The sequence below is a fragment of the Embleya sp. NPDC008237 genome, assembly GCF_042956465.1.
Taxonomy (GTDB): domain Bacteria; phylum Actinomycetota; class Actinomycetes; order Streptomycetales; family Streptomycetaceae; genus Embleya.
This window is the reverse complement of sequence record NZ_JBIBGL010000003.1, coordinates 404,376-462,046: the sequence shown is the minus strand read 5'-3', so window position 1 is coordinate 462,046 and position 57,671 is coordinate 404,376. Positions and strand designations below refer to the sequence as shown.

The 57,671-nt window shown below is 71.4% G+C and carries 44 protein-coding genes (2 of these 44 cut by a window edge); 32 read left to right on the top strand and 12 right to left on the bottom strand.

Annotated features, from left to right (window positions below; genetic code table 11):
• On the bottom strand, positions 1–30 hold the beginning of the coding sequence (locus tag ACFZBU_RS08950; RefSeq protein WP_391582801.1) for an APC family permease. 1,386 nt of this gene lie to the left of the window's left edge; 30 of the gene's 1,416 nt are visible here — the first part of the coding sequence; the start codon lies at positions 28–30; its stop codon lies beyond the left edge, outside the window.
• A 261-nt stretch (positions 31–291) separates the two neighbouring features.
• On the opposite strand from ACFZBU_RS08950, the gene ACFZBU_RS08945 reads away from it, so the two are divergent.
• Entirely contained in the window at positions 292–1,221 is a 930-nt protein-coding gene (locus ACFZBU_RS08945; RefSeq protein ID WP_391582800.1) for an NAD(P)H-dependent flavin oxidoreductase, read from the top strand.
• Here the strand turns inward: ACFZBU_RS08945 and ACFZBU_RS08940 are convergent.
• Positions 1,151–1,738, bottom strand: coding sequence for a phosphatase PAP2 family protein (locus tag ACFZBU_RS08940; protein ID WP_391582799.1), 588 nt, complete (start codon positions 1,736–1,738; stop codon positions 1,151–1,153). The genes ACFZBU_RS08945 and ACFZBU_RS08940 overlap by 71 nt on opposite strands.
• A gap of 592 nt (positions 1,739–2,330) precedes the next feature.
• Between ACFZBU_RS08940 and ACFZBU_RS08935 the strand changes: the two genes are divergently transcribed.
• Entirely contained in the window at positions 2,331–2,774 is a 444-nt protein-coding gene (locus ACFZBU_RS08935) for an anti-sigma factor antagonist (RefSeq protein WP_391582798.1), read from the top strand.
• A 134-nt stretch (positions 2,775–2,908) separates the two neighbouring features.
• Here ACFZBU_RS08935 and gabT read toward each other — a convergent pair whose 3' ends face one another.
• Positions 2,909–4,264 carry a 4-aminobutyrate--2-oxoglutarate transaminase gene (gene gabT, locus ACFZBU_RS08930; RefSeq protein ID WP_391582797.1) on the bottom strand — a complete coding sequence of 452 codons (1,356 nt, stop codon included), beginning with the start codon at positions 4,262–4,264 and terminating at the stop codon, positions 2,909–2,911.
• A 256-nt stretch (positions 4,265–4,520) separates the two neighbouring features.
• Here gabT and ACFZBU_RS08925 point away from each other — a divergent pair, with 256 nt between their 5' ends.
• From ACFZBU_RS08925 to ACFZBU_RS08875, 11 genes are all read left to right on the top strand, one after another.
• Positions 4,521–6,896, top strand: coding sequence for a hypothetical protein (locus ACFZBU_RS08925; protein ID WP_391582796.1), 2,376 nt, complete (start codon positions 4,521–4,523; stop codon positions 6,894–6,896).
• A gap of 43 nt (positions 6,897–6,939) precedes the next feature.
• Positions 6,940–8,460: a PucR family transcriptional regulator gene (locus tag ACFZBU_RS08920; RefSeq protein WP_391582795.1), complete on the top strand. Its 1,521-nt coding sequence runs from the start codon at positions 6,940–6,942 to the stop codon at positions 8,458–8,460.
• A gap of 107 nt (positions 8,461–8,567) precedes the next feature.
• Positions 8,568–10,010 (top strand): aldehyde dehydrogenase family protein, encoded by a 1,443-nt coding sequence (locus ACFZBU_RS08915; protein WP_391582794.1) that lies wholly within the window; start codon positions 8,568–8,570, stop codon positions 10,008–10,010.
• A 177-nt stretch (positions 10,011–10,187) separates the two neighbouring features.
• Positions 10,188–12,113, top strand: a complete 1,926-nt coding sequence (locus ACFZBU_RS08910; protein ID WP_391582793.1) for an acyl-CoA dehydrogenase family protein — start codon at positions 10,188–10,190, stop codon at positions 12,111–12,113.
• A 128-nt stretch (positions 12,114–12,241) separates the two neighbouring features.
• Positions 12,242–13,504 (top strand): 1-deoxy-D-xylulose-5-phosphate reductoisomerase, encoded by a 1,263-nt coding sequence (dxr, locus tag ACFZBU_RS08905; RefSeq protein ID WP_391582792.1) that lies wholly within the window; start codon positions 12,242–12,244, stop codon positions 13,502–13,504.
• An 8-nt stretch (positions 13,505–13,512) separates the two neighbouring features.
• Positions 13,513–14,805, top strand: a complete 1,293-nt coding sequence (locus tag ACFZBU_RS08900; protein WP_391583073.1) for a M50 family metallopeptidase — start codon at positions 13,513–13,515, stop codon at positions 14,803–14,805.
• Positions 14,806–14,963: 158 nt separating this feature from the next.
• On the top strand, positions 14,964–16,121 hold the full coding sequence (gene ispG, locus ACFZBU_RS08895) for a flavodoxin-dependent (E)-4-hydroxy-3-methylbut-2-enyl-diphosphate synthase (protein ID WP_391582791.1): 1,158 nt from the start codon (positions 14,964–14,966) through the stop codon (positions 16,119–16,121).
• Positions 16,122–16,354: 233 nt separating this feature from the next.
• Positions 16,355–17,806: an alpha/beta hydrolase gene (locus ACFZBU_RS08890; RefSeq protein ID WP_391582790.1), complete on the top strand. Its 1,452-nt coding sequence runs from the start codon at positions 16,355–16,357 to the stop codon at positions 17,804–17,806.
• Entirely contained in the window at positions 17,803–19,296 is a 1,494-nt protein-coding gene (locus ACFZBU_RS08885) for an alpha/beta hydrolase (protein WP_391582789.1), read from the top strand. Before ACFZBU_RS08890 ends, ACFZBU_RS08885 begins: the two co-directional genes overlap by 4 nt.
• Before the next feature lie 125 nt (positions 19,297–19,421).
• A complete protein-coding gene (locus tag ACFZBU_RS08880; RefSeq protein ID WP_391582788.1) occupies positions 19,422–20,279 on the top strand; it encodes a GNAT family N-acetyltransferase in 858 nt (285 codons plus the stop codon).
• Positions 20,280–20,337: 58 nt separating this feature from the next.
• Positions 20,338–20,865 (top strand): GNAT family N-acetyltransferase, encoded by a 528-nt coding sequence (locus ACFZBU_RS08875; RefSeq protein WP_391582787.1) that lies wholly within the window; start codon positions 20,338–20,340, stop codon positions 20,863–20,865.
• 27 nt (positions 20,866–20,892) lie between these two features.
• Here the strand turns inward: ACFZBU_RS08875 and ACFZBU_RS08870 are convergent, their stop codons facing one another.
• Genes ACFZBU_RS08870 through ACFZBU_RS08860 form a run of 3 tightly spaced genes read right to left on the bottom strand, consistent with a single transcriptional unit; the run spans position 20,893 to position 22,762 of the window.
• Positions 20,893–21,810, bottom strand: coding sequence for an aminoglycoside phosphotransferase family protein (locus ACFZBU_RS08870; RefSeq protein ID WP_391582786.1), 918 nt, complete (start codon positions 21,808–21,810; stop codon positions 20,893–20,895).
• Positions 21,807–22,292: a ferritin-like domain-containing protein gene (locus ACFZBU_RS08865; RefSeq protein WP_391582785.1), complete on the bottom strand. Its 486-nt coding sequence runs from the start codon at positions 22,290–22,292 to the stop codon at positions 21,807–21,809. Before ACFZBU_RS08865 ends, ACFZBU_RS08870 begins: the two co-directional genes overlap by 4 nt.
• Positions 22,289–22,762 (bottom strand): hypothetical protein, encoded by a 474-nt coding sequence (locus ACFZBU_RS08860; RefSeq protein ID WP_391582784.1) that lies wholly within the window; start codon positions 22,760–22,762, stop codon positions 22,289–22,291. Before ACFZBU_RS08860 ends, ACFZBU_RS08865 begins: the two co-directional genes overlap by 4 nt.
• A 221-nt stretch (positions 22,763–22,983) precedes the next feature.
• Between ACFZBU_RS08860 and rimP the strand changes: the two genes are divergently transcribed.
• The 9 genes from rimP to ACFZBU_RS08815 all read left to right on the top strand — a co-directional run bounded on the left by rimP (position 22,984) and on the right by ACFZBU_RS08815 (position 32,430).
• Positions 22,984–23,544, top strand: coding sequence for a ribosome maturation factor RimP (gene rimP, locus ACFZBU_RS08855; RefSeq protein ID WP_391582783.1), 561 nt, complete (start codon positions 22,984–22,986; stop codon positions 23,542–23,544).
• 3 nt (positions 23,545–23,547) lie between these two features.
• Positions 23,548–24,570, top strand: a complete 1,023-nt coding sequence (nusA, locus tag ACFZBU_RS08850; protein WP_391582782.1) for a transcription termination factor NusA — start codon at positions 23,548–23,550, stop codon at positions 24,568–24,570.
• Positions 24,571–24,578: 8 nt separating this feature from the next.
• The gene (locus ACFZBU_RS08845; protein ID WP_079026705.1) at positions 24,579–24,947 is read left to right on the top strand and encodes a YlxR family protein; all 369 of its coding nucleotides are present in this window, start codon (positions 24,579–24,581) and stop codon (positions 24,945–24,947) included.
• 98 nt (positions 24,948–25,045) lie between these two features.
• A complete protein-coding gene (gene infB / locus ACFZBU_RS08840) occupies positions 25,046–28,234 on the top strand; it encodes a translation initiation factor IF-2 (RefSeq protein WP_391582781.1) in 3,189 nt (1,062 codons plus the stop codon).
• 201 nt (positions 28,235–28,435) lie between these two features.
• Positions 28,436–28,729 carry a DUF503 domain-containing protein gene (locus ACFZBU_RS08835; RefSeq protein ID WP_391582780.1) on the top strand — a complete coding sequence of 98 codons (294 nt, stop codon included), beginning with the start codon at positions 28,436–28,438 and terminating at the stop codon, positions 28,727–28,729.
• Positions 28,730–28,863: 134 nt separating this feature from the next.
• Complete coding sequence (gene rbfA / locus ACFZBU_RS08830) at positions 28,864–29,358, top strand: 30S ribosome-binding factor RbfA (protein WP_391582779.1); 495 nt, start codon at positions 28,864–28,866, stop codon at positions 29,356–29,358.
• The gene (locus tag ACFZBU_RS08825) at positions 29,355–30,482 is read left to right on the top strand and encodes a bifunctional oligoribonuclease/PAP phosphatase NrnA (protein ID WP_391582778.1); all 1,128 of its coding nucleotides are present in this window, start codon (positions 29,355–29,357) and stop codon (positions 30,480–30,482) included. Before rbfA ends, ACFZBU_RS08825 begins: the two co-directional genes overlap by 4 nt.
• Positions 30,479–31,372: a tRNA pseudouridine(55) synthase TruB gene (truB, locus tag ACFZBU_RS08820; RefSeq protein WP_391582777.1), complete on the top strand. Its 894-nt coding sequence runs from the start codon at positions 30,479–30,481 to the stop codon at positions 31,370–31,372. Before ACFZBU_RS08825 ends, truB begins: the two co-directional genes overlap by 4 nt.
• Positions 31,373–31,479: 107 nt before the next feature.
• Complete coding sequence (locus tag ACFZBU_RS08815; protein WP_391582776.1) at positions 31,480–32,430, top strand: bifunctional riboflavin kinase/FAD synthetase; 951 nt, start codon at positions 31,480–31,482, stop codon at positions 32,428–32,430.
• 114 nt (positions 32,431–32,544) lie between these two features.
• Here ACFZBU_RS08815 and ACFZBU_RS08810 read toward each other — a convergent pair whose 3' ends face one another.
• The 3 genes from ACFZBU_RS08810 to eccE all read right to left on the bottom strand — a co-directional run bounded on the left by ACFZBU_RS08810 (position 32,545) and on the right by eccE (position 38,736).
• Positions 32,545–36,384: an AAA family ATPase gene (locus ACFZBU_RS08810; RefSeq protein ID WP_391582775.1), complete on the bottom strand. Its 3,840-nt coding sequence runs from the start codon at positions 36,382–36,384 to the stop codon at positions 32,545–32,547.
• A 188-nt stretch (positions 36,385–36,572) separates the two neighbouring features.
• Entirely contained in the window at positions 36,573–37,415 is an 843-nt protein-coding gene (locus ACFZBU_RS08805) for a hypothetical protein (protein ID WP_391582774.1), read from the bottom strand.
• Between the two features lie 40 nt (positions 37,416–37,455).
• The gene (eccE, locus tag ACFZBU_RS08800; protein WP_391582773.1) at positions 37,456–38,736 is read right to left on the bottom strand and encodes a type VII secretion protein EccE; all 1,281 of its coding nucleotides are present in this window, start codon (positions 38,734–38,736) and stop codon (positions 37,456–37,458) included.
• 168 nt (positions 38,737–38,904) lie between these two features.
• Here eccE and eccB point away from each other — a divergent pair, with 168 nt between their 5' ends.
• The 7 genes from eccB to ACFZBU_RS08765 all read left to right on the top strand — a co-directional run bounded on the left by eccB (position 38,905) and on the right by ACFZBU_RS08765 (position 45,835).
• The gene (gene eccB, locus ACFZBU_RS08795) at positions 38,905–40,383 is read left to right on the top strand and encodes a type VII secretion protein EccB (RefSeq protein WP_391582772.1); all 1,479 of its coding nucleotides are present in this window, start codon (positions 38,905–38,907) and stop codon (positions 40,381–40,383) included.
• 288 nt (positions 40,384–40,671) lie between these two features.
• Positions 40,672–40,977 carry a WXG100 family type VII secretion target gene (locus ACFZBU_RS08790; RefSeq protein ID WP_020553087.1) on the top strand — a complete coding sequence of 102 codons (306 nt, stop codon included), beginning with the start codon at positions 40,672–40,674 and terminating at the stop codon, positions 40,975–40,977.
• Between the two features lie 100 nt (positions 40,978–41,077).
• On the top strand, positions 41,078–41,365 hold the full coding sequence (locus tag ACFZBU_RS08785) for a WXG100 family type VII secretion target (protein WP_355536648.1): 288 nt from the start codon (positions 41,078–41,080) through the stop codon (positions 41,363–41,365).
• 290 nt (positions 41,366–41,655) lie between these two features.
• Positions 41,656–42,888, top strand: coding sequence for a type VII secretion-associated serine protease mycosin (gene mycP, locus ACFZBU_RS08780; RefSeq protein WP_391582771.1), 1,233 nt, complete (start codon positions 41,656–41,658; stop codon positions 42,886–42,888).
• A 152-nt stretch (positions 42,889–43,040) separates the two neighbouring features.
• Entirely contained in the window at positions 43,041–43,622 is a 582-nt protein-coding gene (locus ACFZBU_RS08775) for a hypothetical protein (RefSeq protein ID WP_391582770.1), read from the top strand.
• Between the two features lie 3 nt (positions 43,623–43,625).
• Positions 43,626–45,323 (top strand): alpha/beta hydrolase, encoded by a 1,698-nt coding sequence (locus ACFZBU_RS08770; protein WP_391582769.1) that lies wholly within the window; start codon positions 43,626–43,628, stop codon positions 45,321–45,323.
• 65 nt (positions 45,324–45,388) lie between these two features.
• A complete protein-coding gene (locus tag ACFZBU_RS08765) occupies positions 45,389–45,835 on the top strand; it encodes a hypothetical protein (RefSeq protein ID WP_391582768.1) in 447 nt (148 codons plus the stop codon).
• Positions 45,836–45,941: 106 nt separating this feature from the next.
• Here ACFZBU_RS08765 and ACFZBU_RS08760 read toward each other — a convergent pair whose 3' ends face one another.
• From ACFZBU_RS08760 to eccCa, 3 genes are all read right to left on the bottom strand, one after another.
• Complete coding sequence (locus ACFZBU_RS08760; RefSeq protein ID WP_391582767.1) at positions 45,942–47,252, bottom strand: S8 family serine peptidase; 1,311 nt, start codon at positions 47,250–47,252, stop codon at positions 45,942–45,944.
• 1,643 nt (positions 47,253–48,895) lie between these two features.
• Complete coding sequence (locus ACFZBU_RS08755) at positions 48,896–49,342, bottom strand: hypothetical protein (RefSeq protein ID WP_391582766.1); 447 nt, start codon at positions 49,340–49,342, stop codon at positions 48,896–48,898.
• Positions 49,343–49,566: 224 nt separating this feature from the next.
• Positions 49,567–53,517 carry a type VII secretion protein EccCa gene (eccCa, locus tag ACFZBU_RS08750; RefSeq protein WP_391582765.1) on the bottom strand — a complete coding sequence of 1,317 codons (3,951 nt, stop codon included), beginning with the start codon at positions 53,515–53,517 and terminating at the stop codon, positions 49,567–49,569.
• A 277-nt stretch (positions 53,518–53,794) separates the two neighbouring features.
• On the opposite strand from eccCa, the gene eccD reads away from it, so the two are divergent.
• The 3 genes from eccD to ACFZBU_RS08735 all read left to right on the top strand — a co-directional run.
• Positions 53,795–55,195: a type VII secretion integral membrane protein EccD gene (gene eccD / locus ACFZBU_RS08745; protein WP_391582764.1), complete on the top strand. Its 1,401-nt coding sequence runs from the start codon at positions 53,795–53,797 to the stop codon at positions 55,193–55,195.
• Between the two features lie 144 nt (positions 55,196–55,339).
• Positions 55,340–55,627, top strand: coding sequence for a 30S ribosomal protein S15 (gene rpsO / locus ACFZBU_RS08740; protein WP_020553079.1), 288 nt, complete (start codon positions 55,340–55,342; stop codon positions 55,625–55,627).
• 321 nt (positions 55,628–55,948) lie between these two features.
• Positions 55,949–57,671: the 5' portion of a polyribonucleotide nucleotidyltransferase gene (locus ACFZBU_RS08735; RefSeq protein WP_391582763.1), read on the top strand. The gene runs 500 nt beyond the window's last position; only the first 1,723 of its 2,223 coding nucleotides appear in the window; the start codon lies at positions 55,949–55,951; its stop codon lies off the right edge, out of view.

Sequence of the window (57,671 nt, the reverse complement as noted above, 5' to 3'; positions counted from 1 at the left end):
GGACGGCGGTGGGGTTGTTTCAACAGCCATGTGCGCTACCTCTGCGGGACAGCGGGGTGCGGTTATCGCCTCCGGGACGGATATGAGCCGTTCGTGCCTTCCGAACGGTGCGGCGTAATACAAACGCCCGTTTGATCACCCGTCAAGATCCCGTTGGCAACTGATTCCGTAGGGAGTGCGCCCAGATTTCATCGAATATCGCTTCAAGCTGGCATCTGATGGTACGTAATCCGCAGACTCGGCTGCGGGAAAAGTTTTCCCACCGTTCACCTGTCGAGATAGCCTCCGGCCATGGTCAACCGCGTACTCGCGCACACCGGCGCCCGGCACCCGGTCATCCAGGCGCCGATGGGCTGGATAGCCCGCTCCCGACTGGCCGCGGCCGTGTCCGCGGCGGGCGGTCTCGGGATGGTGGAGACCTCCTCCGGCGAGGTCGACGCGTGCCGTCGGGAGATCGACACGATGGTCGCCTCGGGGCTGCCGTTCGGGGTCAACCTGCCGCTGATGTTCCTGCGCGACGACCGGCTCGTGCGGCACGTGGCGGACGCGGGTGTGCGGTTCGTGACCACGTCGGCCGGCAATCCGGCGACCTTCGTGGGCCTGCTTCGCGAGCACGGCCTGACCGTCTATCACGTGGTGCCCTCGATCCGGGCCGCCCGCAAGGCGATCGAGGCCGGTGTGGACGGACTGGTGGTGGAGGGCGCCGAGGGCGGCGGCTTCAAGAATCCGGCCGAGGTCTCGCTGCTCGTGCTGCTCCAGGGCATCCGGGAGATCACCGACCTGCCCCTGGTCGCCGCCGGCGGCATCGTGGACGGGCGCGGCATGGCGGCGGCGTTCGCGCTCGGTGCGGAGGCGGTCCAGATGGGCACCCGCTTCCTGGCCTCGGCCGAGAGCCCGGTACACGCCCACTACAAGCAGGCGGTGTTGGCCGCGGACGAGACCGGGACCGTGGTGGTCAACCGCACGGGCAGCCCGACCATGCGGGTCCTGGGCACCGAGTTCTCCCGCGCGCTCGCCGCCTCCGGCGGGCCGGCGCACAGCTCGCTCGATGCGATCAAGCGGTTGTACTTCGACGGCGAGATGGAGGCGTCGCTCGCCTCCGCGGGTCAGTCGGTCGGCCTGGTGCACGACGTGGAGTCGGTGGCCGCGATCATCGAGCGGACGATGGCGGGGTTCCACGCGGCGATGGCGACGGCGGTGCGGCGGGCGGGCGAGCTCTGAGCCCGCCCGCGTCGGCCACCCGTGCCGCCGCCCACAACACGATCCCGCACAGCGCCCACGAGGCCAGCACGTCGGCGAGCCAGTGGTAGTCGCACCACAGCAGCGCGAACCCGATCAGGGCGCACAGCACGACCGCACCCAGGGCCCAGCGTCGGCCCGCCCGCGCCGAGCCGACACGCCCGAGCAGCAGTGCGGCGATCCCGTAGCAGACCGTCGAGGTCGCGGTGTGCCCGGACGGGAAGAAGCCCCATCCGTCGGCGGGCACCGGGGCTTCGCTCGGCCCCGGCCGTCCGATCAGATCCTTGCCGGCGATCACCGCGATCGTCACCACGAGCACGCCGCCCGCCGCGATGGCGATCGGGTACGCGCTGCGCCTGCGTACGGTCGCGAACAGCGCCGCGGCGGCGAGGGCGATCCCGGCCGGCAGTGGCCCGCCCAGGTCGGCCAGGACGTGCATCGGTCCGTCGAGTCGGGCCGCTCCGCTCGCGCCCGCGAGATCGCGGATTGCGTTGCGCACGGTGTGATCCAGGTCGAGCGAGGGTCCGCTTTCGGCCACTACCTGGACGGTGAGCGCGACGAGCGCGAGAAGGAGAATCAGCGGCAGTGCGAGGCCGCGCGTGTACTGTGAGTGAACAGACCACCGCCCCGGAACGGGGGGCGTTGTCCCGGGGCGGCCGCCGGCTTGCTCAGGGCCGGCGTCGGTGGAAGGTCTGTGCATCTCACTCGAAGATACGCGGAGAACAGGTCGGCGGGTTCCCGACGCGCGGCGTTCACACAAAGCCTGCACACGTTCTCCACGGTCTGGAAGGCGGGACATACACGCTGTACGTTGGAGCAATGAAGGGTGTGAGCGGCGTCACAGCACGTGTCGCGTGAGTCCGACCACCCGGGAGAGTCCAAGTACGCGGAGAACATCCGTAAGCAGGGCAAATCGACGGTTACTCGAGTGACGTGGCATTGACGCAATGTCGTCGATCGCCCCTCTGCTGTCAGCACGCAAAGGTAGGGTTGGCCAGGTGGTTGAAGAGTCCGATTACTCGACATACCGCGTGCCGTGCATCCCGGCCCCTGCGGGGAGCGGGCGCGTCCGCCGGACCGAGGTTCCGGTGGTGTCCAAGGGCGTCAAGGCGGGCGGTGCCGTGTTCGATTCCTCGGTGGAACCCCGACCGGGTCGGGGCGCGGGTGCGATGGGCGTGGTCCTGACCAGCGACCGTCAGCTGCGCGTCGTGCGCACGACCCGGCCGCGCGGCCTGCGACTCGAAGGCGAGATCGACCTCGCGAATGTGGACGTGGTGCGCCGCGTCCTGGCCGCCGCGTCCCGCGACGGCGGCGACGTCCGGGTGGACGTCGGCAAGCTCGCCTTCATCGACGTCGCGGGCCTGAGGGTGTTCGTCGACCAGGCCGGCGCGCTGTCCCGGCGCGGCGGACACATGATCCTGATCGGCGCGAGCCGGCAGATGTTGCGAGTGCTCGCACTGTGCGGCTGGGACGCGGTGCCGGGCCTGAGCATGGTCGAGCGGATCGCCCCGGCGCCGCGCCGACCGCGGCTCTGAGCACTCCCCGATCGCGGCACCGCAGCACTGCGGTCGGCCGGTCCGCGGCGGACGCCGCGACCCCCATCCGAGACACCGAACCCCCGTGCACCGGAGCATTCCGGCGGACGGGGGTTCGTGCTGTCGCGGCCGGCTCAGACCGAGGCGGCGAACGCCTCCTCGAGCACGTCCAGGCCCTCGACGAGCAGGTGCTCGGGGATCACCAGCGGCGGCAGGAAACGCAGCACGTTGCCGTAGGTGCCGGCGGTCAGCACCAGCAGACCCCGCGCGTGGCACGCCTTGGCGACCGCGCCGGCCAGCTCCGCGTTCGGCTCCTTGGAGCCGGGCTCGACCAGTTCGATCGCGATCATCGCGCCGCGACCGCGAACCTCGCCGATCTCGGCGAACTTCTCGCTCATCGTGCCCAGTCGGCCGAGCATGATCTCGCCGATCCGGCGGGCCGCGCCGTTGAGGTCGAGGCCGCGCATCGTCTCGATCGCGCCGAGCGCCGCGGCGCAGGCGACCGGGTTGCCGCCGTACGTGCCACCGAGGCCACCCGCATGGGCGGAATCCATGATCTCGGCGCGCCCGGTCACGGCGGCCAGCGGCAGGCCGCCCGCGATGCCCTTGGCGGTGGTGATCAGGTCCGGCACGATGCCCTCGTCGTCGCACGCGAACCACTGGCCGGTGCGGCAGAAGCCGGTCTGGATCTCGTCCGCCACGAACACGATGCCGTTCGCCTTGCAGAACTCGACGATCCTGGGCAGGAAGCCCTTGGCCGGCTCGATGAAGCCGCCCTCGCCCAGCACGGGTTCGATCACCACGGCGGCCACGTTGTGCGCGCCGATCTGCTTGGTGATCATGTCGATCGCCTGCGCCGCGGCCTCCTCGGCGCAGTTCTCCGCGCCGGTCAACCAGCGGTAGGGGTAGGCGACCGGGACCCGGTAGACCTCGGGGGCGAACGGGCCGAACGACTCCTTGTACGGCATGTTCTTCGCGGTCAGCGCCATGGTCAGGTTGGTGCGACCGTGATAGCCGTGGTCGAACACGACCACCGCGGGGCGCTTGGTGTGGGCACGCGCGATCTTGACCGCGTTCTCCACCGCCTCGGCGCCCGAGTTGAACAGCGCGGTGCGCTTGTCGTGATCACCCGGGGTCAGCTCGTTGAGCTGCTCGGCGACCGCCACGTACGACTCGTACGGGGTCACCATGAAGCACGTGTGGGTGAACCGCTGAAGCTGCTCGGACGCGCGGCGCACGACACCCTCGGCGGAGTTGCCGACGCTGGTCACCGCGATGCCGGAGCCGAAGTCGATCAGCGAGTTGCCGTCCACGTCGACGACCACGCCGCCACCCGCCTGGGTCACGAAGACCGGCAGGGTGGTGCTGACGCCGCGCGCGACCGCCGCGTTGCGACGCGTCATCAGCTCGGTCGACTTCGGGCCGGGGATGGCGGTGACGAGCCGGCGCTCCTGCGGGAGCGAGGGCCCGCCGGGCTGCGAAGCGCCCATGCTGGTCTCCTGTGGGTCGAGGCGGGGGGTTCGCGGTGGCACCGCGGTCCTATCGGCAGGCTAGGCGCCGGGCCGCGTTCGCCGCATGCGCCGCATCGGTTAATCACCCGGTTGCTTGTGTCCGGGATGGACAAATGCCGATCGGGCAGAACAACTCACGAACTCGTCGCGGACTCGCGCCGGAATGATCATCACGACGGTGGGTGCGGCGCCTAGATTGAGTTCCGGTCAGGGTGTGGTTCCGGGAGGGCGAGACGTGGACGTGGAACGGCCGGATTCCCCGGCGTCGCCGGCTGTCGAGGCCGAGGTCTTCGGGGCCGACCCGACGGGCCCGGGTGCCCCTGCGATCCGCCGCGCGCGGGCCGCCCGAGCACGGGTGCCGGCCCCGGCCGCGGCCGAGCGCGACGTCGATCCCGACGGCTTCGACCTGCGCGGCTGGCTGCGCGGCCCGCGACACCGGGAGGCCCCCGGCGTGTACGGCTACGGCCGGGACGAGCGGGAGATCAGGTTGCGGGCGGCCGAGCGCGACGCACGCACCCGGCCGGAGGCGGCGTTGGTCCGGCGTGCGGTGTTGTGGCTGGTGATCGCGGTGCTCAGCCTGAACTGGGTGATCGTCGCCTACGTCTGGCTGGTCCGGAAGATCATCCCGACCTTCATGTGGCCGCTGCTGTTCAACAACCTGCTCTACGTGGTGCTGTTCGTGCTGTTCGGCTACCTCGGCCGATGGCACGAGATCGCCTGGCCGTTCCTGCGCCCGTGGTGGCAACGGCTGGACCGCCGAGCCGAGCTGAACGGACGCCCGCGCCCCGAACAGTGGCGCCGCGCCGCGCTGTTCCTGGTCCTGGGCTTCGTCGCCTGGATCGCGCTGATGCGCCCGTTCGTCGCGCTGTTGCTGCTGATCTTCCCGCGCGGGCTGCTGCACGACGGGCAGTGGCTGGTCCGGCTCCTCTACAACGGCGGCTTCCTGTACGCGGCCGCGACGCTGGGCCGCTGGGAGGTGGTGCTCGGGCCGTACCTGCGCACTCCCGGCGAGCAGGTCGCGCCCGAAACCGAGGAGGCGCAGGTCGCCGAAGCGGAGTTGTGGCCGGAGTTGCGCGACGCGGGACAACACGAGGCCGCCGACGTGCTCGACCACGAGGTGTCCGCGGGCCGGGTGCGGGACGTGGACTACCTGCGGCTGCGCCGGGTGATCGAGGCCGGCGCGACGGACCCCGAATACCTCGCGGACGTGGCCGAGGAGGTCGTCGACCACGGCGCCGCCGCCTGTCGGCACGGCTCCGGGCAGCGCGACCTGCGGCCCCGGCGGGCCGAACACGACCTGTTCGCCGGCCAGGTGCGGGTCGGCGTGGGCACCGACCACCCGAAGAACCCGCCGCTGTACCGGGACACCCCCTTCGCCCTCGATCCGGACGTGCTCGGCGCCTCGATGCTCGTGGTCGGTGCGGCCCGGGCCGGCGAGCCGGCCCGGCTGCTGGAGCCGGTGGTCGAGACGATGAGCCTGCGCGCGCTGACCGGCTCCGCGTCGTTGGTGGTGATCGACGCCAAGGGCGACGAGTTCGACCGCCCGGGCGGCTACGACCTGGAAGTGATCGTCGGCGACCCGGAGTCGCCCTCGGGCCTGGACCTGTACGGCGGCGCGGCCTCGCCCGAGGACGCCGCCGACCGGCTCGCCGCCGCCGCGCTGCCGCCGAACATGGTCGGGCTCGGCGACGCCGCGGGCAACGCGCTGCGCCAGGTGCTCGGCGCGTACGTGGCCGGGCACGGCCGCTATCCCGAGGTGGGCACGCTGCTCGACCTGCTGGACGGCACCGAGGCCGCGCTCGCCGCACTGGAGCGCGCGCTGCGGGCCGCCGGCCGGTACGCCGAGCACGAGCGGGCGCTGCGCGCGATGGCGCGCGGCGACGACGACGCGCGGATGCTGGTGCAGCGCCTGGCGGTGCTGGAGCGACCCGGCGTCGCGGAGTTGTTCCACCCCGATCGGCAGCGCTTCGCGGCGGGCGACATCGACCGGCCGCTGCGGGTGCGGATCGCGCTGAACGAGGCCGCGCACCCCGAGGCGGCCCGGCTGATCGGCCGGCTCGTGTTGTCCCAGTTCGTCCAGGCGATGGCCACGCCCCGGCGCGAGCGCGGGCCGCGCAAGGTGTTCGCGTGCCTGGTCGCCGACGACGCGGGGCGGCTGGTGGACGACTACGCGGCCAAGGGCCTGCAATGGGCCCGCAACCGCCGGGCCGGCCTGGTCCTGTCGGTGCGCTCGCTCGACGACCTCGCCCCCGCCTTGCGGCACACCGTGTTTGCCGCGGCCGGCTGCAAGGCGGTGGTACCGGGCGCTTCGCGCACCGATGCCGAGTTGTTCGCCGAGTACTGGGGGATGACCAAGGAGCAGGAGAAGTCGATCACCATGGGCACGCCCGAGGGCGGGCTGGTCAAGCGGATCCGCTACTCGGTGCTGGGCGCGCTGTTCGGCGAGAAGGCGAGCGGGCGGTCCGAGCGGGTGACCACCCGCACCGTCGAGCGCTATCGCTGGTCCCCGAGCGAGATCACCGGCGACCTGCCGACCCGGCACGCCGTCGTCAGCCTGACCACCCGAAAGGGCGAGCGAACCCCTCCCGTGCTGATCGATCTCGGCCGCTGAGTCAGACTGGAAGCCTCTCCCACTCCGGTTTGGACAAAACGACATGCCGCCCACCCTCGCCTCCCTGGTCCGTGCCCCCGCCCTCGACCTGCGGGTGCTCGCGGGCAAGGGCGGGCTGGAGCGCGAGGTGCGGTGGGTGCACACCAGCGAACTCGCCGATCCCACGCCCTACCTGGAGGGTGGCGAACTGCTGCTCACCACCGGGATGAAGCTCGGCCGCAACAACGCCGAGCGGCGTGCCTACGTCGAGCGGCTCGCGGCGGCCGAGGTGGCCGGGCTCGGGATCGGGGTGGGCCTGACCCTGGACCGGGTGCCCGCGGTGATCGTCGAGGTCGCCGAGGCGTACGGCTTCCCGGTGTTCGAGGTGCCGCGTCCGACGCCGTTCATCGCGATCAGCAAGGTGGTCTCGTCGGCGCTGGCGGCCGAGCAGTACGAGACCGTCACCACCGGCTTCGCGGTCCAGCAGGAGCTGACCCGGGCCGCCGCCGGGCGCGAGGGTCCCGCGACGCTGATCCGCCGGCTCGCGGCCCGGTTGGACGGCTGGGCCGCGCTGTACGACGCGGACGGCACACTGCGCCAGGTCGCGCCCGCCGCGGCCCGGGCCCGTACCGACGGCCTGCGCGCCGACATCGAGAAGTTGCGCGGGATGCCCGCGCCGTCCTCCGCGTCGTTGCCGGGGATCGGGGGCGACGGGCGCGTGGTGGTGCAGTCGCTGGGTGCGGAGCGGCGGATCAGCGGCTTCCTGGCGGTGGGCACCGACCGGCCGCCGCGCACCGCCGACCGGCAGACCCTGGGCACCGCGGCCTCGCTGCTGACGCTGGCCCTGGAACAGTCCCGGGCCAGTGCCGACGCGGGCGCCCGGATGCGCACCGCGCTGCTGCGGCTGCTGCTCACCGGCGAGCGGGCGACGCCGACCGACCTGGCCCGCGACATCGCGGCCGACCTGCCGCCGGGACCGTGGCGGGTGCTGGTGGCCACCGGGCCCGAGCAGGTCGTGGCGGCGTTCGCGGAACGGTTGTGCACGCGGGCGGTCCGGGCCGGCACACCCGCGCTCACCGGCGAGTTGGGCGGGGCGACGGTGCTGGTGCTGCCGGAGTCGGTCGAGCCGGTGGAGCCGACGGACCTGCCCGGGCTGATCGCGGGCGTGTCCGGTCCGGTGGAGCCGGACGCCGCCGCGGACGGCTATCGGCAGGCCCTGGGCGCGCACGCGGTGGGACTGCGCTCGGAGAAGGCGCTGACCGTGCACGGCCGCGATGCCGGCGGGTTGTTGCCACTGCTGGACGGGGACGCCGTGCATGCGTGGGCCGAGCAACTGCTCGCCCCGTTGCGTGCGCACGACGCGGGCGGCCGGGGCGATCTGATCGGCTCGCTGCGCGCGTGGCTGGCCCGGCACGGGCAGTGGGACGCGGCGGCCGGCGACCTGGGCGTGCACCGGCACACACTGCGGTACCGCATCCGCCGGGCCGAGGAGATCCTCGGCCGTACCCTGGACGATCCGGACACCCGCGCCGAACTGTGGTTCGCGCTGCGCGACCCGAGCCGGGACCGTGAGGACAAGTCGTAGTACCGGCGATATGCGATTCGCCGAGATGGACAAAACCGCGTGCGCACGATCGGCCTACCGTTGGGTCACCGGGATCATCGGCGCCCGTTGACGGAGAAGGAGCAGCAGTGACCACCACCCACGCGTTCTGGTCGGCGGGCCGACAGGCCGTCGGCGAGACGACCTTCGACGTCACGAACTCGTACGACGGCCGGCTCGTCGGCCGGGTCTCCGAGCCCACCGACGCGCAGATCGAGGAGGCCGTCGCCGCGGCGCACGCCGTCGCGCACGAGTTCGCCGCGCTGCCCGCCTTCCGGCGCGCCGCGGCCCTGGACCACGTGGCCAAGCGGCTCGGCGAGCGCACCGAGGAGATCGCCCGACTGATCACCGCCGAGAACGGCAAGCCGATCAAGTGGGCGCGCGGCGAGGTCGGCCGCGCGGTGTCGGTGTTCCGCTGGGCGGCCGAGGAGGCCCGCCGGTTCAACGGCGAGGGCATGCGCCTGGACACCGATGCGGGTGGCACCGGTCGTTACGCGTTGGTCCGCCGGATCCCCAAGGGCGTGGTGCTGGGCATCGCGCCGTTCAACTTCCCGCTCAACCTGGTCGCGCACAAGGTTGCCCCGGCGATCGCGGTCGGTGCACCGATCATCCTCAAGCCCGCGCCGGCCACCCCGCTGTCCGCGCTCGTGCTCGGCGAGATCCTGGCCGAGACCGACCTGCCCGCCGGTTCGTGGAGCGTGCTGCCGGTGCCCAACGACCGGATGCCGGCGCTGGTGAAGGACGAGCGGCTGCCGGTCATCTCGTTCACCGGCTCGGGCCCGGTGGGCTGGAGCATCATGGACTCGGTGCCGCGCAAGCACGTCACGCTGGAGCTGGGCGGCAACGCCGCCGCCGTCGTGCTCGCCGACTGGTCCTCCGAGGCCGACCTGGAGTGGGCCGCGCAGCGGATCGCGACCTTCTCCAACTACCAGGGCGGCCAGTCCTGCATCTCGGTGCAGCGGGTGATCGCCGACGCGAGCGTCTACGACCGCCTCGTGGAGAAGATCGTGGCGAAGGTGGCCGCCCAGGTCACCGGCGACCCCGAGGACGACACGGTCGACGTCGGCCCGCTGGTCAGCGTCGCCGCCGCCGAGCGGGTCCAGGCATGGGTGGACGAGGCCGTGCAGGCCGGCGCCAAGGTGCTCACCGGCGGTACCCGCGACGGCGCCTCCTACGCGCCGACGGTGCTCAGCGAGGTCCCGGCCGGCGTCACCATCGCCTGCGAGGAGGTCTTCGGCCCGGTGCTCACGCTGACCCGGGTGGACGGCACGGACGCCGCGTTCGCCGCGGTCAACGACTCCGAATTCGGCCTCCAGGCCGGAGTGTTCACCCACGACATCCAGACCGCCTTCCGGGCCCAGCGCGAACTGGAGGTGGGCGGCGTGATCATCGGCGACGCCCCCTCCTACCGCGCCGACCAGATGCCCTACGGCGGCGCGAAGAACTCCGGCGTCGGCCGCGAGGGCGTCACGTACGCGATGACCGACTTCACGTACGAACGCGTCATGGTGCTCACGGGCCTGGCCCTGTAGACACCCCTTCGACGAAGGGCCCGGCCACCTGGGGTGGTGCCGCCGGGCCCTTTCGCACGTACGGAGCAGCCTCCTCTGGACAAATGGATGTCACTCGGCATTCAGTGGACGTGCACGGGCAGGTAACACCGGTCGGTAACAACGTCGGTTCCGCTGCGAGTCCGCGAGGAGTCCGCCATGCCCCCTGTCAGCGAACGCGAAGCCCGCAAGGTTGCCGAGGAAGCCCGGCAACAGGACTGGGACAAGCCCAGTTTCGCCAAGGAGCTCTTCCTCGGGCGTTTTCGGCTCGACCTCGTCCACCCGCATCCCGAGGCCGATCCGGAGGAGATCCGTCGGGGGGAGGAATTCCTCGCGGTGCTGCGCGAGTTCCTCTCCACCCGGGTGGACCCCACGGTGATCGAGCGCGACGCGCGGATCCCGGACGAGGTGATCAAGGGCCTGGCCGAGATCGGCGCGCTGGGCATGAAGATCGACCCCGAGTACGGCGGCCTGGGCCTGAGCCAGCTCTACTACAACAAGGCGCTGGTCCTGGTCGGCTCGGTCAACGCCGCGCTCGGCGCGCTGTTGTCCGCGCACCAGTCGATCGGGGTGCCGCAGCCGGTCAAGATGTTCGGCACCGACGCGCAGAAGCGCGAGTTCCTGCCGCGCTGCGTGCGTGAGGTCAGCGCGTTCCTGCTCACCGAGCCCGACGTCGGCTCGGACCCGGCCCGACTGGCCACCTCCGCGGTGCCCACCGAGGACGGCGAGGCGTACGTCCTGGACGGCGTGAAGTTGTGGACCACCAACGGTGTGGTCGCCGGACTGCTCGTGGTGATGGCCCGGGTGCCCAAGGCGGAGGGCCGGCGCGGCGGCATCACCGCGTTCGTGGTGGACGCGGACAGCCCCGGCATCACCGTGGAGAACCGCAACTCCTTCATGGGCCTGCGCGGTATCGAGAACGGGGTGACCCGCTTCCACAACGTCCGGGTGCCCGCCGCGAATCGGATCGGCGCCGAGGGCGCGGGCCTGAAGATCGCGCTGACCACCCTCAACACCGGCCGACTCTCGCTGCCCGCGATGTGCGCCGGTGCCGCCAAGTGGTCGCTCAAGGTGGCCCGCGAATGGGCGGGCGAGCGCGAGCAGTGGGGCCGGCCGATCGCCGGCCACGAGGCGGTCGCGGGCAAGATCGCCTACATCGCGGCCAGTGCCTTCGCGCTGGAGGCGGTGCTGGAGCTGACCGCCCGGATGGCCGACGAGGGCCGCCGCGACATCCGGATCGAGGCGGCACTGGCGAAGCTGTACGCGTCCGAGGTGGGCTGGACGGTCAGCGACGAACTCGTACAGATCCGAGGTGGTCGCGGCTACGAGACGGCCGCCTCGTTGCGCGCCCGCGGCGAACGCGGCGTCCCCGCCGAGCAGATGTTGCGGGACATGCGGATCAACCGGATCTTCGAGGGCTCGACCGAGATCATGCACCTGCTGATCGCGCGCGAGGCGGTGGACGCGCACCTGGCCGTGGCCGGCGACATCATCGACCCCGAGGCGGACCTGAAGGCCAAGGGCAAGGCCGCCGCCGACGCGGGCGTCTTCTACGCCAAGTGGCTGCCCAAGCTGGTCACCGGCAAGGGCCAGGTGCCCACCTCCTACCGCGAGTTCGCCCCGGTCGGCGCGCCGAGCCTGGCCGCGCACCTGCGCTTCGTCGAGCGTTCCTCACGTCGGCTGGCCCGTTCCACCTTCTACGGCATGGCCCGCTGGCAGGGCGCGATGGAGCGCAAGCAGGGCTTCCTCGGCCGGATCGTGGACATCGGCGCCGAACTGTTCGCGATGAGCGCGGTGTGCGTGCGAGCCGACATGTTGCGCCGGCGCGACCTCGAACAGGGCCGGGCCGCCTACGAACTCGCCGACCTGTTCTGCCGGCAGGCGCAGATCCGGGTGGACGAGTTGTTCGGCCGGTTGTGGACCAACACCGACGCGTTGGACGTCAAGGCGGTCGAGGGCGTGCTCGCGGGCCGGCATCTGTGGCTGGAGGAGGGTGTGCTGGACCCGTCCACCGAGGGCCCCTGGATCGCCGACGCGACGCCCGGCCCCACCAGGGTCGACAACGTGCACCGACCCGTCGGCTGATCCGCACGCGGCCGGCGGGAGCCTCCCGCCGGCCGCATGCGCCGACCCGCACCCGTTCGCGGCCGGCCCGCGCGGGCAATCGGCCGACCTGCGCTCGGCGCCGGGCCGGCGCGGGCCACAATGGTCGGATGGACTCCCTGGCCGATCCGTACGCGCCCTTCGCCGCCCCCGACCAGTCGACCACCCGGCGGGACATCGTCCTGCTCGGCTCCACCGGGTCGATCGGGACCCAGACCGTCGACGTGGTTCGCGCCCACCCCGAGCTGTTCCGGATCGTCGGCCTGTCCGCCGGCGGCGGCCGGGTGGACGAGCTGGCCCGACAGGCGCTCGAACTGGAGGTCGAGGTGGTCGCGGTGGCCAAGGCGTCCGCCGCGCAGGACCTGCAGCTGGCCTTCTACGCCGAGGCGCAGCGCCGCGGCTACGCCAAGGGGCAGTACAAGCTGCCGCGCATCCTGGCCGGCCCCACCGCCGCCACCGAGCTCGCCGCGCACCCGTGCGACGTGGTCCTGAACGGGATCACCGGTTCGATCGGCCTGGCCCCCACCCTCGCCGCGCTGACCGCGGGTCGCACTCTCGCGCTGGCCAACAAGGAGTCGCTGATCGTCGGCGGCCCGCTGGTCAAGGCGATCGCCAAGCCCGGCCAGATCGTCCCGGTCGACTCCGAGCACTCGGCGCTGATCCAGGCCCTGCGCGGTGGTCGTGCCGACCAGGTCAAGCGGCTCGTGGTGACCGCCAGCGGCGGCCCGTTCCGCGGTCGCAGCCGCGCCGACCTGGTCGACGTCACGCCCGAGCAGGCCGCGGCCCACCCCACCTGGGACATGGGCCCGGTGATCACGATCAACTCGGCGACCCTGGTCAACAAGGGGCTCGAAGTGATCGAGGCGCACCTGCTCTACGACATCCCGTTCGACCGGATCGACGTCGTCGTGCACCCGCAGTCGATCGTGCACTCGATGGTCGAGTTCGTGGACGGCTCGACCCTGGCGCAGGCATCGCCGCCGGACATGCGGCTGCCGATCGCGCTCGGCCTGTCCTGGCCGGACCGGGTGCCGGACGTCGCGGCGGGCTGCGACTGGACCAAGGCGGCCACGTGGGAGTTCTTCCCGCTCGACCACGAGGCGTTCCCGGCGGTCGAGCTGGCGTGCGCCGCGGGGCGCGCCGGCGGCACCGCGCCGGCCGTGTTCAACGCGGCCAACGAGGAGTGTGTGGACGCGTTCATCGCGGGACACCTGAAGTTCAACGGCATCACCGACACGGTCGCCGCCGTCGTGAGCGAGCATGATGTACGTGGGGACGGCAACCGGCTGACGCTGGAGGACGTCCTCGACGCGGAGGACTGGGCGCGCCGACGGGCACGCGAGATCATCGCCCACGGAGGAGAACCCCGTTGACCCTGTTCATGACGATCCTCGGCATCGTCGTCTTTGTCGTGGGCCTGCTGTTCTCCATCGCCTGGCACGAGGCGGGCCACCTGATCACCGGCAAGATGTTCGGTGTGCGGGTGCCGCAGTACATGGTCGGCTTCGGCAGGACGTTGTGGTCGAAGAAGATCGGCGAGACCGAGTACGGCATCAAGGCCGTACCCGCCGGCGGCTACTGCCGACTGATCGGGATGTTTCCGCCGGACGCGAGCGGTCGGATCCAGGCACGCAGCACCTCGCCCTGGCGCAGCATGATCGAGGACGCGCGGGAGGCCTCCTACGAGGAGGTCGGCCCGGGCGACGAGAACCGGCTGTTCTACCAGCGCAAGCCCTGGCAGCGGACGATCATCATGCTGGCCGGGCCGTTCATGAACCTGATCCTGGCCATCGCGCTGTTCGCGGTGTTCCTGATGGGCTTCGGCATCAACCAGCCCAGTACCACCGTGAGCACCGTCTCCGAGTGTGTGGTCAGTGCCGACGCCAAGACCGACAAGTGCCCGCCCGGCGCCGTCGACGCACCGGGCAAGGCCGCCGGACTGCGCGCGGGCGACAAGATCCTCAGCTACAACGGCACGAGGATCCACGACTACGACAAGCTGCGCGATCTGATCCGCAAGACCGAGGGCCAGGCCACCATCGTGGTCGAGCGCAAGGGGCAGCAGCTCACCCTCACCCCGACCATCGCCCGCAACAAGGTGGCCAAGCTGGACGGCCACGGCGTGCCGATCCCCGGCCAGTTCCTGGAGAACACCGGCTTCCTCGGCTTCAGCCCGGCAAGCGGCATCCAGCGGCAGAGCGCGTCGCAGTCGGTCACCTACATGACGGACATGGTCGACAACGCCTTCCACAGCATGCTGCGCATCCCGCAGAAGGTGCCCGCGCTGTGGGGCGCGGCCTTCCAGGGCGACGAGCGCGACCAGGACTCGCCGGTGGGTGTGGTCGGCGCGGCTCGGGTCGGCGGCGAGGTCGCCGCGCTCGACGTGCCGGCGTCCCAGCGGGTGGGCCTGATGGTTTTCATCATCGCGGGCTTCAACCTGTCGCTGTTCCTGTTCAACATGCTGCCGCTGCTCCCGCTGGACGGCGGACACGTGGTCGGCGCGTGGTGGGAGTCGCTGCGCCGGGGGATCGCGAGCCTGCGCAGGAAGCCCGACCCGGGTCCGTTCGACGTGGCCAAGCTGATGCCGGTGGCCTACGTGGTGGCGTCGATCTTCATCGCCTTCACCGTTTTGGTGTTGATCGCCGACGTGATCAACCCGGTCAAGCTGACCTAGCGCGATACACCCGTCTCGTGCGACCCCCCACGCCGGCCCGCTTGTGTCGATCAGGCAACAGCTGGGTCGGCACGGGGGTACGGGCGCGTCCGCACCGGTGTGCGGTGGCGTAGCGTTGAGTCGACCCACCCCGCCGAACCCACGGGACTAAAGCGAAGATGACCGCGATCCAGCTCGGAATGCCGTCCGTACCTGCCCGGCCCCTCACGCCGCGCCGCAAGTCACGGCAGATCATGGTCGGCAACGTGGCCGTCGGCGGAGACGCCCCGGTGTCGGTGCAGTCCATGACGACCACCCTGACCTCCGACGTCAATGCCACGCTTCAGCAGATCGCCGAGCTGACCGCCTCCGGCTGCCAGATCGTCCGGGTCGCGGTGCCCTCGCAGGACGACGCAGACGCGCTGCCCGCGATCGCCCGCAAGTCGCAGATCCCGGTGATCGCGGACATCCACTTCCAGCCGAAGTACGTGTTCGCCGCGATCGACGCCGGCTGCGCCGCAGTGCGGGTGAACCCGGGCAACATCAAGCAGTTCGACGACAAGATCGCCGAGATCGCCAAGGCCGCGTCCGCCGCCGGCACCCCGATCCGGATCGGCGTCAACGCCGGGTCGCTGGACAAGCGGCTGCTGGCCAAGCACGGCAAGGCCACCCCGGAGGCGCTGGTCGAATCCGCGCTGTGGGAGTGCTCGCTGTTCGAGGAGCACGACTTCCGGGACATCAAGATCTCGGTCAAGCACAACGACCCGGTCGTGATGATCGAGGCCTACCGGCTGCTCGCCGAGCGCTGCGACTACCCGCTGCACCTGGGTGTCACCGAGGCCGGCCCCGCGTTCCAGGGCACGATCAAGTCCTCGGTCGCGTTCGGCGCGCTGCTCGCGCAGGGCATCGGCGACACCATCCGGGTCTCGCTCTCCGCTCCGCCGGTCGAGGAGATCAAGGTCGGCAACCAGATCCTGGAGTCGCTGGGGCTGCGGCAGCGCGGCCTGGAGATCGTCTCCTGCCCGTCCTGTGGCCGCGCCCAGGTCGACGTGTACAAGCTCGCCGAGGAGGTCACCGCGGGCCTGGACGGGCTCAAGGTGCCGCTGCGGGTGGCCGTGATGGGCTGCGTCGTCAACGGCCCCGGCGAGGCCCGCGAGGCGGACCTGGGCGTGGCGTCCGGCAACGGCAAGGGCCAGATCTTCGTCAAGGGCGAGGTGATCAAGACCGTGCCCGAGTCGAAGATCGTGGAGACCCTGATCGACGAAGCGCTCAAGCTCGCCGAGCAGATGCAGGCGGACGGCGTGATCAGCGGCGACCCGATCGTCGACATCGCCTGAGCCGAGCCCCCGAGGCCTGCTCGATCCGGCCCGCTCTCCGCCCACTGACTCCGGGCCGACTCGGCCGACCACCCCGCGTGGTCCCCGCCGACGCGCCCGGACCGCCGCCCGACCGGATCAATCCACTCGCCCACCCGAGTGACATATCGTTGATGCGCCCCTACCCCCGGTAATCGCCCCCGATCATCGAGACACATGATCGGGGCGTCGCCCCCGGGGGAGGGGCGTCGTGCGTGGGACGCATCATCGCGACCGGACTGGCCGTCGCCGGCATGATCATGGGCACCGCGGCGGTGCCCGCAAGCGGGCCCGCCCCCGGCGATCGGCCGGCCGCCCGGTCGGCGCCGGGCATCGCCTGGGGCGGCTGCCCGGCCGACGTCGCCGCACCCGGAGTGCGCTGCGGAACGCTGGCCGTGCCGGTCGACCACGCGCGCGCCGACGGGCCCACCACCACGCTGGGCGTCTCGCTCGCACGGGCTACGGGCGGCCGGCCCCGGCGCGGCATGATCGTGGTCAACCCCGGCGGCCCGGGCGGCGGCGGCATGTGGCTGGCCGACCTGGTGCGGCACGCGCTGCCGGAACGGGTGCGGCAGAGCTACGACATCGTCGGCGTCGACCCGCGCGGCAACCACCACAGCGACCCGATCTCCTGCGTCGACCCGAGCTTCGACCGGGCCCCGAAGCCGGACCCGGTGCCCGCCACACCGCAGGACGAGCAGCGGCTGATCGAGCGCGCCCGCAGCTACGCGCGCGGCTGCGCCGAGCGGGCCGGCGACCTGTTGCCGCACCTGGGCACCCTGGAGAACGCGCGCGACCTCGACCTGCTCCGCGCCGCGCTCGGCGAACCCCGGATCTCCTTCATCGGCTGGTCCTACGGCACCTACCTCGGCGCGGTCTACGGACACCTGTTCCCCGAGCGGGTCGACCGGATGATCCTGGACAGCGTCGTCGACCCCCGCCCGGACCAGGTCTGGTACGGATCCAACCTGCGTCAGGACGTCGCCTTCCAGGACCGCTGGCGCGACCTCGTCGCGGCCGAGGGCGCCGACCTGGACGACGTGCTCGCCCGCACCCTCGCCGTCGTCCGGGCCGAGCCCGCGGGCGGCACCGTGGGCCCCGCCGAACTGCGCGACATCGCCACCCGGGTCCTGTACAACTCGCAGGCCTGGCCGGAGTTCGCCAAGGCGCTGCGCGCCCACGACCGGGGCGATCCGGCGCCGCTGGCCGCGCTGTACGCCCCGCCCACCGCGCAGGACGCCAACGGCACCGCGATCTACACCGCGGTCGAATGCCACGACGGCCCGTGGCCGCGCGACTGGTCGGTGTGGGACCGTGACGCCCGCGCCGTGGACCTGACCGCGCCCCTGGTGACCTGGTCCAACACGTGGCTGAACGCACCCTGTGCGTTCTGGCCGGTGCCCGCCCGCACGCCGCCGACGATCGACGGGCACGACCTGCCGCCGGTGTTGCTCGTCCAGGGCACCCGCGATCCGGCCACCCCACTCGCCGGGGCGAGCGCGCTGCACCGGGCGCTGCCCTCCTCGCACCTGATCACCGTGCTCGACGAGGGCGACCACGGGATCCTCGCGTTCCAGCCCGATCCGTGCGTCCTGCGGGCGGCCTCGGCCTATCTGACCGACGGCACGCTCCCGCCGGGCCGCGACACCACCTGTGAGGCATCGTGACCCGCCCCGTCCGCGTCCTGCTGGCGGGCGCGTTGACCGCCGCCGTGCTCACCGCCGCCGGTCCGGCCCGGGCGGACACCGAGCCGATCGTGTGGGGCGACTGCCCGCCGGGCACCGCGACGGGGGAGCGCTGCGGCACCATCGGCGCGCCGCTGGACCACGCGCGCCCGGCCGGCCCGCGGATCCGGGTCGGCGTCTCGAAGGTCGCGGCCACCGGGACGAAGGCGGAGTACCGGGGCATCCTGGCGGTCAACTTCGGCGGTCCGGGCGCCGCCGCCGTCGGCTCGATGGCGGCGCTCGCCGGCGGCCTGCCCGAGCGGCTGCGCCGGGCCTACGACCTGATCGGCTTCGACCTGCGCGGGCGCGGCACCAGTACGCGCGTGGAGTGCACCGACCCGGAGACCTTCGGACGCGCGCCCAGGCCCGACCCGGCGATGCCCGGCAGCCGGGCGGCGCACCTGGCCGCGACCCGCGCGTTCGCCGACGGTTGCCGCAGGTCCGCCGGCGAGCTGCTGCCGCACCTGACCACCCGGGACATCGCCCGCGACCTCGACCTGGTCCGGGCCGCGTTCGGCGCCGAACGGCTCTCGATCCTGGGCTACTCCTACGGCAGCTACCTGGGTGCGGTCTACGGGCAGCTCTTCCCGAACCGGGTGTACCGGATGCTGCTCGACAGCCTGGTCGACCCCACCGAGGTCTGGTACGGAACCGGTTTCCTGCAGGCCCGAGGGTTCGACGCGCGCCGGCACGACTGGGCCGCGTGGACCGCCGCCCGAGCGGACCGCTTCCACCTGGGCGACACCGGCACGGCCGTGCTGGCGACCTGGGACCGGCTGCGCGGCGAACTCGCCGCACACCCGGCGGGCGGCGTGTTCGGCGGCGTCGAACTCGACCAGTACACGCTCGGCAAGCTGTACACCGACCGGGACTGGGCGAGCATGTCCGGTCCGCTCGCGGACTACGCGTCGGGCGATCCGGCCGCACTGATCGCCGGGCGCAAACCGGCGACCCCGGACGAGGTCAACTTCGAGTCGGTCATGCAGACGGTCACCTGCGCGGACGCGCCCGCGCCGGCCGACGAGTCGGTGTTCGAGCGCGACATGGCCGTGCTCCGGGCCCGGCACGGCGCGCTGGGCGCCGCCATCGCCTCCCCCGGCGCGTGCCTGTACCTCCAGAGCAACACCGCGCCGCCGACCCGGATCGACGGCGCCGGCCTGCCCGGTGTGCTGCTCGTGCAATCCGTCGGCGACCCGGCGACGCCCTACGACGGGGCTCTGCGCATGCACGCGGCGCTGCCCTCGTCGCGGCTGCTCACCGTGCGCGGCAACGGCAACCACGGGCACTACCTCGTCGACGGTCCGTGCGTCGACGACCGGGGCACCGCCTACCTGGTCGACGGCGCCCTGCCCGCGACCGACGTCGAGTGCACCGAACCGGCTCAGACCGACCCCGATCCGCGCCGATCGGCGGTCGTGCACCCGCACCGCTGACCCGCCCGCCGGGGGCCCGCCGGCCCCGGCCGCCGATCCCGCCGCCTCCCGGGCGGCACAGGCGGCCCGGACCTGCATAGGGTGGTGCCGCAAGACTGGCATTTCCCCAAGGTCCGCCTGATGGCATGGTGAGGCACGTGCTGAGCTCGGTTTCCACCAAGGTCCTGGACGGGACCGACCTGTCCGCCGTCCAGGCGCTGCTCGACCGTGACCCCGTCACGAACGTCTTCGTCGCGTCCCGGGTCCGACTCGCCGGCGTCGACCCGTGGCGACTCGGCGGCGAACTGTGGGGCTACTACGAGGGCGGGCGGCTGACGTCGCTGTGCTACGCGGGCGCGAACCTGGTCCCGGTCGAGGCCGGACCGGACGCCATACGCTCGTTCGCCGAGCGGGCCCGCCGCCAGGGCCGGCGCTGCTCGTCGATCGTCGGCCCGGCCGAGGCGGCCGCCGGCCTGTGGCGCCTGCTCGAACCCGTGTGGGGCCCGGCCCGCGAGGTCCGGCCGGTGCAGCCGCTCATGGTCGCCGAGGAACCGTCCCGCGAGGTGGCCCCGGATCCGCTGGTGCGCCGGGTGCGTCCGGACGAGTTGGATCTGGTGATGCCCGCGTGCGTGGCGATGTTCACCGAGGAGGTCGGCGTCTCGCCGCTGATCGGCGACGGCGGTACCCTCTACCGCGCCCGGGTGGCCGAACTCATCGCGGGCGGGCGGGCGTTCGCCCGGATCGAGGACGGCAAGGTGGTGTTCAAGGCGGAGATCGGCGCGGTCACCCGGCACGCGTGCCAGATCCAGGGCGTGTGGGTGGCCCCCGAGCGGCGCGGCGAGGGCCTGTCCGAGATCGGCATGGCGGCCGTACTGCGCCACGCGCTCGGCGAGGTGGCCCCGATCGCCAGCCTGTACGTGAACAGCTACAACGGCCCCGCGCGCGCGGCCTACCGGCGGGTCGGCTTCGCCGAGACCGGGGCCTTCATGAGCGTGCTGTTCTGATCCGGTCCGTGCTGTCCGGACAGCGGCGACGATCCGACCCCAGGGAGTGCGTGTGCTGATGGAGTGGACGTGCCGGGTCGTCGATCTCGCCGAGTACGCGGACGAGGCGGTCGACGTCCAGGCCGGCGCGTTCGGTCTGGCCGACGACGAGATCGCGGTGCGGCAGCGGATAATGCGGCGGCATGCGACCTTCGCCGGAGTGCGCTCCCTGGGCGCGTTCGACGCCGCCGGTCGACTGGTGGGATTCGGTTACGGCTATCCCAACCTCACCGATCAGTGGTGGAGCCTGGTGATCGAACCGCACCTGGCCCGGGCCGGACACCGGGCCTGGCTGGACGAGTCGTTCGTGGTCGGCGAACTGCACGTGCTGCCGCGCTGGCAGGGGCACGGCATCGGACGCACCCTGATCACGCTGCTGTGCCGGGGCCAGGACCGCTCGCACATCCTGCTGTCCGCGATCGACGAACCGACGCCGGCCCGCCGGCTGTACCACGGCCTGGGCTTTCGGGACCTGGCCCGCCCGGTGCTGTTCCCGGGCAATGCCCGCCCCTACGCGGTGATGGGCGCGATCCTGCCGTTCACGTGACCCGCCGCCCCAGCCGGGGGTCGCGGATCAGGACAGCCACTCCGCGACGGACAGCAGGTCCTCGCCCACCGGATCCTCGACCGACATGCACCACAGGCCCAGCGCCAGCGCCTGCACCAGCGCCCAACCGCGCACCCGCTCGGCGTCCAGGTCCAAGGCGTTCGCCAGCCAGGTCACCCGCCGCCGGACCAGCGCCTGCGGGCGCGGCTCGGCGACCACCGTGGCCATCCGGTCCCGCACCAGCGCACCCAGATCGAAGGCCCGTTCGCCGAGCATCGGCCGCGGGTCGATGGCCAGCCACTTCGCCCGCTCGGCGGCCAGCACGTTGCCGTGGTGGAGGTCGGTGTGCAGGACCACCACCTCGGGCTGCGACGCGGCCAGCTCGCGGCACAGCGTCACCGCCTCCTCGACCAGCGCCGCGGGACACGGGCCGGCCAGGTCCGCGTACCGGCGCGGGATCGATTCGCCCCAGTGTTCGGCCCGATCGGCGACCGGCTCGATCGCGCAGTCCGCGGGCGGGCTCACCCACAATCTGCGGACCACCTCGGCGGCCTCCAGCATCGCCCGGTCCTCGGCCAACGAACGCAGCGACACGTCCGGCTGGAGCCGCTCCAGCAACAGCGCGCCGTGCTCGGGATCCGCGTCGAGCAGGCGAACCGCCCCGACGCCGTTCCACAGCGCGAGCGCGCTCGCCTCGTGCGCGGTGTAGCGGTCGATCAGGCCGAGCTTGAGGGTGGCCGGCGTGCCGTCCGGGCGCCGGACCAGGAGGGTCAGGCTGAGTGCGCCGCCGGGAATGACGGCCCGTTCCACGGTCAGCTCCCAGCGCCGCGCGTACTCGGCGACCGCGTCCGGCAGCCCCGCCAGCCACGGGCGGGCCACCTCCTCGCCGCACCACCGCAGAGCGGTTCGGGTCAAGCGCTCCGGGACCTCGACCCGATCGCTCACGTGCGGCTCCCGGTCGTCGGCGCCGCCGGGTCGGCGGGCGCGGGCAGCCCCGGGAACGCGGTGCTCGCGCCCCGCCAGCGCACCGCCCACACCGCGCTCTCGCGCAACCAGCCCGCCGCCTCGGCGCGCAACGGCGTCCCGGCCGCGGCCACCAACTCGCCCAGATGCAGCGCGACTCCGTCCTCCAGGTAGACCGCCAGCCGGGTCGCGTCGGCGGGCGTGGCCACCGCGAACGGGATCGTGTACGCGGGCGCCGCCGGCTGCGCCGCCGCGCCCCGGTCGGCGATCAGCCGCGCGATCGTGTCCCGGCGGGCCCGGTGCGTGTCCAGCGCGGTGCGGGCCTGGGTGCGCGCGGCACCGGTCAATCGGCCGCCGGCCACGCCGTAGCCGTAGACGGCCGCGTGCTCCGCGTCCAGCGCGTCGCGCAGTGCCTCGACCTCGGGGGTGGCGGACCCGGACGGGGTCGGCCGCGGCGTGCTCACGATGCGCTCCGAAGCAGTTGGGCGTGACCCGCCAGGCACGCGGCGGTGGCGGCCAGCGTGCGGGCGAGTTCGGGGGAGACCGCGTCCAGTCCGGTCAGCCGCTCGTCGGAGGCCTGCTGCGCCCCGTCGGCGAGCCCGGCGCTCGCGGCGGCGAGGTCCTCCGGCGCGCTGCCGGCGGGCGGCGCGGAGTGCGACGCGCCCCCGGCGAAGGCGGTCAGGTGTTGGCGCAGCTCCACCGACAGCGGCCGGATGCGTTCGGCCAGCGGGGCGTGTCGGGCGGCGACCGCGTCGTAGCGCGCGAGCAGCGCCCCGGTCGCCGCGTGGGCCCGCTGCCGCGCCGCGTCGTCCGCTTTGCGCCGCCCCTGGTCCGAGCCCCCGCCGCCGTCGTCGCAACCGGCGATCGTGGCGGCGATCGTCGCCGCGGCCACGGTGCCGAGGACGGCCCGTCGCGTCGGCCCCGCGTCGCGCATGCGTCCCGCTCCTGACCCTCGTCCGTGATGTCCGTTGCCGGCCCCTGGCCGTGTCGGACGCTACCGCATGTGCGGGCGTGCGAACCTCTGCGGACATCGGGCGTACGCCGGGCGGACGTGCGCGAGATGGGCTCCGGACCGGATACTGTTGTCCTTCCACGACCCGCCCCGGCGGTCGACGCACCTGAGACAACAGCACACGCAGCCGAGGAGTCACCCGGATGAGCACCACCACGTTGGACCGGCTGCGGGAGTTGCTGGAGCCAGTGGTATCGACGGTGGGCGTGGATCTGGAGGATCTCTCCCTCACCCCCGCCGGCAAGCGCCGCGTGTTGCGCGTGATGGTGGCCGCCGACGACGGCGTCGACCTGGACAAGGTGGCCGAGGTCAGTCGGGCCGTCTCCGACGTGCTCGACCCGAGCGACGTACTGGGCAGCCTGCCCTATCAGTTGGAAGTCACCACCCCGGGCGTGGACCGCCCGCTGACGCTGGAGCGCCACTGGCGCCGCGCGGCGGATCGGCTGGTCCAGGTCCAGCTGCACGACGGCGGCACCGTGACCGGCCGGATCGGCGCGAGCGACGCCGAGGGCGTGGAGCTGGACGTCGAGGGAAAGCCGCGCCGGCTGGCGTACGACGAGGTGGCCAGGGCGGTCGTGCAGGTCGAGTTCAACCGCAGGAACGCGGACCCGGCGGCCACCGCCGAGGACGACGAGGACACCGAGGACACCGAGGTCGAGGACATCGACCCCGACAACGACGACACCATGGACGAGGAGGCGTAGGACGTGGACATCGACATGAGCGCCCTGCGCGGGCTTGAGCGCGAAAAAGAGATCAAGTTCGACCTCCTGGTCGAGGCCATCGAATCGGCCCTGTTGATCGCATACCACCGCACCGAGGGCAGCCTGCCCAAGGCGCGGGTGGAGCTGGACCGCTCCACCGGTCACGTCACCGTGTGGGCGACCGAGACCGACGAGGCCGGGCAGCGCGTTCGAGAGTTCGACGACACCCCGGACGACTTCGGCCGGATCGCGGCGACCACCGCCAAGCAGGTGATCCTGCAGCGGCTGCGCGACGCCGAGGAGGAGATCACGTTCGGCGAGTTCGCCGGCCGTGAGGGCGAGATCGTCGCGGGCGTGGTCCAGCAGGGCAAGGACAACCGCAACGTCCTGGTGGACCTGGGTCGCATCGAGGCGATCCTGCCGCCCCAGGAGCAGGTACCGGGCGAGCGGTACGCGCACGGCATGCGCCTGCGTTGCTATGTCGTACAGGTGCGGCGTGGGCCCAAGGGGCCGTCCATCACGCTCTCGCGCACCCACCCCAACCTGGTGCGGAAGCTGTTCGCGCTGGAGGTCCCGGAGATCGCCGACGGCAGCGTCGAGATCGCCGCGATCGCCCGCGAGGCCGGCCACCGCTCCAAGATCGCCGTCTACTCCACGCGGGCCGGGCTCAACCCCAAGGGCGCGTGCATCGGGCCGATGGGGGCACGCGTGCGTGCCGTCATGGCCGAGTTGAACGGCGAGAAGATCGACATCGTCGACTGGTCGGACGACCCCGCCCGGATGGTGGCCAATGCGCTGTCCCCGGCGCGGGTGAGCAAGGTCGAGGTCGTGGACCTCGCCGCGCGTTCCGCCCGGGTGACCGTGCCCGACTACCAGCTCTCGCTGGCGATCGGCAAGGAGGGACAGAATGCCCGACTTGCCGCGCGATTGACCGGATGGCGCATCGACATCCGGCCGGACACCGAGACCGGTGAATCGGACGACCGGGGACGGTCGGCCGAACCAGGTCGCGGTGAGGAGCGGTAGACTTGAACATGTCTGGTCGCAGGCGTGCCCGAGCATGCCCTCGTACGAGGTCGGAGAAGCAGGAAATCACTGCCTCTCCGTGCCGAACGTGCGTAGGTTGTCGGCAGCGTGCGGCCAAGGCCGACCTATTGCGGGTCGTGGCGGTGGAGGGCAGTTGTGTCCCCGACCCCCGCGGCCGAATGCTCGGACGGGGCGCGCATCTGCACCCCGATCCGGAGTGCCTGGCCCAGGCGGAGCGTCGCAAGGCGTTCGTTCGGGCTTTGCGCGTGCCGGGGCCGCTGGACTCGGCACCACTGCGTGCTTATTTGAGCGGTGATGGGTTGTCAGAGGTCGGTCGGACAGGTCCAGCGAAGCAGTACCTCGCGAGTCGGAAGTAGGTCGAGATTGCGATGAGCACTCGATGAGTACGCGATGAGTACAGACATGCGGTAGTGACGGTCCGGCGGACGACCAACCCCGGACCAGAAGGAGCGACGTGGCAAAGGTCCGGGTATACGAACTCGCCAAGGAGTTCGGAGTCGAGAGCAAGGTCGTCATGGCCAAGCTCCAAGAACTCGGTGAGTTCGTTCGTTCGGCGTCCTCGACGATCGAGGCGCCGGTTGTTCGCAAACTGACGGAAGCACTCAAGACGGAAGGCGGGCCCTCCCGCCGGCCCCAGCGTCCCGCCCCCTCGGGCGCGCCGCAGGGCGCCACCCCCAGTTCCCCGCAGGGCGCCGCGGCGCGTCCTGCCCCCGCTCCGGGCCCGCGCCCGGCGGGTGCGCCGACTCCGGGCCCGCGCCCGGCGCCGCGCCCGGCCCCCCAGGGCAGCACCGCTCCGCCCGTGGTGCCGGCCGTACCGGCCGCCGAGGCGGCTCCGGCCGCCCCGCGTCAGGCGGAGCGTCCCGCGGCCCAGTCGGGTTCGCGTCCGGCCGGCGCGCCGGCTCCGGGCCCGCGCCCGGCAGCGCGTCCCGCCGATCGTGGTCCGGCCGAGCGTGGCCAGAGCGACCGCGGTCCGGCCGAGCGCGGTCCGCGTTCGGACCGTCCGGCGGCGGCCTCCTCGGGTCCCGGTGCGGGCAACCGTCCGGGCCCGCGTCCGGCCGGTGCCGGTCAGGGCGGCCCCGGTGGCCGTCCCGAGCGCGGCGATCGTCCCGAGCGTGGCGAGCGTCCCTCCGGTCCGCGTACCGGTGGCGCTCCGTCCGCCGGTGGCGCGCGTCCGTCGGGTCCCGGTCAGGGTGGTGCACCCCGTCCGGGTGGCACCCGCCCCGCCGGCCCGCGTCCGGGCAACAACCCGTTCACCTCGGGCAGCACCGGCATGCCGCGGCCGCAGGCCGCGGGCGGCGCCGGTCGGCCCACTCCCGGTGGCATGCCGCCGCGTCCGCAGGGTCCTGCGGCCGGTGGCCCGCGTCCGGGTGGCTCGGGTGGCCCCGCGGGTCCGCGTCCCGGTGGTAGCGCAGGCCCCGGTGGCCCGCGTCCCAACCCGGGCATGATGCCCAACCGTCCGGCGCCCGCTCGTGGCCCGGGTGGTCCCGGTCGTCCCGGTGGTGCGCCCGGTCGTCCCGGCGGTCCCGGCGGCGGCGGCGGTCGTCCCGGCGGTCCCGGTGCCGGTGGCGGTGGCGGTCGTCCCGGCGGCGGCGGTGGCGGCTTCGGCGGTCCCCGTCCCGGTGGCGGCGGCGGCGCTCCGGGTCGTCCCGGTGGCGGCGGCGGCTTCGCCGGTCGTCCCGGCGGCGGCGGTCGTGGCGGCCCCGGTGGCCGTGGCGGCACGCAGGGTGCGTTCGGTCGTCCCGGTGGGCGTCCGGGCCGCGCGCGCAAGTCGAAGCGTCAGCGTCGTCAAGAGTTCGACAACATGCAGGCTCCGTCCGCCGGTGGCGTGATGGCTCCTCGCGGCAACGGGCGAGTCGTCCGGATGTCGCGCGGTGCCTCGCTCACCGACTTCGCGGAGAAGATCAACGCGAACCCGGCAGCACTCGTCCAGATCATGTTCAACCTGGGCTCGATGCTGACCGCGACGCAGTCGGTGAGCGACGACGAGCTGCAGACCCTCGGGGCCGAGCTCGACTTCGTGATCCAGATCGTCTCCCCGGAGGAGGAGGACCGCGAGCTGCTCGAGTCCTTCGACCTCGAATGGGGCGAGGACGAGGGCGACGAGGAAGACCTGGAGGCGCGTCCGCCGGTCGTCACCGTCATGGGCCACGTCGACCACGGCAAGACCCGCCTGCTCGACGCGATCCGCAAGACGAACGTGATCGCGGGCGAGGCCGGTGGCATCACCCAGCACATCGGTGCCTACCAGGTCGCGACCACGGTCAACGAGGTCGACCGCAAGATCACCCTGATCGACACCCCCGGTCACGAGGCGTTCACCGCCATGCGTGCCCGCGGTGCCAAGTCGACGGACATCGCGATCCTCGTGGTCGCGGCGGACGACGGCGTGAAGCCGCAGACGATCGAGGCGCTCAACCACGCGCAGGCGGCCGGCGTGCCGATCGTCGTCGCGGTCAACAAGATCGACAAGGAAGGCGCGGACCCGACCAAGGTTCGTGGCCAGCTCACCGAATACGGGCTCGTGGCCGAGGAGTACGGCGGCGACACGATGTTCGTCGACATCTCGGCGAAGCAGGGCCTGGGCATCGACGAGCTGCTGGAAGCGGTCGTGCTGACCGCGGACGCGGCTCTGGAGCTCACCGCCAACCCGCACCAGGAAGCCCAGGGCATCGCGATCGAGGGTCACCTCGACAAGGGCCGCGGCCCCGTCGCGACCGTCCTGGTCCAGCGCGGCACGCTGCGCATCGGCGACGCGATCGTGGTCGGCGAGGCGTACGGCCGGGTCCGCGCGATGATCGACGAGAACGGCAACAACCTCACCGAGGCTGCGCCGTCCCGTCCGGTCATGGTGCTGGGTCTGACCTCGGTGCCGGGTGCCGGTGACAACTTCCTCGTGGTCGAGGAAGAGCGCACCGCGCGTCAGATCGCCGAGAAGCGGGCGGCCCGGGAGCGCAACGCGACCCTGGCCCGTCGCTCCAAGCGCGTCTCGCTCGAGGACCTGGACAAGGCCCTCAAGGCCGGCGAGATGCAGCAGCTCAACCTCATCCTCAAGGGTGACGGCTCCGGTTCGGTGGAGGCGTTGGAAGACGCGCTGCTCAACCTGGATGTCGGCGACGAGGTCGAGCTGCGGATCATCGACCGGGGTGTCGGTGCGATCACCGAGTCCAACGTCAACCTGGCGATGGCCTCGGACGCGATCATCATCGGCTTCAACGTCCGGCCGGAGGGCCGGGCGCGGACGATGGCGGACCGCGAGGGCGTCGACATTCGCTTCTACTCGGTGATCTACCAGGCCATCGAGGAGATCGAAGCAGCGCTCAAGGGCATGCTCAAGCCCGAGTACGAAGAGGTCCAGCTGGGCACGGCGCAGATCCGCGCGGTGTTCCGCTCCTCCAAGCTCGGCAACATCGCGGGCTGCATGGTCACCGGCGGGACGATCAAGCGCAACACCAAGGCGCGGATCATCCGGCAGGGGGCGGTCGTCGCCGACAACCTCAACGTCGAGGGCCTGCGCCGCGAGAAGGACGATGTCACCGAGGTCCGCGAGGGCTTCGAGTGCGGTATCAACCTCGGTTCGTTCAACGACATCAAGGTCGAGGACATCATCGAGACGTTCGAGATGCGGGAGAAGCCGCGAGGCTGACCCGGTAGGTCGAACCGATCGAACCGCTGATCGACACGACGGATCCGCCCGGTACGCACCGGGCGGATCCGGCGTGTCGCAGTACGAGCAGACCAGCGTGACCAGTGACACCCCGGGCCGCGACGTGTGAGCCCGGTTCTTTCGTCGGTGGCCCCAGCGGCCCCGACCCGAGGCCTCCCGGGCCGGCCAGGCCCGTCGCCTATGTTTGTGGGAACCATCAGCCTCGATCTGCTGTTCGGCGATGTGCACTCGTTGAAGGAAAAACGATCTCTGATCCGCCCCATACTGGCGGACCTTCAGCGCAAGAATGCCGTTGCCGCCGCCGAGGTGGAGCATCAGGATTTGCATCGGCGCAGCGTGATCGGCATCGCGGTGGTCTCCGCGAGCGTCGAACGATGTGCCGAGGTGTTGGACAGCTGTGAGCGGCTGGTCGCCGGCCGGCCCGAGTTGGAACTGCTCTCCGCACGCCGCAGGGTGTACGGAGAGGACGACTGACCATCGTCCGACCGCCGTCGAACGCGCGGTCGGACGAGCAGCCGAAGAGAACAAGCAACGAGAGCGGCCCCCGCGTCCGGTGATCCCGGGCGCGGGGGATCCCGCCGAAATGCCGAGCAATCGCAGGAGGATCAGTGGCCGACACCGCGCGGGCGCGCAAACTCGCGGACCGTATCCAGGTTGTGGTCGCGGAGACCTTGGAGCGCCGGATCAAGGACCCGCGTCTGGGGTTCGTGACGATCACCGCCGCACGAGTGACCGGTGACCTCCGTGAGGCGACCGTGTTCTACACGGTCTACGGCGACGAGACCGAGCGTGCGGCGACCGCCGCCGCACTGGAGAGCGCCAAGGGCGTGCTCCGCAGTGAGGTGGGCCGCCAGACCGGCGTACGACACACGCCGTCGCTGACGTTCATCGCCGACGCCCTTCCGGACAACGCCAAACTCATCGACGATCTCCTCGCCCGGGCACAGCAGGCCGATGCGGCGGTACGCTCAACCGCCGCGGGCGCCGGCTATGCCGGTGACGCGGATCCCTATCGGACCCCGGCCGTGGACGACTCCGAGGACTCCGACGACGAGTCGGAGGCGGAGACCAAGGCGGATACACAGGAGGGCGACCGACCTTGACACCAGGCGTGGCGGCGGACCGGGAGCCCGGCCCGACCGCGGGAGCGAGGCCGCGGACCGACGACTTCGGCGCGAGGACGGCGCCGCCGACCGCGCCGGGTGCGGCCGAATGGGACGAGGCGGTACGCCTGCTCCTGACGGCTCGCGACATCACCCTGCTGGCACACGTCAGCCCCGACGGCGACGCGCTCGGTTCGGCGCTCGCCGTCGGGCTGGCGCTGCGCGAGCTGGGCCGCCCCGTCCGGGTCTCCTACGGTGACGACCCCCTCGTGGTGCCGTCCTCGCTGGAGTTCCTGCCCGGCCAGGACCTGCTCGTGCCGCATACCGAGGTGCCCGAGGAGCCGGAGCTGGTCGCCGTCTTCGACGCGGCGGGCTCGGCCCGGCTGGGCCTGCTGGAGGCCAAGGCCAAGGCGGCGGGCACCCTGCTGGTGGTCGACCACCACGCCTCCAACACACGCTTCGGCACGCATCACCTGATCGACATCCAGGCACCCGCGACCGCGGTGCTCGCCGACGAGTTGATCACCCGGCTCGGCGCGACGCTGACCGCCGACATCGCCACCGCGCTGTACACCGGCCTGGTCACCGACACCGGTTCGTTCAAGTACGTGGGGACCACCCCCGACACGCACACCTTCGCGGCCCGACTGATGGCCACCGGGATACGGCACGACCTGATCCAGCGGGCGATCTGGGACACCTGCCGGTTCGGCTACCTCAAGGTGCTCGCCGGCGCCCTCGCGGGGGCCGAGCTGGACGCGGGCGCGGCGGGCGGTCTGGGCCTGGTGTCCACCGTGATCACCCGCGCCGAACGGGCCGCGCACGGGGTCCGCCTGGACGAGATCGAAGGCGTGATCGACGTGGTCCGCAAGAGCGGCGAGGCCGAGGTCGCGTTGGTGCTCAAGGAGGACGACGACGGTGCGCTGCGCGCGTCCGCCCGCTCCAAGGGAGCGGTGGACCTCGGACGCGTCTGCGGAGCCTTCGGCGGCGGCGGGCACGCGTTCGCCGCCGGATTCACCGCATACGACCCACCGGCCGAGGTGGTGGCCCGATTCCGGGACCTCCTGGCCGACGCACTACTGCCGGTCGCTCCGGCGCACGCAACCCCGGGAGACGACGCGTGAAGCGCCGCAACGCAGGACCCCCGCCACCCGACGGCCTGGTGATCGTGGACAAGCCGGCCGGGCTCACCTCGCACGACGTGGTGGGCCGCCTGCGCCGCATCGCCGGCACCCGCCGGGTGGGGCACGCGGGCACGCTGGACCCGATGGCCACCGGTGTCCTGGTGATCGGCATCGAGAAGGCCACCCGCCTGCTCGGCCACCTCGCGCTCACCGAGAAGGAGTACGTCGGGACCATCCGGCTCGGCCAGAGCACGGTCACCGACGACGCCGAGGGCGAGGTCACCGCGACCACCCCGGCCGCGCACGTGGACGACGCCTCGATCGCGGCGGGCATAGCCGAGCTGACCGGCCCGATCCTGCAGGTGCCCTCCAAGGTGTCGGCGATCAAGATCGACGGCAAGCGCTCGTACTCGCGGGTGCGCGACGGCGAGGAGTTCGAACTCGCCGCCCGCCCGATCACCGTGTCCGCGTTCGAGGTGCTCGCCACCCGGCGCGAGGGCGTCACGGTCGACCTGGACGTGCGGGTGACCTGCTCGTCCGGCACCTACATCCGGGCGCTGGCCCGCGACCTGGGCGCCGGGCTCGGGGTCGGCGGTCATCTGACCGCGCTGCGCCGCACCCGGGTGGGGCCGTATGCGCTGGACCGGGCGCACACGCTGGAGGAGCTGGAGGAGTCGTTCGGCGTGCTGCCGATCGCCGAGGCGGCCACGGCGGCCTTTCCGCGCCGGGAGGTCACCGAGGACCAGGCGCGCGCCGTCTCGCACGGCGGCCGGCTGCCGGCCGACGAGAGCGAGGGGCCGGTGGGTGTGTTCGGCCCCGACGGCACCTTCCTCGCGCTGGTGGAGAACCGGGAGGGCGTGGCCCGACCGCTCGCGGTGTTCGTGGGCTGAGGCCGCGCTCGGGGTGATGGTTGCCACGGCGGGGGCGGGACCGAGGGACGGCGCCTGCATGGGAAGCTGGACCCGCGACACGTCACGAAGAACGAGGAGCGGTTACGGTGCAGCGTTGGCGGGGCTTGGAGGACGTCCCCAGCGATTGGGGACGCTCCGTCGTCACGATCGGGTCCTATGACGGTGTGCATCGCGGGCACCAGCGGACGATCGGCCGGGCGGTCGAGATCGGTCGCGAGCGCGGACTGCCGGTGGTCGTGGTCACGTTCGACCCGCACCCCAGCGAAGTGGTCCGCCCGGGAAGCCACCCGCCGCTGCTCACGCCGCACCACCGGCGCGCGCAGCTGATGGCGGACCTGGGAGTGGACGCGGTGCTGGTGCTCCCGTTCACGCTCGAATTCTCTCGGCAGAGCGCGGCCGACTTCGTACGGCAGGTCCTGGTGGACACGCTGCACGCGGCCGTGGCGGTCGAGGGGCGCAATTTCCGATTCGGCCACAAGGCGACGGGCAACGTCGCGCTCTTGGAGGAGTTGGGCGTGGCGAACGACTTCACCGTCGTCGAGCCGGAGCTGTTCGTCTCGGGCGAGGTGACCTTCTCCTCCACCGTGGTGCGGGCCCGGGTCGCCGAGGGCGACGTCGCTGGTGCGGCCGAGTTGCTCGGTCGGCCGCATCGGGTCGAGGGCGTGGTGGTGCGCGGCGACCAGCGCGGGCGCGAGCTCGGCTACCCGACGGCCAACCTGGAGGTGCTCCCGTACACGGCGATCCCGGCCGACGGGGTGTACGCGGGCTGGCTGGTGATCGAGGGCGAGCGGCTGCCCGCGGCGATCTCGATCGGCACCAACCCGACCTTCGACGGCACCGAGCGGCGGGTCGAGGCGTACGCGCTGGACCGGACCGACCTCGACCTGTACGGGATGCACGTCGCGGTGGACTTCCTGGAGTACCTGCGCGGGACCGAGCGCTTCGACTCGATCGACGACCTGCTGGAACACATGGCGCGCGACGTCAAGCGCGCGCGTGAGCTGATCGACGCGGCGGACCCGGGCCCGACGGGCTGAACCGGCGCCGCCGCACCGTTCGCGGCGTCGCCTCGCTGTCGCCCGAACCGTCGCTTCGCGACGGATGTGCCGAGGGCCGCCCCGGAGTGCTTTCCGGGGCGGCCCTTCGTCATGTCAGCCCTGACGCGGTGGTTGCCAGTCGCCGGGCGGGGGTTGCTGGTAGTACGGCTGCTGCGGCTGCGGCTGCGGTTGCGGTTGCGGCTGGTGCGGGTGCTGCGGCTGCTGTGGGTGCGGCTGTTGGTGGGGGTGCTGCTGCTGCTGCGGTTGCGGTTGCTGTTGTTGCTGGGGATACGGCTGCTGTTGCGGGTACGGCTGCGCCTGTTGCGGCTGACCGTAGTAGGGCTGTTGCTGCTGTGGTTGCTGGTATTGCGGCTGCCACTGCTGCTGATCGGCCGGCGGCTGGGTGCGGTGGAAGTCCTCGGCGACCAGCGCGGCCAGCTCGAAGTAGGCCTCGCGGGTCTTGGGCCGCATCATGTCCAGGTCCAACTCCGCGCCCGCCGACAGGTGTTCGTCGAACGGAACGACCACGACCGCGCGGCAGCGGGTCTCGAAGTGGGCCACGATGTCCTCGGTCTTGACCATCTTGCCGGTCTCCCGGACGCCCGAGATCACCGTGATGCTGTTCGCGACCAGATCGGCGTAGCCGTGCGCGACCAGCCAGTCGAGCGTGGTGCTCGCGCTGGTCGCGCCGTCCACGCTGGGCGTGCTGATCACGATCAACTGGTGGGCCAGGTCGAGCACACCGCGCATCGCGCTGTAGAGCAGGCCGGTGCCCGAGTCGGTCAGGATGATCGGATACTGCTTGCCCAGCAGGTCGATCACCGAGCGGTAGTCCTCGTCGTTGAACGTCGTCGACACCGCCGGGTCCACGTCGTTGGCCAGGATCTCCAGGCCGCTGGAGGACTGCGACGTGAACCGCCGGATGTCCATGTAACTGTGCACGTGGGCCATCGAGTTGACCAGGTCGCGGATGGTCGCGCCGGTCTCCCGGCGGACCCGGCGGCCGAGCGTGCCGGCGTCCGGGTTGGCGTCGATCGCGATCACCCGGTCCTGCCGCTCGGTGGCCAGGGTCGAGCCGAGCGCGGTGGTGGTCGTGGTCTTGCCGACGCCGCCCTTGAGGCTGATCACCGCGATCCGGTAGCAGCCCAGGACGGGCGTGCGGATCCGCTCCAGGCGTTCGGCCCGGCGGGCGTCGGCGGACTTGCCGCCGAGCCGGAAGCGCGGGGTCTGCCGGCGCGGTTGCGGTTGCTTGCGCAGCAGTCGGTCGCTGGTCAGTTCGACAGCCGCCGTGTAGCCGAGCGGCGCGCCGCCGACGGTCCGGGCGGGGGTGCCGCCGCCGTCGGGGGACCAGGACTGCGGTGGTGGGCCGCCCTGCGCGGGGGCGCCCGGCGGGTAGGGCTGTGCGGCGTCGGGCGCGCGGTCGTACGGGTTGGGCGGCTCGGGGCCGCGGTCCGCCGGTGCGGGCTGCCCGGGCTGGTGCTGCGCGGCCTGGTGTGGCGGGGTCTGCTGGTGCGGGGCCGGCTGCGCGTGCGGTCCGGGGGCGCCGTGCGGGGGCGTGCCCGGGTACGGCGACTGCGGCTCGGGGCCGGCGGGCGGTTGGCCGTACGGGTTGTGCTGCGGGGCCGGTGCGCCCTGCGGCGGGGTGCCCTGGGCGTACGGCGGACGGCCGGCGTCGGGCTGTCCGTAGGGGGCGCCCTGGCCGTACGGCGGTTCCTGGCCCTGCGGGCCGGGCCGGCCGTACGGCACCTGACCCGGGCGGCCGTCGGCGGGCGCGGCCTGGGCGTAGGGATGCTGCGCCTGGTTGGGGTCGGGCTGCGGGTAGGGCGCGGGGGCCTGGGGGCCGGGGGCGCCGTGCGGCGGGGTGCCCTGCCGGTATGGGTCCGGGGCCTGCTGGTACGGGCCGGGGGCCTGGGCGTACGGCGGCTGCCCGCCGTGCTGCTCCGGCGGGCCGGCCGGTTCGTTGTTGCCGCCGAAGGCGCGCCGCATCCAGGAGCGTTCGTCGCGCTGCTGCGGCTGCGGCTGCGGCTGCGGCTGCTGGTGGTGCGGGGGCGCGACCGGCTCGCCGGCGGGCGGTGGCAGTGGTTGTCCGGTCGGCGGCGGGGCACCGGTGCCCCACGCCTCGCCGTGACCGGGGGCCGTGCCGGACCAGCCCGGAGGCGGCATGGGTGAGCCCTGCGGCGGGGTCGTCGGACGCGGCGGGGCACCGGTCGGCGCCGAGGGGTGCCCGGCGCCGGGCGGTGGAGCCTGCTGCGGGATGCCCGGCGGCGGGGCCATGTCGTCGGTGATCGGCGCCATCAGCCGGGTCGCCGGGTCGGGCAGCGGAACGCCCTGGGCCGGGCCCGGGTACTGCTGCTGCCCCGGGCCGGAGGGCGTGCCGCCCTGCTGCTGCGGCGGGTACGGCGCCGGGCCGCCCTGCGGTGGGGCGGGCTGCTGCCCGTAGGGCGGATAGCCGCCGGCGGGCGGCGGCTGCGGGCCGTCGGTGGGCGGTTGCGGGGCACCGGCCGACGCGGCCCGGGCGGCCGGCTGCGGCTCGGCGGTGTGGCTCTCGGGCTGCGGGGCGAACGGGCCGGCCGGGTCGCCGGTCGGGCGCTGGGCCGGGTCGTACGGCTCGGGCGTCGGCTGCGCGTCGGCGGCCGGCGGGTACGGCGAGTGGTTGTCGTACCGCGGCGGCTCGGGAGCGTGCTGCGGCGCGGGGCCGGCGGACGCCTCGGCGGGCTCCGTACGCGGCGTCTCGGCGGCCGGTCCGGCGGGGGACAGGTCGGGGATCGGCGTGCCGCCGGCGGGTGTGGTGGGCACGTCGCTCGGATCGAACGGCGCGTCCGTGTGCGCCCGGTCCACCCGCTCGGGCGTGGGCACCGGGTCGGCCGGCCGGTCGGCCGGATCGGGCTCGGTGGAGTCGGGCTCGGCGGAATCGACGGGGTCGCCGGGATCGGTGGCTCCGGCAGGCTCGGTGGGCTCGGCCGGCTCGGGGTCGAGCGCCGGGCCGGCGTCGCTCGGCGGTACGGGAGCGGCCGGCGGCTGCTCGGCGGGCGCGGCGTCCTCCGGCCGGGAGGCGGGCGGAGCCTGATCGGCCTGCTCGGCCCGGTCCGGGCCCCGGTGGTCCGACTCCGCGGTCGGCGCGGTGGGTGCGTCGGCACCGACCTCGCGCGGATCGGCGGCGGATCGGCCCTGGTCGACGGACGGCGGCACGACCACGGTCGGCTCGCCGGGGGTGAAGGGCGGCGGAGCGGTCGGGCCGTCGGTGGGTCGGCCCTGGTCGACGGACAGCGGCATGACCATGGTCGGGTCGCCGGGGGTGTACGTCGGGCCCGGCGTGGTCGGCGGCCCGGTGGGGGGTTGCTCGGCCGAGGGCGCGCCGTAGGGGAGCGGGGCCGGGGGCTCGGGCGCGGTGTACCCCGGCGGCACGACGGTGGTCGCGTCGCCCGCGGGCGCGCCGAATCCGCGCGGTTCGTCGGCGGGCGGGGTGCTCGGTTGCCCGGGGGCGCCGGCGCCGTACGGAGGCTGCGGGTCGGCCCGGTGCGACGCGGCGTGATCGACGCCATGGGGCGCGCCCGGACCGGCGGGCGGCTCGGCCGCCGGGGCGCCGCCGTAGCCGGGCGCATCCGCCGGGCGCGGCGGCGGGGACACCGATGCGGGCGTGCCCGCGCCGGATCCGTACCCACCCGGGGCGGCGCCGGTCGGCGCGTCCGGGCCGGGGCCGGTCCCGTACGGCAGCGGTGCGTGCGGGTCGGGCGTTCGCGCGGGCGGCACCAGCGTCGCGTCGTCGCTGCCGTACCGGGGCGCCTCCGGCACCTGCCGAGGGGGCGCGGGCGCACCGACTCCGGACGGTGGTGGCGCAGGTGCGCCGCCGTCCTGGTGCGTGTACCACGAGGGCATGGTGAAGTCGGGTCCCGACCACTCCTCTTCCTCGTCGACCCCCGGCTCGATGTGTGCGCCGTCCTGCTCGCTGCTCACGGTGTGGTCCTTCCGATCGTCCGGAGGCGGCTCGGCTCGGATCACACGGCGCCGCGCCGTCCGCCGTACCCCGACCCCAGGGTCGAGGCTGCCCCCTACACGAGCCTCACAGCGTAGTCAGCGGTGTCGGCACCCGTCGCCGGTCCGTCCACCTGTTCGCGCAGAGCCGCTGTCGCGACCGCGCTCGGTCAGTCCATCCGGCGCGGCGGCCCGAGCAGGCCGACCTCGGCCCGAGTGGGCGTCAGCAGCACGTACTTGCGCGACTTCCGGGTGCTCCACAGGGTCAGTTCGTCGGCGAGCGTGGGCAGCGCGGCCTCGTCCTCGCCGGGCAGGGACAGTACCGACGAGGCGGCCTGCGCCTCGATCGGGGAGACCCGCTGGATGCCGACCAGTCCCGCACCCACGCCGATCCGCTGCCGGGCCTGCGCCGGGTCCAGGAACGGCAGCAGGGTCAGGGTGGTCTGCCACGCGGCAGGCGCGAGCCGATTGCGCGGCGGTCGGGCGCCGCAGTCGCGAATGACCAGGACCGGGCTGCCGGCGGTGGGACCCTGCGGACCGAGCCGACCCACCTGATGCACCGTCACGCACGGCTGGGCGCCACCCGCGGCCTGGGCCATCGCGGACCACAACTGCGGACGACCGGACTCGATCGCGACCCGCGCGCCGATCGCCGCAGCGCGCAGCGCGATGATCTGCACCACATAGGCGCCGCCGACGAACGCCACGTCCAACGGCTCGGGCCGGAACAGGCCGAGCACCGCGGGGTTGCGCTCGGCGTCGACCCCGATCACCACGCCGTCGTCGCCCACCGGCAGACCGAGGGCGGGCAGCTGGGCGGTGGTCAGTACGTGCCGTTCGTGCCTGGGGCCGACCAGACGGGCCAGGCCCCTGCGCCGCGAGGGCCGCGGCACGGGAGTCCCCGAGCCGGGCGTGGGGTTCGGCGTGGGGGCGGGCGGCGGGTTCGGATTGCGGTTGTTGCCACGTCCGTTCGAGGCCCGGCGTCGGCCCCGGCCGGCGTTGGTCGTGCTCACTGGTCGATCCTCCCCGTACGTGTGCACCTGTGACGGTTCGTCACGACAGGCCGCCGAGTGGCAGTGTGGCCAGCAGAGCCGGCTGCTGCTCCCAGTCGAGCCGGGTCAGACCGATCTTCTCGGTGCGGGCCCGCCGCTCCAACTGTCGTGTCACGTCTGCGAGTTCACTACCGGAACGGGCGGCGATCCGGACGTGCGTGGTGAGCGCGGTGGTGCCACCCACGCCGTGCGTCGCGGTCAGGGCGAACGTGGTGGCGATGGCCGGCGTCGCGGTCAGCGCGCCCACCAGGTCGGAGGTGCGGCCCTGGGTCAGCTGCGGCCAGCGGTTGGCCCAGTACGTGGTGTGCCACCGGTCGTCGCAGCGCCAGGCGCGCTTGGACTCGGTGGTGCGCCGGCCGCCGCGCCCGTACTGGCGGGTGGTGCGGTTCACACTGCACGAGGTGGCGAGCGCCTGGATCAGCTCGGCCTCCTCGAGCGCACGGGCCTCGAAGCCGGCGCCGGTCAGGTTGCCGGCCAGCTGATTGACCGCGCGCAGCAGTGCCCGCTGGGCGCCCTCCTCGCCGCCGCCGCGGGCGGCGACCGCGCCCGCGCACAGTTCCGGCTCGAAGCGCAGCGCGATCCAGGTCAGCCGCAGCGCCGGTACGTCGTGCAGCCCCTGCTCGACGAGTTCGCGGTAGGACCGGGTGGCCAGCGCCTCCTCGGGCAGGTGGGTGGCCGGCGCGGGCTGGGTGTGCTGGACCACCTGGACCGAGGCCAGCGTGACGTCGTCGACCTCCAGCGTGCTCACGATCGTGGGCAGCGGCAACGGTCGTTGCGCCCGCGAGGGGCGCAGCGGCTCGTCGCGCGAGGTGACCAACAGCACGGCGGTGAGGAAGGTGCCGTCGCCGATCAGCCCGATGGAGCGGCGATCGCGGTCGGTGACCGAACTCGTCGCCAGATGCGGCGCACACTCCAGGACCGGCACCAGGACCGGGTCCGCGTCGTCCGGGACGGCCGGCATCCGGTGCCGGCGACGGAAGTCGAACAGGATCGGCAACCACTGCACCAGCCAGCGGCCGCGCAGCCGCACCAGGGCGGGCACCACGAGCAGCAGCGCGAGCACGCCGAGGCCGATCAACGCCGCCGGATTCGTGGCCAGTCCGATCGCGACCAGCAGCACCCCGAGCTGGACGAGCACGATCTGCTGTACCAGGACGCCGCCGATCCGACCGGCGCGCGGGTGTACGCGCAGAACGGCGCGCTGCGGTACCGGTGGTGACGTCCCGTCGGGTGTGGGCGGGCGGGTCTGCCGATGCGTGCCTACCGGCGCGGGTGCGGCCACGTGTGTAGATCCCCCATGCTCACGACTTGTCCCCGTTTGCCGTCGCCCGACTGTCACGGCGGGTGCGGCACACCGTACGGTACGGGGCCGGGGGTTTGCCCGCGACCCTGTGGCCGCGTCGGTGATAGAACCTTCAGCCGGAGCGCATGGTCGATCACGGGGAGAACGATGGCATCGCGCCGCGAGCAACTTGAGGCGTACATCTTCGCGCGCCGCCGCATGGTGGCAGCGTTCCTGCAACCGGCTCCCGGCGGTGGCACCGAGGAGAACGCGCCCAAGCCGATGCGCATGGTCACGCCGAGCATCGTGGTCGCGATGCTCGTGCTGGTCGGCTTCGGGGTCGTCGGGCTGATCAAGCCGGGAACGCCGCCGGGATGGAAGAACAAGAGCAGCCTGATCGTGGGCCGCGACTCGGCGAGCCGATACGTCTATCTCGACGGCAAGTTGCATCCGGTGCTCAACATCGCCTCCGGCCGACTGCTGCTCGACCCGGGCAACTTCAAGGTCAACATGGTCCCGGAGAAGCAGCTCAACAGTGTGAGCCACGGGGCGCCGCTGGGCATCCCGAACGCACCGGACCGGCTGCCGACGGCCAAGGAGGTCAGGGAGCGCAAGTCCTGGACCGTGTGCGAGCGGCCGGCCGTGGGCAAGGACGGCAAGCCCGACCCGGCCGGCGAGCCGCAGCGCAGCGTGTTCATCGGCGCCGCTCCGGCGGACGGTGCGCTGCGGCCGGGCGAGGCGCTGTTCGTGCAGGACCGCAGCCGGCTCAAGTACCTCGTCTACCAGGGCAAGCGCTTCGTGGTGGAGGCGCCCACCGTGATCGGCGCGCTGAACCTGGTCGGCATACCCGCGCAACCGGTCAGCGACGCGTGGCTGGCCACGCTGGTCGACGGGGGCACCATCGACCACCCGATGCCGGCCGACTACGGCAAGCCGACCCAGCTGCCCCTGGACAGGGAGTACAACAGGGTCGGCATCGTGCTGCGCGCGGAGGGCAGTGCCCAGCGGCAGAACTATGTGGTCACCAAGGAGGGCGTGGTGCCGGTCAGCGAGCTGACCGCCGTGCTGCTGACCACGAACCCCAGGGCCAGGGAGGCGTACGGGAACACCACGCCCACCGCGTTCCCGGTCAACATCGGCACGCTCGGCGGCGCCGTGGTGCAGGACCGCACGTTCGCCGCGGACAAGGGCTGGCCGGAGATCCCGCCGACGCCGATGAACCGGATGACGCGCAACGACCTGGAACTGCCGCGCAACGTGGTGTGCAACACGTTCTCCGGCGAGTGGCGCGGCATCCAGCCGGTGACCACGCAGTCCGCCGGGATCCGGCCGCCGGAGCAACTCGTCGACGGCATGGGCGGCGTGTGGGTCAAGCCCGGCGCGGGGGCGCTGTACCGCGAGGTGACCGGCACGCCCGACGAGGGTGGCCCGACGTACCTGGTGGCCGACTCGGGACTGCGCTACAGCGTGCCGGAGGACGCTCAGGCCGGCGGCGCGCCGGCCGGCCCGAACCGGGACAGCGAGGCGAAGCAGCGCCTGGGCTACAAGGGCGTGGACGTGCGGCCGTTGCCGCGGGCGTGGTCCGAACTGGTCTCGCGGGGACCGCAGTTGAGTACGGTCGATGCCAAGAAGCCGCAGGGTTCCTGAGCCTGGGGGCGGGAGTTGAGGTAGCGTCGGACGGGTCGTGAGTGGTAGGGACTCCCGACGCCGAGACAACCGGAAAGCACCACCGAAGACCGGCACATTGCACAGAGCCGCGGGGGTATCCACCGAGTCAAGGTTCCGTAACCATGCGTAGGGCGTCGCTTGGGCGGCGTCCCGGATTGCGGTTAGAGTTCCCACGACGTCGCAACGGTGACGTTGGTGCGGGGGCACCCGACACGGGTGACACGAGCCTTCCCTCGCGCACGTCTGTCTCATGGGGGATGGTGAAACATGGCAGGTGAAGCGTTCAAGATCACTCCGCAGATGTTGGCGGAGTTGTCGAAGAAGGTGCAGGGCGTGGCGACCGACCTCGAAGCGGCCATCCAGGAGATGAACCGCAAGGTCGATGCGATCGAGGGTCAGTGGCAGGGCGCTGCCAGGAACCAGTTCGACCCGTTGCAGGAGCAGGCCGTGCAGAAGGCGCTCGGGGTCAAGCGCGCGCTCGACGCGATTTCCGGGGCCATGGGCCACAACGCCAACTCGTACGACCAGACCGAGACGACCGTGTCCGGCAACATCTCGAAGTTGATGTTCTGACCGGGGTTCGCCACTCGGTCGCACACGGTCGCACCGGCTCTCGTACTGCTCGGGGCGATGCCCCGGTCGCAAGCCGGTCATCCGACACTGGGGAGAAAGCATGTCGCAGGTAGTTGTCACTTTCGCTGCGCTCGAACAGGCCGCAGCCGATATTCGCGCCCTCAACGCCCGTCTCGCCGACATGCAGTCGGGTCTCAAGCGGGACATCGCGCCGGTCACCGAGTCGTGGTCCGGTGACGCGCGCGAGGGTTACCTCGTCCAGCAGGCGAGCTGGGACCAGAACGCGCAGGGTCTGCAGGACGCGCTCAACGGCATCGCCGACGGCCTGATGCGGGCGGCCGACGCGTACCGCCAGACCGAGGCGTCCAACGCCAAGATGTGGCACTGACACCGGGAATTCCGGGGCACCGGCGGTCCGTACCGGCGTGGTGGCGCTCGCAGTTGCTGCGCCGCCGACGTGGTACCGGTACCGACGCGGTAGCGGTATCGGTCCGGGGGCAGCCGCCGGGTCGATGGTCGGTGCCATCGTTGTGCCGCGGTGAGAGGAGGCGGGCTCGTGCCCGCCTCCTCCCGCGTCCGTCATCGGTCTCACGGGGGCCGGGGACACCTACACGACAGGTCTGGCCGGCCCGGGACTCCGGGGTCGGTCCGGTGGTGATCCGGAAGGCGAACGAACCGATGCGACCCGTGCGGCGACGGTGGGCGGCACCTCTTCTCGCGCTCGGCCTGCTGCTGCCGGCGGGGTCGGCGGCGATCGACCAAGGGCCGGTGGACACCGAGCTGCTCGCGGGCGAGTGCGTGTACCCCTCCAAGCCGATGCCCGGCAAACCCTGGTCGCTACAGCGTGTACTGCTCGACGAGCTCTGGCAGAAGTCCACCGGCAAGGGCGTCACGGTCGCGGTGATCGACACCGGGATCGACGACGACAACCCGCAGTTGGGCCCGGCGATCGTGCCCGGCAAGGACTTCTTCGACGACAAGGCCAACGGCACCGACGACACCCACGGCCACGGCACGATGGCCGCGGGCATCATCGCGGCCCGGCCCGGCAGCGGGCTGACCCCCCGGCTCGACACCGGCTTCGTGGGTCTGGCGCCCGAGGCGATGTTGTTGCCGATCCGGCAGAACGGCGGCGACGACGCGACGAAGGGCAACGAGGACAGCCTGGCCGCAGCGATCGACTTCGCGGTCGCGGGCGGTGCGACGGTCATCAACATTTCGCAGGACACCGTGGGCGGCCAGGAACCGGGCACCAAACTGCGCGAGGCGGTGCAGCGCGCGATCGCCAAGCAGGTGGTCGTGGTCGCCGCCGCGGGCAACTCCGGCGACAAGGACAACCTCGACTCGTGGCCGGCGAAGTATCCCGGCGTCCTGGGCGTCGGCGCCTCCGACCGCAACAACGAGCGGGCGCCGTTCTCGCAGAACAAGCCGTACGTGGGCGTGTTGGCCCCGGGCGTGGACATGTGGTCGACGGTGCCCAAGGGCGGTCACTGCAGTGGCGCCGGCACCTCCTTCGCGACTCCCTACGTGGCCGCCGTCGCGGCGCTGATCCGCTCGGCGCACCCCACCTACACCGCGGCCCAGGTGATCACGCTGATCGAACAGACCGCGCAGCGCGCCGCCCCGGGCCACATGGACGGCGTCGGCTGGGGCGTGGTCGACCCGCTGCGCGCCCTCAGCTCCACGACGGTCCCCGCATTCGCCCCGGTCCCGGACCCCAAGGTCGACCGCAGCACCGAACTGGTCAACGTCGCCCCCCTGGCCCACGGCCCCACCCGCGCCGACCGCGACCGCCGCCAGGCCTCGGTGGTCCTGTTCATGGCCATCGGCCTGACCATCATCGTCATCTGCACCGCCATCGTCATCCGCGACGCCCGCCGGCGCGGTAAGGCAACCCCCAACACCGGCTGATCCGAGGTGCCACCCGCACACCGGAATCCCCACGTCCGCGGGGCCGGGCCTCGCCATCGGTCACCGTTGTGCGGCTTCGATCGTGTTCATTGACAGAAATTGCACCTCCATTCGATTCGGGGGCCGATTCCCGCCGAGCAAGAAGGGGAAACATGGGAAGCCAGGAGTTACCGGATACGCCGATAAATCGCGCCATGACGCCCGAGTATTTCAGGGTGGATCCGAATAGTAGACCGCAGTCGAGCCCACTTCTCGCGGCTCCCCCGAAGCAACCGCCGCCGATTGTTTCGGGCGATGGCGGATCGTCTCCGCAGGTGACGGGACCCAGATTTGCCGATGAGCCGGACAGTGACTGGTCCGGGCCCGGAATGGATCGGATCCTGAGCGATCCCGCGCACCGGCCGGTATTGCCGAGCAAGGCGGATCCGGTGCTCGCCCAACCGGCGAACAGTTTCGCGGTGGACGTCGAGAAACTGGTTCCCGCAGCATCGAAGGCGGTCTCGATAGGCCTGGATCTGAAGGTGCTCAGCGGCGAGGTGGGTCAGCCGCCGCCGCCAGGCACGCCAGGTTTCAAAATCGGCTTCCAGATGGGCGAACTGGGCCGTGAATGGTCGACCGCGATCATGCGGCTGGCCAATGGATCGCAGGCTGCCGCGGACAAGATATACCGGACCCGTACGCAGTACCGTGACAACGAAACCGAACTGAAATCGATGTTCGGCGCGGGGGATTAGAACGTGGTCAACTTTGTCGAGCTGAGAGATGCCAGATTCGATGGATGGCGTGAATTCGCGACCGCGTGGACCAAGGGCGCAAGCCGCCTGCACGACCTGGAGAGGTCCTTCCGGACCGGCGTGAACGACATCGTCGAGGAAGCCGGCTGGAAGGGCGTTTCGGCGCAGACTGCGGACAAGGAACTCGAACGGCTCGTCCGACAGATCTCCATATCTGCGATGCAGGCTCGGTCGATCGGGTCGGCGGCGGACAAGGCGATCGCGGAAATCCTTGGGATTCAGGCCTCTCTGCTGGCCGCCATACGTGACGCGGAAGCATCCGGAATCAGGGTCACGGATGCTTCCGGAGGATATGTACTCAAAGCTGAGGTACCGCCGGGAAAGGAGGGTGCCGCTGCTCCGGATCCGGCGAGGGTTCAGGGCCTGCTGGACGAATACAAGGCACGTTTCGACGGAATACTCCGGCAGGCTTCCGAGGCTGACGACAAAATCGCCGGAATACTTGCGACACTCAACCCTTCGGATGTTTCACCCACCGCGCCGAATTCGTGGGAGAACGCTACGGAGGATGCCCGGAGGGTTGCCGGCCTGTATGGGCTGAGCGCACTTCCGGAAAAGATGGACCCGGTTCGGAGTGCGGCATGGTGGCGAGATCTCAGCGAGGACCAACGGAAGCTGTATCTTGCCAACTATCCGCATGAGATCGGAAGTATGGACGGTCTTCCGGCGGCTGATCGCGACAAGGCCAACCGTATCGCCCTCGATGCGCGCCTGGCCGATCTTTCCGGGCGTCCGCTGACGGACAAGGAATATCGAGAAATCAAGAATCTCGAAGCCATAAATCTGGCGTTGACCAAGAATGGGACCTGCGCCGCGGACGACTCGGGAATAATGCTGCTGAAGTTCGGCGACAAGTTCCTCGACGGCCAGGTTGTCATGTCGATCGGAAATCCGGACCTGGCGAAGAATACCGCAATCCTGGTGCCGGGAACCAACACGGATGTGGCCGGCGGACTCGAGGGACAGATGAAGCGTCTCGACAAGATTCAGGAGGCATCCGATCGACTCACGCTGGAAAGGGGTGATGTCGCCTCGGTATTCTGGCTGGACTACGACGCTCCCGAAGCGTCATTCGGAGGTCTTACCACTCCCTGGGAATCCAAAGTTTCCAGCGTGGTCGGATGGGGGCGATCGGAAGAGGGGGCGCCGAGACTCGATTCGTTCGTGGGTGGTCTTCGCGCCCAGTCCACGGACCATCACATCAGTGTGGTGGCGCACAGCTACGGTTCGGCTCTCCTGGGCGATGCCGGCCGGAGCGGTGATGGTATTGCGGTCGACGACATGATCGTCGTCGGTAGTCCTGGTATGCATGCCGACAGCGCAGACGATTTGCACATCGATCCGCGACACGTGTGGGCGGAAGTAGCCGGCGACGACCCCATTCCCGGACTCGGCGAAGCCAGTCATGCCGGCTGGCAGGCGGGCCATGGGAAGACGCTGCCGCACGAGACGGATTTCGGCGGTAACCGCCTGGCTGCATCGCAGGGTGATCACAGTAGTTACTGGAATGTCAAAGGCGACGAGGCGGACGAGAGTCTCAAGAATCAAGCAAAGGTGATCATGGGGACCTATGACGATCCGAACCCGGCCCGTCGCCCCGAACTCGTGCACGGCCAGTATCCGACCACGCCGAAGCGATGAGGACGGGTCGCGCCCTTGCGCTGGCAATGAGTTTTCTGGCCTTTGGTTCGGCCTGTGGAGGAGATATGACGCAGAGCAGCAAGACGCACGCGGTCATGCCGATGGAGGACGCCCGGGCAATCGCGGAGCGGCATGCTCGATTGGTACTGGACACCATCGGTGCCCCGGTCACCCCGCAGGGACTCTCGTCGAAGGACGGTCCGTGTGAGGATGCGGGCGGCAATCTCTCCGACGGGAACTCGTATTCTCTCTTGCACATGTACAACGTGGTCGTTGCGCCCGAGCATCAGGTCGAGGCGTTGCATCGAACCCGAGACGCGCTGATTTCTCACGGTACAAAGGTTGTGGAGGACAAAGTCTACGATATTCCCGAGAGCCCGGGTGGCGAAGTTTCCGCGGTAAGCAGTGCCGACGGTTTCAAGATCCTGGTGAGCAGCACGAGCCCACCCGAGCAGATCACGATCTGGGTCACCTCGCCGTGTTTCACGAAACCGGTGGCCGATCGGAAATAGTTCGATGGCGACCGGGCCGGGCGGTGCGGACCGTGGGTAGGGCGCAAGAGCCGCCCGACTTACCCGCGGGGCCGTCGAGTCGGATCGGATCGCCCTTCCTCAGCCTTCAGCGCCGATCGTAGGGGCCGGCGCCGGGGTGGTAGGTCGGCGGTGCGGGGGGCGCGGTGGGCCACGGAGGCACGGCGGCGGCTTGGCGGTGGGCGAGTTCGCGGGCTCGGCGGCGGCGCATGGCGATGACGGCGGCGCCGGCGACGAGGGCTGCTGCGGCGATGGTGCCGGCGAGGATCGGGACGAGGAGGCCGTCGCCGTCATCGTCGGACTTGGCGACGGGTGCCGCCGCAGGCGGGGCGGTCTGGCTCGGCGTAGTGGGCGCTGCGGCCGAGGGGGTATTCGGGGCGGCCGTTGTCGGCGCGGTGGTGGGCTTGTCGCCACGGACGCCGATCAGCGGGTTGACGTCGGCGGGGCCGGGCGTGTCGGTCGCGGCTAGGGCCTTGCGGGGGCTGACGGCGCCGTACCCGAAGGTGTCCGAAGGCACGGGCTCATTGGGGCGATTGGCAGTATCGAGCAGCCGCCGAATGACCTGGTTGGCGGTCCAGTCGGGATGCACGGACCAGACGAGCGCGGCGACGCCGGAAGTGAGGGCCGTGGCATCGCTGGAGCCGGTGCCGAGGCAGTAGCGGGTCGAGGAAACACAGGGGCTCGGGATGTCTTGCCCTGGAGCAGTGAGCGATATCCAGGAGCCACTGACGTTGTTGCTCGCCGGTTTCCCCTGCTTGTCCACCGCGCTGACTGCCAGGACTCCGGGGAACGCGGCTGGATAGACGGGGATGCCGTTTTGGCTGTCCGGGGTGTTTCCGCCGCCTGCCACCACCAATTTCCCCTTGCTCAAGGCGTAGTCGACTGCTTCACCTTCCAATTGGGATTTTGCGGATCCCGCCAATGAGATGCTGATGATTTGAGCATCTGAATCTGCGGCAAGGCGGATTCCCTTCGCGATCGATACCTCGTCGTACTTGCCAGGTGAAGTCTCGACCGCCCGAAACGGCAGGATCTTGACCCCGGGTGCCACGCCGAAGGCACCTTGGCCGCCTCCGGCCCGACCTTGGCCCGCGATGAGCCCTGCCATGCCAGTCCCATGCCCACGAGAGTCACCGGGGGTGCTCAAACTCGGTAGAACTTGCCCTTCGAGGTCGGGGTGAGTCGTATCGACCCCCGAGTCGATTACAGCGACAGTCACTCCACTGCCACGGGAGGTTTTCCATACCTCATCGATCTTCCAGATATCCAGATACCACTGTTGTCCACGGATGGATTCAGCGTGTGCTGCCGGCGCGAAATGTCCGCCGCCGATCAGAATAGTCAACAGCAAACCCAGTACCACCGAAAGCCGGTGAGCTGGGGTGAGGCATCGGCTCATGCGGCCTGGGTTTCCTTTCTGAACGGCAACTGACGCGAGGTCACTCGATGACGGGCGGAACGACGCCGGGGCGGCGCGGGCCGTCCCAAGGATTGTCGTCTTCGTCCTCTGAGCGTGTAGTACGCCGACGGACCTGCTCGGATCGTGTGCCCCCGGTGAATGGTGTCCGCTCCCCCGGAGTTGCCCGGCGACCCGAAGGTCCGTTGTTTTCCGGCGTCGTCGAGGTGCCGCTTTCCGCAGGCAGTGCCTGTAGCCGAGGCGAGTTTCGGACGGATGGGGTGCCGGAGGTCCTGCCTACCGAGCCGCCTTGCGACATCGCCAGTCGTCGAACCGGGTTTCGTCCCGATGCCGGACCGATCGAAGAACTGCCGACACCAGGTGCCCCCGGCATGCCTCCCGGACGTCCGGTTGAGTTTGATCCCGGCACGTTGCCCGGTGGGCTCGGCACTGGGCTGCGCCCCTCGGGGCGAGCACTGAACGTCCCTCTACTGCCTGGCCCCGGAGTGCCACCGACACCCGGACCCGGTCTTGCCCCAGGCGTCGAGCCACCTCCCGGTGACGTGCCTGGGATGTTGCCTACGCGTGGGCCTGCTCCCGGAGCCCCGCCAGAGCGTCCCCCTTCTCCGCTGCGGGAGAAGGGCGGTGCGCTTGTTCCGGGGAGCAGGGGAGGACCGCCCGGCACACCTCCTGGCGGTCCGCCCACTGTCGGCGTTGTCACGGGACCCAAACCACCCCCGGGCGTCTGCGGGGTCCAGGGGGCGGTGGGCGGCGATTGAGGAGCGGTTAGCGGGCCGGTGCCTTGCAAGTCGGTCGACTGCGGGATGTATGGAGGTGTGTTGCCCGTGAACGGTGTGGGCGATTGGGTCGAACCGGGAACGCTCCCGGTAGGAGCCGAGTAGATTCCGGGTGCCGAACCCGAACCTCCGCCTCCTACCTGCGAACCCTGTGAGCGGCGGCTCCCGTCCCCATACCCGTCACGTATGCCGCCAGAGCCCGGCTGCCCGGACTGATTCCCGTCCGGTCCACTGATGACGACGTCCGTGTGCACGTCACCAGCAGCTCCCGGAAACACCGGCACCGGGATTGCCTGGAGGTCCGTTGCCACCACGCGGTAGGTCGACGCCAGGGTGCGCATTCGCGTGATCGCCTCGCGGCGTGCCGCCTCCACCTGGCCCTGGGCGTCCGTGTGGGCCTTGATCGGGTCCACGCCGTCAGCGGGTGGTGGGGTGCCCGGAGGTACGACGGGGGCCGGCCCGTTCGCCTTGGCCAGGACCGTGGGGTCGATCCGGGGCATGCCCAGCTTGGCTACGAAGATCTGCTCGCCGACGTGGTTGATGTGGTTGCCGGCGGCGTTGGCGTAGTCGCCGAGGCCGTTGGTGGCCATGACCAGTTGCCCGGCGAGCTGTTGGAAGGCGTCCGCGCTCTCGCCCTGCCAACCGTCGCTCATGCTTCGGGCGATTCTTGCGAGGTTCTCGGCGGCGGTCGTGATCCTCTGGGCCGCCCCGGTGAGCTTTTGTCCGTATCCGGCGAGCGCCGAAGGGTTCGCCGTGGCGACCATGGCCTGCAACTGTTCGAGGGTGAAGCCCTCGAAGTCGGTCTCCGCCATCAGAATCTCCCCCTGGCCCTCGTGCTCCGCCTCAGCGTCATCCGAGATCGACCTTCCGGTTCGCGGGTGGTGCCTGCGGTACCCGAGGAGGTGAATCGACGACCGGAGGCTGCGAGCCGCCGTTGAGCACCTGCTGGATCTGCAGTGTGGCGCGGCGCTGTTCGTCGTCCGTCGCCACCACGTTGTTGCCGGTCGTCTTGATGTTCTGCTTCATCTTCGCGATCTGGCCGTGCAACGTGTTGATCAAGGTCTGCAGTCGGTCGGCCGTCTCCTTGAGTACCCCTCCGATCAACGGCGCCTCGGCGAACGACACTCCCAGGTCGCCCTCACCGATCGTGTACTTCGTCGCGTTCGCCGGCGAGTCGGCACTGTCCACGAGATCGGCAAGTACGCCCTGCAACGCGCCCTGGAACGCCTCCAAAGCCTCCACGCTCAACCGGAAACCCGATCCGCCGCCCCCCGGCGCGGAATCCTGTCCTGCCATGACCACACTTCCCCCGAGCTTGTCGCCGCGATTCGCGACCCTCCCCGGCGCACGTCGAACACGCCTGCGTGCCACAGTGCCGCCCATTGATCCATGAATCATCAGCGGATCGCAAGAGGAGGCTGACGTTCCGTTATAACTATTCGGATGGTCGGATCGGCGGAATCGACGCAAAGCGGGGCTCGACCGGAGTCGGTCGAGCCTCGCTTCGGCTGTGGGCGGCCTCAGTTTTCGGCGAGCCAGGCCGTCTGGATCAGTTCGACGCCGCGTCGGCGGGTGATGAACTGGCCTCGGCCCGGGGGGAGTTGGGCCGGTTTGACGTTGGCCATCAGGGCGCCCTCGTCGCGGTTGCCGGACAGGATCAGGCCGGACGTGCCCAGGTCGAGGAGCTTTTGCAGGACCGGCTCGTACAGTGCGCGGCCCGCGCCACCGCTGCTGCGGGCGATGATCAGGTGCAGGCCGACGTCGCGGGCCAGCGGCAGGAACTCGGCGATGGTGCCGACCGGGTTGCCGCTCGACGATGCCACCAGGTCGTAGTCGTCGATCAGCAGGAACAGCTCGGGGCCGCTCCACCAGCTCCGGTTGCGCAGCTGATCCTGGGTCACCTCCGGCCCGGGCAGGCGGCGTTCGATGCCGCCTCGGATCTCGTTCATGAACGAGGTCAGGGCCGGCGCCGCCGCCGCGTACTCCAGCAGGTGCGACTCCGGGACCACGTCCAGGAGCGTGCGCCGGTAGTCGGACACGATGATCCGGGCCTCGGCCGGCGTGTACCGCTCGGAGATGCCGCGCGCCAGCATGCGCAGGAAGTTGGTCTTGCCGGACTCGCTCTCGCCGAACAGCACGAAGTTCGTGTCGACGTTGAAGTCCAGGTACACCGGACTGAGCGTCGCCTCGTCCACGCCGATCGGGATCGCCCGGCCGGGCACCTGCTCGGGCGTCGGCAACTGCTCGTAGGGCAGCAGCATCGGCAGCACCCGCACCGGCGGAGCGGGCGGCCCCGCCCACGCGGCCTTGATCGCGCCGACCATGGCCGCCATGCCCTCGCCCAGGTCCTCCGCCGAGGACGACCCGTCGATCCGCGGCAGCGCGGCCAGGAAGTGCAGCTTGTCCGGGGACAGGCCGCGGCCCGGCGCACCCGTGGGCACGTTCGCCGCGAGCCGCCGGTCCACCTCGGACTCCATCGTCTCGCCGAGCCGCAGCTCCAGCCGGGTCTGAATCTGGTCCTTGAGCGCGGGCCGGATCTCCGGGTGTCGGGACGCGGTGAGCACCACGTGCACGCCGAAGCCCAGACCACGCGTGGCGATGTCGGTGACCTCGGCCTCCAGCGCGTCGAAGTCGTTCTTGAGGGTCAACCACCCGTCGACGAACAGGAAGACGTCGCCCCACGCCTCGTCCGGCAACGTCCCGGCGGCGCGGCGCCGGCGGAACGTGTCGATCGAGTCGATGTTGTTGACCCGGAACATCTCCTCGCGTCGGTCCAGGATGCCCTTGACCTCGCTGACGATCCGGCGCACCCGCTCGGCGTCGAGCCGGCCCGCCACCCCGCCCACGTGCGGCAGATCGCTCAGCGCGACCATGCCACCGCCGCCGAAGTCCAGGACGTAGAACTGGACTTCGGCCGGAGTGTGGGTCAGCGCGAAGGAGGTGATCATGGTGCGCAGCAGCGTGCTCTTGCCACTGCGCGGGCCACCCACGACGAGCGCGTGGCCGGCCGCGCCGGACAGGTCCGCGTACATCACGTCGCGGCGCTGCTCGAACGGCTTGTCCACCAGGCCCAGCGGCACCACCAGTCGGCCGTTCGCGCCCCAGTCGGGCGAGCACAGCCCGCGATCCGCGGTGACCCGAAGCGGTGGCAACATCTGGTCGACCGAGTTCGACTCGGCCAGCGGCGGCAGCCATACCTGGTGCGCGGGCGGACCCTGGTTGACCATCCGGCGCACGATCACGTCCAGCACGGTGTCCGCGAGCGCGCTGTCGATGTCCGGCTCGGGCTCGGGCTCCGGCGGCAGGTCCGGCTGCCGGTTCCACATGTTCGCGGCCGTCCACCGGCTGTCGAACAACACCGGCATGGGCGCGCCCGACCGGTTGCGGCGAACCCGGTCGGAGGCCCGGTAGGTGCCGGACACGTATGCGGCCTTGAACTGCACCATCGACTCGGTGTCGAACTTGAGGTAACCCGCGCCGGGGACCGACGGCAGGTGGTACGCGTCCGGCACGCCGATCGCCGCGCGCGACTCGGCGGCGGAGAACGTACGCAGACCGATCCGGTAGGACAAGTACGTGTCCAGACCGCGCAGTCGGCCCTCCTCCAGGCGCTGCGAAGCGAGCAGCAGGTGCACGCCCAACGATCGGCCGATGCGGCCGATCTGGATGAACATGTCGATGAAGTCCGGCTTGGCGGTCAGCAGTTCGCTGAACTCGTCGATGATGATGACCAGCGAGGGCAGCGGTTCGAGCGCGGCGCCCGCGACCCGGGCCCGCTCGTAGTCGTGCATGTTGGCGTAGTTGCCCGCCGAACGCAGCAGCTCCTGCCGCCGGTTCAGCTCGCCCGTGATCGAGTCGCGCATGCGGTCGACCAGGGTCAGGTCGTCGGACAGGTTGGTGATCACCGCCGCGACGTGCGGCATGTCCGACATCCCGGAGAAGGTCGCGCCGCCCTTGAAGTCGGCGAGCACGAAGTTGAGGATCTCCGAACTGTGCGTGGTGGCCAGGCCCAGCACCAGCGTGCGCAGCAGCTCGGACTTGCCGGAACCGGTGGCGCCGACACACAGGCCGTGCGGGCCCATGCCCTCCATCGCCGCTTCCTTGATGTCCAGCATGATCGGCTCGCCGTTCTGGCCGATCCCGATCGGCACCCGCAGCCGGTCGTTCGGCGGCCGGGGCCGCCAAGTCTGCGACACGTCCACCTGCGCGGCGTCACCGATACCCATCAGGTCGGTGAAGTCCAGGTTGGCCAGCAGCGGCTCGTCGTCGTCGTTCGCCGACAACCGCAGCGGGGCCAACTTCCGGGCGAGCGCCTCCGCGTCGCCCGCCGACAGGAAGTCGGGCATGCCCTCGTACGCGCCCGCCGTCGACTCCAGCGTCAGCCGGTCCTCCTCGGCGATGATCGCCAGGCCGCCGCGCAGTTCGTCCAGCGGACCGGGCACCACCTCGACGATGGTCACCCCCTGTAGCCCGTCCGCCCCCGCGAGCAGCGAGTTGGCCGGCACCCCGCCACCGTCCAGGACCACCACCAGGTGCGGCTGGTCCAGCACGGGCTGCGCACCGGCCGCGAAGCGCGAGCGCCCGGCCAGGTCCTCGGCCAGCCACTCCTCGATCTCGCCGAGGTCGCCCGCGATCATCCGGACCGAACCCGCGCCGTCCGACTGGGACGGGTGCTGCACGTGCGGCAGCCACTTCAGCCAGTCCCACCGCGGCAGCGAGTTCGCGTCCGTGGCCACCACGATGCGCACGTCGTCCGGCGAGTGCAGCACCGCGAGTTGGCCCAGCATCGCCCGGGTCAGCCCGTACACCCGCTCCGGCTCGCCGGAGACGGTCAGGTGATAGAAGGAGCGCAGCGACACCGCCATCGGCAGGTCGTCCAGCGTCGCCTGGGTGCGCAGGAAGCGCCGCATCGCGTCCGCACACAGCGGCTCCAACTCGTCCAGCGGCGCGGTGCTGGGCGCCACCAGCGGGGTGGACAACTGCTGCTGGCCCACGCCGACCCGGACCTGTCCGAAGTCGGCGTCGCCGGCCCGGCGTTCCCAGATCCGTCGTTCGCCCGCCGCCACCGACCACAGCTGCGCGGGGTCCGGGTGCGTCCACAACTGCGCGTCGCGCTGCCTGCGGGCGGTCCGGCGGACCTCCTTGCGCTGCTGGGCGAGGTACTTGAGGTAGTCGCGTCGGGCGTCGAGCATCTGGACCCGGTTGCCACCGCGCGACTTGATGATGTTCGCGACCACCATGACCAGCGACGAGATCATCATCATGCCGCCCATGACCATCATCATCTTCGGCGCACCGGGCATGAAGAAGAAGCCGGCCGAGCCGAGCATGCCCATCATCGGGAGCACGCTCATGATCCAGTTCTGGTCTGTGGGGCGCTCCAGTTCGGGCGGTGCCTGGAGCTGGATCTCCTCCGCCGGCACAGGAGAGGGCAGCACCCTGGGCGGGCGCTTGACGATGACCACGGTCAAGGTGAATCAGCCTCATCCGTCGCGAGGATCCTTGGACACGGATCGAGCCCGCCGCAGAGCACGGAAAAGGAGCAGGTGATGTGAGTCAACCCACCCCGTCAGGGTCGTCTCCATGCACACGTGAGCCGGTTGAGCCGTTCGTGTGTGCGCCGCATACTACTGGCCGACCCCCTCGGCGCCAGTGGCGAGCCGTGACGCGGCGTATAGAGTGCGTCGTCATCCCGGCCCCTCGGGGCCGCGGGACACGGGGCAGCGACAAGCAGGGGGATCTGCACAGGTGAACTCCACGACCACGACGGTCACCACCGGGTTCGCCCGGATCACCGTCATCGCGCCGGATTGCCGCGTCGATCTCGCGCTGCCGGAAGAGGTCCCGCTCGCGGAGCTGTACCCGGAGATACTCCGGCTGTCCGGGCAGACCCAGCGCAACGGCTCGGTGACCGGCTTCCAGCTCACCCGCCTCGACGGCGAGCCCCTGGACAGCGCGCTCACCCTGGCCGGGCAGAACGTGCGCGACGGCGAACTGCTGCGCTTCACCGCACTCGCGGACGCGCCGCCGCCGCCGGTCTACGACGACGTGGCCGACTCGGTGGCCACCTCGGTCGCCGGCGACAACCGGCTGTGGACGCCGGAGATGTTGCGGGTCGCCGGCCTGTCCGGTGCGGCCGCCTTCTTCACCCTCGGCGCCATCGTGCTCTGGCGGATGACCCCCCTGCCGCACGGCCTGCCCGCCATCGTCGGCGGCTCGCTGGCCCTGGTGCTCACCGTGGTCGCCGGCGTGCGCTCGCGGGTGTACGGGGACCACGTCGGCGGCGCCGTGCTCGGCCTCGGCGCACTGCCGAACGCGTTCCTGGCCGGCCTGGGCGCGATCGAGCCGCCGGCGCGCGAGGGCCCCGGCCGGGTCCAGTTCCTGTCCGCCTGCGTCGCGGTCCTGGTGGTCTCCACGTTGATCGCCGCGCTGCTGCCGGAACGCGGCGCCGTCTACATCGCGGGCGCGGGCGCCGGCGCGCTGGGCACGCTGGCCACCTTCGGCATGATCACCTTCGAGAGCGCCCCGCGCGAGGCGGCGGCCGTCGCCGGCACCGTCGCGCTCGCGATGATCGCCTTCCTGCCCTCCTGGGCGGCCCGCCTCGCCCGCCTGCCGATCGGCTTCCTGCCCTCGGACGCACCCACCGCCCGGCAGAGCGACACCCTCGACCACGCCGACGTCGCCGCGCGCGCCCGCAACGGGCACGAGCTGCTCAGCGGCCTCACCGGCGCATGTGCCGCCGTGATCGTCGCCTCGTGCGTCGTGCTGGGCAACGTCGACACCATGTGGACCCGGGTCCTGACCGCCGTACTGGCGCTGGTCACCCTCGGCCGCGCCCGCCTGTTCCGGCACACCACGCAGGTCACCGTGCTGTACACGGCCGGCCTGCTCGGCCTCGCGATGCTCTTCGTCGGCCTGACCCTGGACACCGGATTCCCGGACAAGGAGCGCCAGGGCTGGATCTTCGCCCTGATCTGCGCGGTCGGCGCGCTGCTCGCGATCGTCGCGACCACCGTGCCCACGCGCGGACTGTCCCCGTTCTGGGGGCGGGCGATGGACGTGCTCGAAGGCATGCTGATGGTGTCCGTCGTTCCGCTGTGCGTGGCGGTGCTGGATCTGTACGACAAGCTGCGGAACATCACAGCCTGATGCGCTCCTGCTAGGGTTGTCCGTATCCCGGAGCCGCGTGCCCGGGATGCGCGCTGCCCACGGGCCGCGCGCCCGCACCATGTGAGCCCAGTCGCCTCCGTGAGTCAGACCGGGGGCGCTCACCACCTTGCAGAGGGAGAACACGTGTCGCTCGACACCGCAACGAAGAAGCAGATCATGGCCGACTACGCCACCAAGGAAGGCGACACCGGCTCCCCCGAGGTGCAGGTCGCGATCCTGAGCTACCGCATCAACGAGCTCACCGCCCACCTCAAGGAGCACAAGCACGACCACCACAGCCGCCGGGGCCTGCTGCTCCTGGTCGGCCAGCGTCGTCGCCTGCTCGGCTACCTGGCCAAGAAGGACATCGAGCGCTACCGCACGCTGACGGACCGCCTGAGCATCCGCCGCAGCGGCGTCGGCATCCGCTAGCAGCGCACGACGGGGGAGCGGCTTTCGCGAGCCGCTCCTTCGCCGTATCCGGACGCGGTCTTTGTAGGCTGTGTTCCGCGCGCGGGTATGCCGCGCTGAGATAGAACAAGACAATACGAAATCGTCCGTGCGTATTCGGCCCGGGCGAGACGAACAAAGACTGGGAGCGCCGCGTCGCGACCAAGGCGCCGACCTACAGCGCCGGTCCTCGGTAGTGGCCCCCGGGTAACGCACCCGGGTGCTTCGATCGAAGACCGGCTCGGTCGGCCCTCAGGCGTCATGCGCCGCGGACCTCCCTCGAAACGAACGAGGAGGGCACCCGTGGAGGGTCCCGACATCAGCTTCGCCGAAGCGGTCATCGAGAACGGCACGTTCGGCAACCGCACCATCCGCTTCGAGACCGGCCGGCTGGCCCGACAGGCCGCCGGCTCCGCCGTGGTCTACCTGGACGACGACACCATGGTGCTCTCGGCCACGACCGCCTCGAAGCGCCCGAAGGACCAGCTCGACTTCTTCCCCCTGACGGTGGACGTCGAGGAGCGCATGTACGCCGCGGGCAAGATCCCCGGCTCGTTCTTCCGTCGTGAGGGCCGCCCGTCCGAGGACGCCGTCCTCACCTGCCGGCTGATCGACCGTCCGCTGCGCCCGTCCTTCAAGAAGGGCCTGCGCAACGAGATCCAGATCGTCGAGACGATCATGGCGCTCAACCCGGACCACCTGTACGACGTCGTCGCGATCAACGCGGCCTCGATGTCCACCCAGCTCGCGGGTCTGCCGTTCTCCGGCCCGATCGGTGGCGTCCGGGTGGCGCTCATCGACGGCACCTGGGTCGGCTTCCCCACGCACACCGAGCTCGAGCGCGCCGTGTTCGACATGGTCGTCGCCGGCCGCGTGCTCGAGGACGGCGACGTGGCGATCATGATGGTCGAGGCCGAGGCCACGACCGGCACGATCGAGCTGGTCAAGGGCGGCGCGGACGCGCCGACCGAGGAGGTCGTCGCGGACGGCCTCGAGGCGTCCAAGAAGTTCATCAAGGCGCTGTGCGCCGCGCAGGTCCAGGTCGCCGAGAAGGCCGCCAAGGAGACCGGCGAGTTCCCGGTCTACCTGGACTACCAGGACGACGTCTTCGAGGCGCTGGCCGCCGCGGTGACCGACGAGCTGTCGGCCGCGCTGACCATCGCCGGCAAGCAGGCCCGCGAGAGCGAGCTCGACCGGGTCAAGGACCTCGCCGCGGAGAAGCTGCTCCCGGCGTTCGAGGGTCGCGAGAAGGAGATCGGCGGCGCGTTCCGCGCGCTCACCAAGAAGCTCGTGCGTCAGCGCGTGCTGCGCGACAAGGTGCGCATCGACGGTCGCGGCCTGACCGACATCCGCACCCTGTCGGCCGAGGTCGAGGTCATCCCGCGCGTGCACGGCTCGGCCCTGTTCGAGCGCGGCGAGACCCAGATCCTGGGCGTCACCACGCTGAACATGCTGCGCATGGAGCAGATGCTCGACACGCTCTCGCCCGAGACGCGCAAGCGCTACATGCACAACTACAACTTCCCGCCGTACTCGGTCGGCGAGACCGGCCGGGTGGGCTCGCCCAAGCGCCGCGAGATCGGCCACGGCGCGCTCGCCGAGCGCGCGATCCTCCCGGTCCTGCCGGCCCGCGAGGACTTCCCGTACGCGATCCGTCAGGTGTCCGAGGCGCTCGGCTCCAACGGCTCGACCTCGATGGGCTCGGTCTGCGCGTCCACGATGTCGCTGCTCAACGCCGGTGTGCCGCTCCGGGCGCCGGTCGCGGGCATCGCGATGGGCCTGATCTCGGACGAGGTCGACGGCAAGACCGAGTACGTGTGCCTGACCGACATCCTCGGTGCCGAGGACGCGTACGGCGACATGGACTTCAAGGTCGCCGGCACCAAGGAGTTCGTCACCGCGCTCCAGCTCGACACCAAGCTCGACGGCATCCCGGCGTCGGTGCTCGCCGGGGCGCTCAAGCAGGCCAAGGACGCCCGCCTGCACATCCTCGACGTGATGATGGAAGCCATCGACACGCCGGACG

Excerpts from the sequence above, each read along its gene's own strand:
- gabT (WP_391582797.1), bottom strand. The coding sequence starts at position 4,264 with ATGGGCGCTTCGCAGCCCGGCGGGCCCTCGCTCCCGCAGGAGCGCCGG.
- ACFZBU_RS08875 (WP_391582787.1), top strand. The coding sequence starts at position 20,338 with ATGGAGTGGACGTGCCGGGTCGTCGATCTCGCCGAGTACGCGGACGAG.
- ACFZBU_RS08790 (WP_020553087.1), top strand. The coding sequence starts at position 40,672 with ATGGCAGGTGAAGCGTTCAAGATCACTCCGCAGATGTTGGCGGAGTTG.
- ACFZBU_RS08760 (WP_391582767.1), bottom strand. The coding sequence starts at position 47,252 with ATGAGCCGATGCCTCACCCCAGCTCACCGGCTTTCGGTGGTACTGGGT.
- ACFZBU_RS08785 (WP_355536648.1), top strand. The coding sequence starts at position 41,078 with ATGTCGCAGGTAGTTGTCACTTTCGCTGCGCTCGAACAGGCCGCAGCC.
- mycP (WP_391582771.1), top strand. The coding sequence starts at position 41,656 with ATGCGACCCGTGCGGCGACGGTGGGCGGCACCTCTTCTCGCGCTCGGC.
- ACFZBU_RS08845 (WP_079026705.1), top strand. The coding sequence starts at position 24,579 with ATGTCTGGTCGCAGGCGTGCCCGAGCATGCCCTCGTACGAGGTCGGAG.
- ACFZBU_RS08920 (WP_391582795.1), top strand. The coding sequence starts at position 6,940 with ATGCCGCCCACCCTCGCCTCCCTGGTCCGTGCCCCCGCCCTCGACCTG.
- ACFZBU_RS08880 (WP_391582788.1), top strand. The coding sequence starts at position 19,422 with ATGGTGAGGCACGTGCTGAGCTCGGTTTCCACCAAGGTCCTGGACGGG.
- ACFZBU_RS08755 (WP_391582766.1), bottom strand. The coding sequence starts at position 49,342 with ATGGCAGGACAGGATTCCGCGCCGGGGGGCGGCGGATCGGGTTTCCGG.
- ACFZBU_RS08910 (WP_391582793.1), top strand. The coding sequence starts at position 10,188 with ATGCCCCCTGTCAGCGAACGCGAAGCCCGCAAGGTTGCCGAGGAAGCC.
- ACFZBU_RS08765 (WP_391582768.1), top strand. The coding sequence starts at position 45,389 with ATGACGCAGAGCAGCAAGACGCACGCGGTCATGCCGATGGAGGACGCC.
- ACFZBU_RS08900 (WP_391583073.1), top strand. The coding sequence starts at position 13,513 with ATGACGATCCTCGGCATCGTCGTCTTTGTCGTGGGCCTGCTGTTCTCC.
- dxr (WP_391582792.1), top strand. The coding sequence starts at position 12,242 with ATGGACTCCCTGGCCGATCCGTACGCGCCCTTCGCCGCCCCCGACCAG.
- ACFZBU_RS08775 (WP_391582770.1), top strand. The coding sequence starts at position 43,041 with ATGGGAAGCCAGGAGTTACCGGATACGCCGATAAATCGCGCCATGACG.
- ACFZBU_RS08835 (WP_391582780.1), top strand. The coding sequence starts at position 28,436 with ATGTTTGTGGGAACCATCAGCCTCGATCTGCTGTTCGGCGATGTGCAC.
- ispG (WP_391582791.1), top strand. The coding sequence starts at position 14,964 with ATGACCGCGATCCAGCTCGGAATGCCGTCCGTACCTGCCCGGCCCCTC.
- ACFZBU_RS08860 (WP_391582784.1), bottom strand. The coding sequence starts at position 22,762 with ATGCGCGACGCGGGGCCGACGCGACGGGCCGTCCTCGGCACCGTGGCC.
- rimP (WP_391582783.1), top strand. The coding sequence starts at position 22,984 with ATGAGCACCACCACGTTGGACCGGCTGCGGGAGTTGCTGGAGCCAGTG.
- eccB (WP_391582772.1), top strand. The coding sequence starts at position 38,905 with ATGGCATCGCGCCGCGAGCAACTTGAGGCGTACATCTTCGCGCGCCGC.
- ACFZBU_RS08945 (WP_391582800.1), top strand. The coding sequence starts at position 292 with ATGGTCAACCGCGTACTCGCGCACACCGGCGCCCGGCACCCGGTCATC.